Raw genomic sequence first — 57,671 nt, forward strand, 5'->3', positions numbered from 1 at the left:
ACCTTGGCAATAAAGTAATTACCCAGATACGAGCCAACACCCTGGTAAAACGCGATGGCAATAATAAAGGCCGGAAAGCCCCAGATCAGCGGCACACCAAGAAACATGGCATTAGCACCGCTCTGCAGCCCATCAACAAAATACTTCAGCATCCAGGCCATCGCCGGCTGGGCCGACGCGAAGATCGCGAAGCCGATGATGCTCAGGGCAAAGGCCTTCCAGTAGGGTTTTACGTAGCCGAGCAGGCGCAGATAGATGCGGGCGCTTGAACGGGCAAAGCTTTCTTTGGCAGCGTCAGTCATGTGGCCTTCAATAGGTAAAACGAATGCGCTGCAGTCTACCACAAGCCCCGAGAAGCAAAGCCTCTCTGGCAAAAGTACGATAAACTGCCAATTTTAGCTGGACAAGTGCGATGCAAATACTGACCACCGAGCAGTACACCTTTTGGCGCGAAAAAGCTCAAGTCTTGGAGCAGGATTACTACGGAGAAAAAGTACTCCTGCTAGCCGACGGCACCATGCTGAAGCTTTTTCGTCGCAAGACCTGGCTGTCAAAAACAGCATTTTTCACGCCAGCAAAACGCTTTGCTACCAACGCAAAAGAGCTACAGCGCAGGGACATACCTTGCCCTGTGGTGATCAAGCTGTACAGGATGAAGCGCCCATATCGTTCGGTGGTGCATTATTTTCCTTTAGCAGGAAATACACTTCGCCAGCTACTTCGCGGGGGCTACCAAACAGAGCAAGAAGCACTCTTTAAAAAGTTAGCACAATTCATTACAGCGCTTCACGACCTTGGGGTTTATTTCCGATCATTGCATATGGGCAATATAGTACTGACTCCAAACGGAGATCTGGGCCTCATCGACATTTCAGACATGCGATGTTTCCGAAATCCGCTTTCTAGGCGATTGCGCAATCGAAACTATCATCATCTGCTACGCTATAAAGAAGAGTGGGCCACAGTACCAGAGCACATACAGACGCTATTTCAGCCAACATAAATAATACACCAATATAACACCGCACAAAGATCCAAAACCACCCAAAAATTTAGAAACGCCCAAAAGGCACTAATCAGGCAAAAAAATGCGGATCATAGCAAAAATGAAAAGGGATGGATTCAGAAAAACGCTTGCGCGGAAACTGCTAAAAAAATATAGCAGACTGAGAGTCGCGATATTCAAAGGGATTTTCTCTGACAACAAGCCCACCCTAAATAACACCAAAATAGTCCAACCAACACAATTTGTTGGCGACGGTCGCATATCAGCAGACAGGGTGCGTCTTGGTTACTTTCCATCACCCGGTTTGCTAAACGGCAGCGGCTACATAGAAGCAAGAGACAAAAATTCCGTAGTAGAAATTAATGAATCAACAACGATCAATAATAGTTTCATAATAATTGCAGACAAAAGCTCAATTTACATCGGAAAGCGTTGTCTGATAGGCCCAGATTTTTTTGTCACAGACTCCGACTTCCACGGACTGTCCATTGAGGACCGTAGCAATGGAAACTATGACTGCGCGCCTGTAAAAATAGACGATGATGTATTCATTGGCCATGGAGTTAAGGTGATGAAAGGCGTACACATTGGACAAGGAGCGGTTATCGGAAGCGGTAGCGTTGTCGTAAATGACATAGAGGCCTTCACTATAAACGCGGGCGTTCCCGCAAAAAAACTCCGTGACCTGCCCACAGGACGATATATTAAGGGCAATGACGCGCCGACGAAAATGCATAATAACCCCTAATAACAAACTCAACACTCCACCAACAGGCGATCAGAAAAAGACCCATGAAAATACTTGTCACCGGCGGTGCTGGGTTCATCGGCTCAGCATTAATCCGCCACATAATACAAAATTCCAGCCAAGAAGTAGTAAACGTGGACAGCCTGACGTACGCAGGGAACCTGGACTCGCTTAAAAATATCGAGAAAGACCCACGTTACTCGTTCGAACACGCAGACATCTGCGACGAAGAAAAAATCAAACACATTTTCGAGCAGCATAGACCAGACGCAGTAATGCACCTTGCTGCTGAATCACACGTCGACAGATCAATCGATGGTCCAGGCCAATTCATTCAGACCAATATTATTGGCACCTACACGCTTCTAGATGTATCTAGACAATACTGGTGCACGTTAACACCCGAGGCTCGCCTGAAGTTTCGTTTTCATCATATATCTACCGACGAAGTATATGGCGATCTTGAGCGCCCAGAGGACCTATTCACCGAAACAACCCCATATGCGCCAAGCTCGCCTTACTCGGCATCGAAAGCCAGTTCAGACCATTTGGTACGCGCATGGAGCCGTACCTACGGCCTGCCTATTCTAATCACAAACTGCTCAAACAATTACGGTCCCTACCATTTTCCAGAGAAGCTGATCCCCCACATGATTCTGAGCGCATTAGCCGGCAAGGCTCTGCCCGTTTACGGTGACGGCTCCCAAATCAGAGACTGGCTTTTTGTAGAAGACCATGTAAGAGCTTTATTAACAGTATTAACAACAGGGAAACCTGGAGAAACTTACAACATCGGCGGGCATAATGAAAAACGCAATCTTGAAGTTGTAGAGACGATCTGCAACTTGCTTGACCAACTGGCAGCGACAGAACGCTCATCAGCGCTAGCATCGTACCGAGAACTGATCACCTTCGTTGAAGATCGTCCAGGACATGATAAACGCTACGCGATTGATGCAAGTAAAATAAAAAATGAACTCGGCTGGCAACCCGTAGAAACGTTCGATTCAGGAATACGGAAAACGGTAGAATGGTATCTTAATAATCGATCTTGGTGGCAGCGCGTTATAAGCGGCGACTACCGTCTCACCAGACTCGGAGACTCTAAATGAAAGGTATTATTCTTGCCGGCGGATCCGGCACACGCTTGTATCCCATCACCAAGGGCGTCTCCAAGCAATTGTTGCCCATATACGATAAACCGATGGTCTATTACCCCCTATCGGTGCTCATGCTGGCAGGCATCCGCGACATTCTAATCATCTCTACCCCGGAAGACCTCCCAAGCTTTGAGAAGCTGCTTGGTGATGGGGGCAACTTTGGCATAAACCTCACTTATGCTGCACAGCCGAGCCCCGACGGGTTAGCTCAGGCTTTCATCATTGGTGAACACTTTATCGGCAATGATAGCGTGTGCCTGGTACTTGGCGATAATATTTTCTATGGCCAAGGCTTTTCTCCCAAGCTTAAACAGGCTGCAGCTCGCACATCGGGCGCTACCGTCTTCGGATACCAGGTAAAGGACCCGGAGCGATTCGGCGTCGTTGCATTTGATGAAAACAATAAAGCCATTTCAATCGAAGAAAAGCCGGAAAATCCCAAATCCAACTTTGCTGTAACTGGCCTCTATTTTTACGATAACGACGTAATAGATATCGCAAAGCAGGTAAAGCCATCGCATCGGGGCGAGCTGGAAATAACTAGTGTTAATCAGGCATACCTGGAACGTGGTGATCTGAATGTAGAGCTTCTTGGACGCGGTTTTGCCTGGCTGGATACTGGTACTCACGAGAGTTTGCTGGAGGCAGGCAGCTTTGTACAAACAATAGAGCATCGCCAAGGCCTCAAGGTTGCTTGCCTAGAAGAAATTGCGTTTAACAATGGCTGGCTCACAAAAGAGCAGCTAAAAGAGCAGGGGCAGGCTCTAAGCAAAAATGAGTATGGGCAGTATTTACTAAGACTGGCTGGAGAACGCAAATGAGCATTGTTGAGCACCGTGTTCTAGGTGATCACCGCGGACAACTGATTGCGATTGAAGCGGTCCGCGACATCCCATTTGAGATAAAGCGCATATTTTACATTTATGGGGCTCAGCCTAATACGCCCCGTGGCCAGCACGCACATCACAAGACTCGCCAATATTTGATTGCAGTAAACGGCTCCTGCCATGTCACACTGGATGATGGTGAAAACAAAGCTACCTATATCCTAAATCAGCCAAATTTGGGACTTATGCAGGAGGCAATGATTTGGGGAACAATGCATGACTTCAGTCATGATTGCGTTTTGCTTGTACTTGCGAGCGAGCATTACGATGAAGCCGACTACATTCGTGACTATGATCAGTACGTTAAAGTGGTGGGCGCATGAGTTACATTCACCCATTGGCAGATGTTGCTAGTGCATCAATTGGAGGAGGCACAAGGGTATGGCAATTTGTAGTAGTCCTAAGCGGCGCTAAAATAGGAAAAGACTGCAATATATGCGCTCATACCTTGATCGAAGGGGACGTTATTGTCGGTGACCGTGTTACGTTGAAATCGGGTGTGCAGCTATGGGACGGCACTCGGATCGAGGACGATGTATTCATCGGCCCCAATGCCACGTTCACCAATGATGCTTTTCCTCGCTCCAAGGAATACCCGGAAAAGTTCTCGGGTATCACTATCAAGCGCAATGCAAGTATAGGTGCGAACGCGACGTTACTGCCCGGTATCACCATCGGCGAACATGCCATGGTAGGGGCAGGCGCGGTTGTAACCAAGGACGTTCCCGCAGGCGCTGTTGTTGTGGGTAACCCTGCAAAAGTTATCAGGTACTTGACCAAATGATTCCATTTCTCGACCTTAAGGCAGTAAATGCCCAATACCGCAAAGATCTGATCGACGCTGCCACCCGTGTAATCGACTCGGGCTGGTACATTCAAGGCGCAGAACTCAAAGCATTCGAGTCAGAGTTTTCCACCTATTGCGGAACAAAACACTGCATTGGTGTTGCAAATGGGCTAGATGCCCTAACACTAACCCTCCGGGCGTGGAAAGAGCTTGGCAAGTTAAAGGCAGGTGATGAGGTCATTGTACCTGCTAATACCTATATCGCTAGCATTCTTGCGATCACTGAAAATAGCCTCGTACCCGTTATGGTAGAGCCATGTGAACGCACGTACAACCTTTGTCAAAGCAATATCGCCGAAGCTATTACAGGAAAAACCCGAGCCATTCTGGCTGTTCATCTCTACGGGCAACTAGCGCCTATGCCGCAGATACTGGCCTTAGCCGAATATCATGGCTTACTGGTCTTGGAGGACTCAGCCCAAGCACATGGCGCGCAAATTCAGGGCAGGAAAGCAGGCAGCTGGGGAGATGCGTCCGGCTTCAGCTTTTACCCTGGAAAAAATCTGGGAGCGCTCGGAGACGCAGGCGCAATCACCACAAACGACGACTTGCTAGCCGAAACACTACGAGCGTTAGGAAATTACGGGTCCCATGAAAAGTACCATAACCTGTACCAAGGCATGAACAGCCGCCTTGACGAAATACAGGCGGCAATGCTCAGAGTGAAGCTAAGACATCTGGATACGGAAACCCAACACAGACGCGAGATTGCCAGTTTATATCGAGAGAAGATCACAAATAATCACGTCCGATTACCACAAACAGAAGACGAGCACAGCCATGTCTGGCATCTGTTCATATTACGGAGCGAACACAGGGCCAAACTGCAAGAGCATCTAACAAACTCAGGCGTCCAAACCCTCATACACTATCCTATTCCTCCTCACCGACAGCCCGCGTATAAGGAACTATCGGTGCTTCAGTTGCCTCTTACTCAACAGATTCACGATGAAGTAATCAGCATACCAATCAGCCCTACGATGACCATTGCTGAGGCCAATAGAGTCTGCGAAATAGTTAATGCCTTCGAGCCAAGCATCTGATAGTGGTAGGCTGCAGGGGTAGCATCCTTCAAGAAAGATAAATACGGGCAATACCCCTGAGAATCCGCGTATCCCAACTGCTCAGGGGGATTTTTTGGAGGATCTCACGGGCAAGCGGCTTGTCCATCTTTGCCGCCTTTAGAAACATGGACTTACGGTGCAGCAGGCATACTTTCTCGAAATCCTTATGCCCCGAAAAAAGCGAATATACCTTAATCACTTCGTCAAGCATGAAGCGGATATTAGCGTGCATATTCTGGGAGTGCGTACGATAATATGCCATTTCTTCCGCCAACACATCAACCACATACCCTGCCTGACAGACTTTAAGCATCATTGTGAGGTCTTCAATTCGCAGATTTTCATCATAGCCGCCAACCTCAATAGCGGCGTCACGTCTGATAAGAAATGTCGGCGCAGGCGCGCCCGGCATAACTCCATTAAAGAGTCGATTAAAATCTAGGCGTCGAGCAGGGCGAATACGCCGTTTTTTCTCTATTACTTTTCCAAGCTGGTCAATAGGTATAATATTTCCACCACATATAGCCACTTCAGGATGTGCCTGCATGTGCGCAACCTGAAGCGCTATTCGATTTGGCAACATAATGTCATCAGAAGCAAATGGCGCAAAGTATTCCCCATCGATTTCCCCCAACGCAAAATTTAGCGTTGGCAATAGCCCTCTATTAGATTGCAAGCGCAAATCAAAACCATACTCCTTAGCCATTCTTTCCAGAATCATAGGAGAGTCGTCGGTAGAACCATCATCAATAACCAGAATTTTAATATTAGGGTACGTTTGCTCAAGAATACTACGAACACAGCCCTCTACAAAACGAGCATGATTATAGCTAGGCACAACAACATTAACCAAAGGCAGCTCGCTCATTCCTATTTTTTCCCGGAGGCCTGGATCATTTCTAGAATCAGATTTCGATAATTAAAGCGAAAGTCCTCAATACCGTGCATTCGGCACAAATAATCGTGCCCAGCTTTCCCCATGGCTTCACGTTGCTCAGGCGCCTTTCGTATCAACTCCAAAAGTTTTCCAGCCAGGTCAACGGAGTCCCCAGCCTTAAACTGCAGACCACCGCAATCTTCAAGGATGGCGGTGAGACTGTCTATGTCAGAACCTATGACAGGCCTGCCCCCAGCTAATGCTTCAAGCAGAGCAAGAGGAAGCCCCTCACTGAAAGACGGCATAGCAAAAATATCAAAAGCCTTAACATACTTCAGTGCATCATCTCGAGCACCGAGCAAGATGACGCGTTGTTGCAAACCATGCTCACGCACCAGCGCCTCCAACTCAACCCGCGTCCGCCCTTCGCCAATAATTGCAACTAGCGTGTCCGGATAGTCTTCCGCAATACGGGAAAAAGCACTAATCAAAGTAGCATGCCCTTTCACTGGTACAAGCCGGCCAATACTCCCGATGATCAATCTTCCCTCAGGTAGAGCCAATGCAGCTCGCGCGTCCTGAGCAGACAACATTATGGACTTCGCCCTATTTATATCAATGGCGTTATTAATGGTAACCGTGTTCTGCTCGCTGAATGCGTGCACTGTTCTCTGTAAATAGCTGGTCACAGCCCTTGAAACGCCCACTATTTTCCAGCGCCGTGAGATTAAAACAGCCGCCTCAACCCTACGAAAAAGCCGATCATAATCGCCAATTCCATGCTGCACGCCAACAAAGACCATGGACCTGAACAGCTGTGAGAGCCACATCATCATACTGATCGGTTTAAATCGATGTGCAATAACAGCATCAAAGCCGTTTGCGCGTAAAAAGCGATAAAGCCGAAATACGATCAACCAGCGCCGAAAGCCTTTAAGATCACTTGGCCCACACTCGAAATAATGAGAGTGTTGCGCTTTACTAGCAGGCATACCAGAAGCAGGCTTTCCGCGAAGAAACAACGTCGTAACTTCTATGCCTTGCGCCATCAACCCAACAACAAGCTGCTCAGCCAAGTCTGACTCGTTCACGTTGTAACGCAACTGCACCTGTAAAACTTTTTTGCCTATAGACATGCAGCTACTACCTCTCAATCTCTAATACCGGCATTATGACCAACACACCTTCCCCGATCACTATTGCCCGACCAGCGTCTAGTTAAAAAGCTGCACAAAAAGGGGCACAAGTAAGCGATTGCCAAATTCACTTAGATGATCCTCATCTCTGTACACTGGGCGCCCTTCGTAACCACCATAACAGTTCTCTCCGTCACAAAGATAAGGCCTTGGGTCCAGAATCTTTATGCCACATCGCTTGGCGGCTTCATCCTGCAACTCCATCACGAATGCATGACGGCGCTGATAATCTTCTAAGGGTAGTGTGGGGTTTCGCATCTCACCAAAAAGCATTCCACGACCAACCAGAGTGGGTACATCAACTGGCATTTCAGGAATAGGCCTGACGACGTAAACCGGTCGGTACTCAGCCAGAGAACACAAGGTATTCACATACTGCGTTGAAAACTCTTGCAAAAGCTCCGCAGTAAACTCGGATTGGTCCTGCTCGAAAAAGAATTTTGGCCGCTCCTCGGCACTCACTTGACCTGCATTCACAAACTCCGAGGTACGTCCAAAGATAATGGCGGGAACCCCAAGAGTAAGCTCCGAATGCTCTTCATATAGTCGCTCGTTCAAGGCATTGCAGTGTGAAAGGTCATTGGTAAATTTCATCCCAAAGACGATCAAGCAGCCGCTCCCACCGCGAAACAACACACTACCGCCGTCGTCAGGCAAGGCCTCCACTACCGCTGTAACAGCCGCATCCGCATGACTATCCCCCATCACGATCGCACGTAGTGATTTACCTTCATCCCCGTAAATACAATACGCTTCTGCATTTAGACACTCATACATTCGCGGGTTATGGTTTTGTCGCTCCGCCTCTATTACTGCTACCTCTGGGGGAAGTCTATTAGGGAAGCCGGAATCTCTGACTATCTGTGCCAAAGCTGCCGTGGCTATTAGGCTCGCCAGCACAGCTGTCACTGATACTTTTTTCGAAAAAGATACAAGTCGCTTCTGCGCTGGGAGCTCCACGCAAACATAAGAAACGTGCCCCAGAATTAACGACAGGACAATTGCGCTAATAACCCAATACCACTCCGACAGCGCTCCAGCGTAGGTCAGCGCTACAACCAGCGGCCAATGCCATAGATAAATAGAGTACGAACGGGAGCCTAACCACTGAGCCACATCGCTGCCCGTAAGGTAAGAGCTAGGCCTGTTCGCAAGAAGTACAAGCATACTGCCTGCGACCGGCAGCGTAGCTCGCCAGCCAGGCCAAAGGGTCTGTTTCTGGAATATAACGAAGGCAGCAACTATTAAAGCAAAGCCGGCCCATTCAAGCACCCTCGAGTTTCGCACTGAAAAGCCTCTCTCCTGAGCCGAGAAAACCAGAGCACCGGCAAGCATTTCCCAAGCGCGGGACTGAAGTGTGTAGAAGCCTGCAGCAGGCTGCTGCTCGGTTATCCATACACACCAAAGGAACGATATAGCAAAAAAGGAGAGCAACACAGGCAGCAAAGAACGATGCGCACCGAACAACCTGGCAGCGCCAGCAATGAATAGAGGAAAAATCAGATAAAACTGCCACTCGACAGACAGCGACCAAGTATGCAGCAACCACTTTTCCTGAGCAGCAATATCAAAGTAACCACTCTCTTTCAAATACTTTAAATTTGAAGTAAATGTCAGGCTTTCACGAACATGCTTCCCTAGCAGCTGATACTCCTCCGGCATAAGCAAGAACCAGCCGAACACCAGACAAGTGATACATAAAAAAATCAAAGCCGGAAAAATGCGGCGCGCCCTAGCGAGATAGAACCCGCCAATAGAGAATTTTTCCTGCTTAACTCCTTTATAGATGATCCCGCACATCAAGTATCCGGAAATCACAAAAAAAACGTCGACCCCGGCATAGCCGCCAGAAATACCGGGTACCATGAAGTGATAAAGAACGACTGCAACGACAGCCCATGCTCTAAGGCCATTTATGTCGCGCCGAAACTCATGATCGCCAGTGCCGCTAGCTGTAACCATCCCAAACCTTATACAAGAAGATTGATAACAAAAAAATCAAAGAAGATCTCTGTCCCAGCATATTCCGCGACGGATTACACGTGCAGGCACCCCAGCAAGAATACTGTTTTTCTCGTCAAACGCCCCAGCCACTAGTGAGCAAGCTCCGACCACACACCCAGTAGGTATATTGGATCCTTTGAGCACCTGAACAGCCCTGCCGATCCATACATGATCACCAACGACCACGCTTGCTGCTCGATTAATTCTTTCCCCAGTGTCGAGATCGAGGATCGAATGCTTGTCACCTGTACGGATTATAATATCGGTAGAGAGCATACAATCGTTACCAATATTAATACTTGCAGCTTCATCCACCAGTAGGTACGCGCCTTCCACCGTAGTACCATAACCCAGACAAATATTCTGATTTTCTGTCTGCATCAAGTACAGCTTGCCCGATTTAAAGCGAACATCAGAACCGACATTTATAACATTGTTTTTACCATATAGTCGGATCTCACAATTAGTTATATTAGCGCCATCCCCAATAATCAGACGATTGCCTTTGCCACGCACTTTAATGGTAGTTTTTTTAAGTGCCGAGCGCGCTGAATCACTGACAACCACACTATTATCGGCCTCGATGTGCCATCGATTACGATAAAACAGGTCGCGCAACCTCCAATAAATCTGCTTGAAAAGACGCATACCTGTTACTGCCTCCGCAACCATAGCCGCAACGCTTTGCGGCTATATGACACGCGAAATATCACGCGCCAGTCAGCCTTCAATGCCTGCAAGAACCACTCCTTCGCAAGCTCGTATTCGCCCGCCAACCAGGCACTCCGAAACAGTGACAGGCAACGCTGAACAAAGAACGCCCGACGCAATGACTGAAATTGACCAGGTAAGCGGTGCGGAGCAAAAACCTCATCTACGAGTTTCAGGCCACCAGCTTTTGCATGGGAGAACTGATGACGCAAGCTATCTGCATGCTTATGAATCAACGCCAGCGGCTCATCCAACACCGAACAGGGATAGCTCGCCAGCACTTGAGTGAAGACGGGAATATCCTCTGCACTGCGAAAGGCTTCTGGGTAGTTTCCACGAATGAATACGTCACGATGCATCACGCAAGCACCATTTGACAGCGCAAGCGTTTTATCCAGAAGGTAAGCCCGTACCCTGGCCAAAGGGTCGTCAGGCATACTCCCCGGAGTATGAGCACTACGCCTGCCATTGGGGCTCACCGAAACATGCCCTCCGGCAACAAATCTAGTCTCGGAATTAGCATCCAGATGCTGACGGATATGCTCAATGGCACCATCTGCCATCTCATCATCAGCATCAAGAAAAATCAGCCAATCGCCGCGAGCTATTTCGATGCCTCGATTACGCACGGAGGCAAGACCGCCATTTATCTTACGCTCAGCTGCAATTTTTTCGGGATACTTTTGCTGCAGGTCCGAGATTACCTGCGGTGTATTGTCGGTGGAGCCGTCGTCAATGATGATCAGCTCACAATCATCAGACAATTGCGGCACTACGGACTCGACTGTACGCGGAAGTGTCTGCGCGTAGTTATAGGCAGGAATAACGATACTTATCAGCACACCCGTCGCTGTCTCGGTCACTGCCCCCTCCCCTTTACTACAAGCACATCTTCCATAATCAAAAACTGCAGATCCGACCCGAAGAACATGTTCAACGCATCGGTCGGTGAGCAAACCATTGGCTCACCACGGCGGTTAAGCGAGGTATTGAGCACCACACCGTTGCCGGTCATGGCTTCCAGTTCCTTCATCAGATCGTAGTAACGCGGGTTGTATTCGCGCTTGAGTACCTGGGCACGCGCTGTACCGTCCTCGTGCACAACCTCCGGTACACGCTCGGCCCAGCCTTCCTTGACGTCGAAGGTGAACGTCATGAAGGGCGACGGGTGATCAACGCTGAGCATCTGCGGGGCAACGGTATCCAGCATTGAGGGGCAGAACGGGCGCCAGCGCTCGCGGAACTTGATCTGCTCGTTGATGCGATCGGCTACGCCTGCAACACTCGGGCAACCGATAATCGAACGACCGCCCAGCGCCCGCGGCCCAAACTCCATGCGACCCTGGAACCAGGCGACCGGGTTACCTTCAACCAGCACCTTGGCGATTTCCTGCGGGACATCGTCGATCTTTTGCCATTGGGGCTTGTCAGGATGACGGGCGCAGGCAGCAATGATGTCTTCGTTACTGTATGAAGGGCCCAGGTAGACGTGCTCCATCTTCTCGACCGGCACGCCGTTTTTGACCGAGATAAAAGCAGCAGCCCCCACAGCGGTGCCGGCGTCACCGGAGGCGGGCTGAACGAACAGCTCCTTGACATCCGGCCGCGCGATGATGCGCTGGTTAAGCTTGACGTTCAGCGCACAACCACCGGCAAAGGCAAGTCGGCCGGTTTCCTTCAGAATATCGCCGAGATAGAAGTCGATCATCTCCAGCGCCAATTTTTCGAACAGCGCCTGCATCGCAGCCGCGTAATGAATGTAGGGATCGTCGGCGATATCGCCCTCACGCTTGGGCCCCAGCCATTCGATCAGTTTGGGCGAGAAGTAGTAGCCCTTGCCTTTTTCCTTGTAGCGGCGGAAGCCGATCACGTTGGCGTAATCGGTGTTGATGATCAGCTCGCCATTTTCAAACTTGGCCAGACGGGAAAAATCGTACTTGGCGGCGTCACCATAGGGCGCCATACCCATGACCTTGAACTCGCCGTCGAGCATTTCGAAGCCGAGGTATTCGGTAATTGCGCCGTACAGACCGCCCAGCGAATCCGGATCGTAGAACTCCTTGATCTTGTGGATCTTGCCGTTTTCGCCCCAGCCAAAGAAAGTGGTGGCGTACTCACCCTTGCCGTCAATGCCGAGAATCGCAGTCTTTTCGCTAAAGCCAGAACAGTGATAGGCACTGGATGCATGCGCGAGGTGATGCTCCACCGGCTCCAGACGCACCTTTTTGGCCTCAAAGCCCAGCTGTTCGAGGCACCAGAGAATCTTCTTGCGATAGCGCTTGAAGCGGCGATTGCCGGTCAGCAGCGCGTCCAGTGATCGATCAGGGGCATACCAGTAACGCTTGGCGTAGTGCCAGCGCGCCTTGCTGCTAAACAGACTGATGGGAGCAAACGGAATGCAGACAACGTCAACATCCGCAGGCGTGATGCCGGCCTGCTCAAGACAGAACTTCGCCGACTCGTAGGGCATCCGGTTCTTGGCGTGCTTGTCACGCACAAATCGCTCTTCTTCGACGGCGGCGATCAGTTTACCGTCAATATAAAGGGCCGCAGAAGGGTCATGGCTCAGGGCGCCAGACAGGCCAAGTACAGTAAATCCCACGGGAATCCTCTTTTTTCGAAGTCCAAAATTAGGTTAAAAACGCGGCATGCGCTCTTCCAGCCAGCATGCAAGCGGGCTTGCAGCAGGCCAGTTACGGATAAACCGTTGTCGATCCTTCTGCCATGCACGCTGCCAGCCAGCATTACGTGTGTGCGCCTGCATCGCGTCCAGATCGATCAAAATCACCCTTCCATCCAGCCACAGCAGATTCGTTGCCTTGAAATCTCCGTGACTGATTCTGGCCTCGACCAGTTGAGCAAAAAGCTTAAGCAGTGCTGTCGCGGTAGCATCGTCTGGCAACCTCTGACCATCTTCGCCGAGATGGCGCAGCAGGTCGACCCCGTAACAGTATTCAGTTATCAGCCACGACCGTCGTCGCAGCGGCCCGAAACGCTGCTCCATCATGGCCAGCGGTGCCGGCGTGGGGATGCCGAGAAACTGCAGCCGATGGGCGGCGAGCCAGGAGTGCCAGGCGCGGCTTGGTCGCCAGAAGCGGGTCAGCCAGTGACCGAACCCCTTGATGTTATAGCGCTTGATAACCACCGACTTTCCATCAGCGACAGCGCAGCCAACCGTACTGCTTCCACCGTCCTTGAGCAGCGTTTGGCCGGCCAACGCGTCATCTGGCGCAGCGAGCAGCGATGCCAGACGTTGATACTCGGTGCGCACAACTGCGGCAAACCGCGTCCAGCTACGTTTAACCGAGAACTGGGTGCAATCACGCAGAGTCTTGCCGAGAAAGTCATCAAGCCGGCGCTGGCGCACGCGCTTGATCTGTGCTGCCAGCCGGTCGGGGTTGAGCGCCAGCGGGCTGTGCTGCAGGTAGCCGATCAGCAGCAGCTCGCAGAGCTCATCCCACTCAGGATCAAGCTGGGCAAAGAAGATCGCCAGGTTGTCTTCTGCCTGTGCCGGAGCAAGCGGTGCGCCCGGATTCAGGGTTTCGACTGCATCGCCATCAATAACGTACAGCTGCGTCTCGTGAAGCAGGAAGTTGCCCAGATGCAGGTCGGTCTGTACCAGACCACGTTGGTGCATGGTGCCAATCAGGCTGAGAGCTTGACCAAGCAGAGTGAGCGCGTCAGCGTCGCCCGGCTGCCGGGCGGGCAGCGCTTCCCAGCGTTGCTGCAGGGTTTCAGCACCATCCAGGTAGGCGCTCAGCAAATAGCGACCGCCCCCGTCAATCTCGCCCTCGCCTACCAGCTCAGGCGTAGCAACGCCCTGCGCTTGCAGCGCCCGAATACCGGACGCCTCGCGCGCGCAATGACGCTCGGCACCGGCAGCAATAAACAGCTTGAGCAACCGCTCCGAGCCGGCAATTTCAACCTGAGCGACCAGTCGCTTACCGGGCAATACGCGCAACCAGCGGAGCACCCTCGCCTCGCCTTCAGACAGCGGCAAGACAAGCGACAGAGGCGGTTCGCGACCAGCGCCGCGCAGATCGGTTGTCAGGCTCATCGATTCATTCTCTTTCCTGCCGTACGACGAGCCAATGCACGGACAAAGGCCCGTGCTTCTGCGTCAAGGCGGGGCTTGCCCAGATAGGCAAGAACAAAACGCAGGCGCTGAGTTCGACTTGGCACCAGACTGCGCCGATGCAGGGTTTCCAGATCCCGAATCAGGTCACGTTGACCGAATATGGCCCGTCGGGTTTTTTCCAGATCGATAAAACGCGCGCCGGCACCGTCGCCATGCAACTTGAGAAATACGTGTTTCGGATACAGGCAGTTATGAATACGATCCGCATTATGCAGAGCGCGCACCAACGCAGCTGCGGACAGTATCAAGGTACGCAGCTCACTGACTGACAACTGACTCCAGCGCTCAAACCACTCGTCCAGCGGCGCATAGTCGTCCAGGGCCCGCGTCAGCAGCACGGCCTGGGCATGACCGCGCTCTCTGCGCTGACCGAAGAAAGCAGCGTCCAGCGCGGGGATACCCTGTCTGGCATAGGCCTGAATAGCCCGAAACTCACGGGCAAAGGTTGGCTCCCCCAGGGGGCTGTTAAGGGTACGGGTGCAATGGTTGTCCTGTCGCTTGAGATAAAAGCGCTGCACCTGACCGTTGGCATCGTCCAACTCCAGACGACAGACGCTGCTCCAGCCACCGCGCCCCGTATTCGGTGCGTCAACGGCGTCAACCTGGAGCGCCCAAAGCGCCTCGAAGCTGTCGAGACCATGCCGGGACAATACATCCCGTGCGTTAACTGCAATGAAGGGAGTACGCGTCATTCTCGGCCCTTGAAGAAGTTCAGGATCGCGCGCAGTTGTTTGCGATCCATACGGTCCAGACGTTGCTTGCCCAGATACAGTTTGAAAAACGCCAGCCGCTGGCTGCGGCTGAGGTGATGCTTGGCAATCTTGTCGAGGCACGCCAAGTCCTTGATAACCCGATAGCGCAGCATGGGGCCCCACCAGAAGCTGCCGCCGGGACAATCAATGAAGTAGACATTGCCAAGCGCCCGGTTGTCGACCAGCAGGTTACGCCACTTCAGATCGTTATGGGTAAAGCCCTGATCGTGCATCATTCGGGTCGCCCAGGCGATTTGGCGCGAGACGTGCGCAACCCATGCGCCATCGCGCAAACGCGCATCACGCTGCGATGCAATACGCGCCAGATCAGAGGTATCAGGCAACTCCTCGGTAATCAGTGCGCCGCGCACGAATGCGCCGCGGCGGCGTTCTTGCCCGAATCCGACGACTGTTGCAGACGGAATCCCCCAGGCGTGGAAATTCAGCAGGTTTTCCCACTCCGCCCGAATTCGCGGACGGCCAACGTAGCGGCGCAGGTTCTTGCCCGCGCCCGTGTAACGTTTGACGTAGTAATACCGGTCGGCAACCCAGACCCGGTGCACAGTACTGAGTGGGTCCTGGGTGATCTTTTCGCCTTCAAGCGCAAACACCGTATCCAGATCGGCGAACAGCCGACCGCTCTCCCCGGTGGCGTACTCGGGGTTCAGGGTCCAGCGCTTCATTCATCGGCCCCCGGCGCATACTTGCGCTCGAAACGGGCCTGCAGCTTCTGCGCCTTGCGCTCCAGCAGCGCCAGCAACGGGGCTTCCAAGCGCAGGGTTTCACGCAGCGGGGTGGCAAAATAGGCGCGCAAAAAACGCAGTTTGTCGCGTTGGGTCAGGCCGATCTCGAGCGCCGAGAAATACAGCCCCGCCAGATCCTTGTCGCGCCAGCGCCGGGGCACGGTCGGACGAATCTGTGCGCGGTGCAGATCGATGATCGACAGTTTGAAGTCGTGCGCGGTCATCGGCCTGTCGGTATGCAGCAGGAAGTGGCAAATGTAGCAATCGCGGTGATTGACGCCGGCGCGGTGCATTGCAGCGGTCATCTCGGCGACACGACGAATCAGCGCCCATTTGATGCCCGGAGCCGGCGGCTTATGCAGCCAGTCACGACTGTAATCCTCAAGACTGATGGTCGGCGCCAGCTCTTCGGTAATGATGAACGAGTGCTGTGCAGCAGGGTTGCTGCCCCGCTCACCAAAGGCTACCGCCGTCATGGTATTGATGCCGGCAGCGGTCAGTGCCTGAATCGCCTGCCACTCCTGCCCTGCGCCCAGCACCGGGCGCTTGAGGGTCGACCAGTTCTTGAAAATCTCGCCCCACCCGACGCCACGATGAATCTTGACGAAATAACCCTTGCCATTGACTTCCGTGCGCAGCGTGCGGCGTGCTTCAAGTTCGCGAAATACCTCGCCTTGCAGCGCTTCCACCGCATCGAAGGCGTCGCGATTGGCCCACAGACTGAGGAAAGGCTCGCGCAGAATCAGGGTATTGCTCACGCGCCAGCTCCCAGGATCACATCCGCAGCACGCTCAGGCAGGCTGTAGAGATCGGCCTGATCGGCAAACCGCAGGGCATTGGCTTTCCACTCCTTGCGCAAGACTGAGTTGCTCAGCATGTCGCTCAACATCTGGTCGAGCTGACTCTGCTTGAATGGCGACGGCACAACCAGGCCACAGTCTGCCTCGCTGATGTAATGGGCGTAACCGCACACATCCGTCACCAGCACCGGCAGACCCGCCACCAGCGATTCAAGCAGCACAGTGCCGGTGTTTTCGTTGTAGGCGGGATGAATCAGCAAATCGGCGCCCAGCAAAAAGCGCGGTACATCGCTGCGCCCCTTCATGAAGATCACCCGGTCATCCACCGCCAGCGAGCGCGCGATGCGCTGGAAGGTGCCGGGATCATCCTGACCGATCACCATCAGCCTAGTGCGCTTGCGCAGGTCAGCTGGCAGCGCCGCGAGTGCGCGAATGGAGCGGTCCACACCCTTGGTGATAAACCCGGAGCCGATCTGCACCAGCAGCAGTTCGTCGTCCGCCAGACCGAACTCAGCACGGAAGTCGGCGCGAATCTCGGCCGCGTTGGCCGGTGCCCGACGATCCGGTGCGATGCCCGGCGGCAGCAGATGGAAGCGATCCAGCGGGGTTTTATAGTGTTTGGTAAACAGCGGCTGCTGTACCTCGGAGATCATCAGAATCTGCGTCTTGCCAGCAGGCGAGAATACCGCCCGCTCGTACTCGGCAAAGTGGCGGTAACGGCTGGAGATGCGATACAGCGGGTTGCGCAGGGTCTGCGCCTTGTCTTCGAAGCAGGGATCGGCAGCATAGTAAACATCCAGCCCCGGCATCTTGTTGAAGCCAACCACCCGGTCGACCGGGCGTTTGACCAGGTCGGCCTCGACCCAGGCGGTGAATTTCTCGTTACGGCGATGATTGCTCAGGGCCTTGACGGGGGCAACCAGCACTTCAAACCCCTCGGGAATATCGCCTTCCCAGATCAGGGTATAGACACGAATGCTGTGTCCGCGCTCCTGACAAACCTTGGCGATGCGCATGAAGTCACGCTGCAAACCGCCAAAGGGAAAATACTTGTAAAGCACAAAAGCCAGCTGCATCAGACGATTCTCTTGTTGGACAGCAGCGGTTGCAGGTGCTGCATGACCCTCTCGGGGTCAAGTCGAGTAAAGCACAGAGGTTGCTCGCGGGTCAGATCGAACCGGCGGGCATCCTCAGGGGTCGGCTTATAGGTACATTGCTTGCGCAGACAGGGCGCGCAGGCAAAATCGCTGGCCAGATGCTGCTGTGCACGACCGTAGGCGCCGGTGAAGCCCGGATTGGTTGGCCCGAACAGCGACAGGGTCGGCACATCCAGCGCCGCTGCCAGATGGCCGAGCCCGGTATCGACTGCGACACAGGCGCTGGCACCGGCCAGCTGCCGGGCAACATCACGCAACGGCAAACGGGGCAATACCAGCGCGCCTTCCAGCCCTTCAGCGATGCGCAGCGCACGGGCCTGCTCATCGAGGCTCCCCCACGGCAGGCGCACATCAACACCGCTGGCAACCAACCGCTCGGCCAGTTGCCGCCAATAGAGCTCGGGCCAGTGCTTGGTCACCCAGGTGGTGCCATGCAACAGCACCACATAAGGCGTGCTGGCCGATTCGGCGCCCAATGCCGCGCGGTCCAGGCCGTAATCCCCCAGCCCTTCCTCCAGCGTGTAGCCAAGCGCCTGGGCAAACAGCTGGCGAGTACGCTCCACCGCGTGCTGGCCCCAGGGTACCGGCAGCCGACGTTGATAGAAGCGTGCGGCCAGCGGCTCACGGGCCGAGTCCCGATCCAGCCCCACCACCTCGGCGCGGGCATAGCGGGTCAGCCAGGCGCTCTTGAGCAGGCCCTGTGCATCGATCACCAAATCATAGTCAGTCTCGCGCAGACGGCGCTTGAAGGCACCCCACTCACCGCTGCGCACTGCCTGAAACGGCTTCTTGCGCCAACGACGAATGGCCACCGGAATCACGGCCTCCACGGCCGGATGCCAGGACGGAATTTCGGCAAAGCCCTCTTCCACCACCCAGTCAAAACGGATGCCTGGGATAGCGCGCGCAGCATCGGTCAATGCCGGGAGGGTATGAATGACATCCCCGAGCGAGGACGTCTTGATCAGCAGCACCCGCATCAGGATCAGCTGTCCTGCGGGTCGGGCAGCAGATCGCCTACCAGCCGATCCAGCGCTGCGTCCACCTGGGCAGGTGCCAGATCACGCAGACAGTTGTAATGACCAAACCGGCAGGTCCGATCAAAGCAGGGGCTGCAATCCAGACCCAGCCGCACCATTTCCACCTGGTCAGCCAGCGGCGGCGTAAAACCGGGCGAGGTCGAGCCGTAGACCGCCACCAGCGGGCGATTCAGCGCCGCAGCCACATGCATCAGCCCCGAGTCATTGCTGACCACCGCGTCAGCGCACGACAGCAGGTCAATCGCCTGGGCCAGACTGGTATCGCCACACAGGTTGGTCGACTCTTCACGCAACCCCGGAATCAGCCGGCCACGGATCTGTTCGGCCACCGCGTGGTCGTTCTTCGAGCCGAACAGCCACACCTGCCAGCCCTGACGAATGCGCGCCTCGGCGACAGCAGCATAATGCTCCGAAGGCCAGCGCTTGGCCTCGCCAAATTCGGCCCCCGGACACAGCGCCAGCACCGGACGATCACGCTCTAGGCCAAAATGCGCCAAGGCCGCATCGCGCGATGCCGGATCAATCTGCAGTGACGGGCGTGGGTAGGGTTTCGGCAGCTCGGTGCCCGGCTCATAGGCCAGCGCCATAAAGCGCTCGATCATCAGCGGGTAGGCGTCCTTGTCCAGCTTGCGTACGTCGTTGAGCAGACCGTAGCGCATCTCGCCGCGCCAACCGGTGCGCAGCGGAATGTCGGCAAAGAACGGAACCAGCGCTGACTTGAGGGAGTTGGGCAGCAGAATCGCCTGCTCGTACTGACCGGCCAGACTGCGACCAATGCGCCGCCGGGTAGCAAGCTCCAGCGCGCCATGACCGAGCGGAAAGCTCAGCGCGCTGCGCACTTCCGGCATGCGCTCGAGAATCGGCCGGCTCCAGTCAGGCGCCAGCACATCGATCATGCAGCCGTCACCATGGCGTTGCTTCAGACAGGTGAACAGCGTCTGCGCCATCACCATGTCGCCAACCCAGCTGGGACCGATAATCAGGATGTTCATAAGCTTCGAGCTTCAAGCCTCAAGCAACAAACCCCAAGCGGCGCGCAAATATTTGCCGCTTGAGGCTTGCCGCTTGCGGCTATCAACCGACCAGCGTCCGCCATTCGGCGTGCTCTGCGGTCTGGCCGGTGACCAGATCGAAGTATGCCTTCTGCAGTTTTTCAGTGATCGGACCGCGACGGCCTGCACCGATCTGGCGGCAATCCAGCTCGCGAATCGGCGTAACTTCGGCGGCGGTGCCGGTGAAGAAGGCCTCGTCGGCGATGTAGACTTCATCACGAGTGATGCGCTTCTCGACAACCGGGATATTGAACTGCGACGCCAGCGCCAGCACCGTTGCGCGGGTAATACCGTTCAGGCAGGCAGTCACTTCCGGGGTGTAGATAGTGCCGTTCTTGACGATGAATACGTTCTCGCCCGAGCCCTCGGCAACATAGCCTTCCGGATCCAGCAGCAGCGCCTCGTCGGCACCGGCGGAGACCGCTTCCTGCAGCGCCAGCATGGAGTTCATGTAGGCACCGCTGGCCTTGGCACGGGTCATGGTGATGTTGACGTGGTGACGGGTGAAGGAACTGGTGCGAATCTTGATGCCGCGCTCAAGTGCTTCTTCGCCCATGTAGGCACCCCAATGCCAGGCTGCGATGGCAACATGTACCTTCAGGTTGTCAGCGCGAATACCCATGCCTTCGGATCCGTAGAACACCAGCGGGCGAATATAGGCGGTTTCCAGGTTGTTCTCGCGAACCACGGCGCGCTGCGCCTCGTTCAGCTGTTCCTTGGTAAAGGGAATCTTCATGCCCATGATGTGGGCAGAATCGAACAGGCGATCGGTGTGTGCGTCCAGACGGAAGATGGCGGTGCCATCAGGGGTCTTGTAGGCACGGACGCCTTCGAATACGCCCATGCCATAGTGCAGCGAGTGCGTGAGCACGTGAATATTGGCTTCACGCCAGGGAATCATTTCACCATCAAACCAGATTAGACCATCACGATCGGCCATCGACATAGCAGCCAGCTCCATACGTATCTATTCAATCAGTCTTGCGTTCTTGGTTTCTGCCTGAGCGCGCCCTAGCCGATCACACCCGCGTATCGGGGATCGGCTCCTGGGGTGGCAGCACCTGCTGCCAGAGCTTGATGACCCCGTGTCGGAAATCATGAAACTGGTCGCCGCTTACTTTGCCCGGCTGATTCTGTAGAGCCAGGCGATGAGCTGCAGCCCGGTAGGCCTTGTAAGCCTCCTGCAGGCTGGTGACATCCTCACCGGCGATCAGACCGGCGTTTTGCAGCTCATCAAGAATCCTGATGTTGTCGGTGTAGCGCAGTAATTCGGGGTACCGGCACGACCAGGCAAGAACCGCATATTGCACCATAAATTCGATGTCAACGATACCACCTGCGTCCTGCTTGAGATCAAACAATTGCGCCGCGGTGAAGGCATCTGCCGTTGTACCGGCCCGCGTTGCCTTGGTACCGAGGTTGTCGCGCATCTTCTGGCGCATGTCGCTGACCTCGCGCAGCAGTGTTTGCTCATCGCGCTGGCGGCCCAACACCTGAGCCCGCAGCGCCTGAAAGCGTTCGGCAAGACGTTCACAGCCGACCAGCGCACGTGCCCGCACCAGCGCCTGATGCTCCCAGGTCCAGGCCTCATCCAGCTGATAGCGCGAGAACGACGCCAGCGAGCTGACCAGCAGCCCGGAATCGCCGGACGGCCGCAGGCGCATATCCACCTCGTACAATGCCCCGGAAACCGTCTGGGTATTGAGCATGTGGATCACCCGCTGCCCCAGCCGGGTGAAGAACTTGCTACCCTCGATCGGTCGCTCACCATCGGTATCGGCCTGCGGATCACCGTCGTGGATAAACACCAGATCCAGATCGGAGCCATGCCCCAGCTCAATACCGCCGACCTTGCCATAACCAATAATGATGAAATCCAGCTCGCAGCGCGACCCGTCGGCCCGCGCCGGGCGGCCGTGGCGTGCGACCATCTCGCGCCAGGCCAGCATCAGCACCTGCTGCAGGATCGCTTCCGCCATCCAGGTCAGGTAATCACTTACCTTCATCAGCGGCAGGGTGCCCGCAATTTCCGAAGCAGCAATGCGCAGCACGTGCGCCCGCTTGAAATAGCGCAGGGTTTCCATCTGCTGTTCAAGATCGTCCTCGGGGATGCGCAGCAACTGCTGGCGCAGCTCGTCGGCCAGCTCCTCTGCGACCGGTGGCCGGTAAAGTCGTCCGGCGTTCAGCAGCTCATCCAGCACCACCGGGTAGCGGGCAATCTGCTCGGCGATCCACGGGCTGGCCGCACACAACACCAGCAGCTCACGCAGTGCACCCGGATTCTCGGTCAGCAGCACCAGATAGGCAGAGCGCCGCGCCACTGCCTCGACCAGGGGCAGCACGCGCTCCAGAGCCAGATCGGGGTTATCCTGCTCGCAGGCCATGGCCAGCAGCCGCGGCATGAAGGTATCCAGCCGCTCGCGCCCCGCCCGCTGCATGGCACGCACTCTGGCCGAGCCGAGCAGATCCTGCAGACGCTTCCAGGCCGCTGGCGCTTCGGTGTAGCCAGCCTCTGTCAGTTGCTGCAGTGCCTGCTCCGGCTCCAGGGTGCCATCCCACAACGGCACCCAGTCGGTCTGGCTCGACTGCAGCTCGTCCTCGTCTTCGTCCGGGTCCGCAATCACGCCGGCAAAATGACGGGCTACACGCCAACGTTCGGCGTCAAGTCGCTCACGAAAGGCCTCCCAGCTGGAAAAACCGAGCATCCACGCAATCCGCGCCTGGCCTTGCGGATCAGTCGGCAGCATCTGCGTCTGGCGGTCATCAACCGCCTGCAGGGCGTGTTCGGTATCACGCAAAAAGCCATAGGCATCGGTCAGTTCCTGCACTGCTTCAGCAGGCAGGTAGTTATTCTCACCCAGGGTTTTCAGCACCCCCAGAATCGGCCGCTGCTGAAGGCTGCGGTCACGCCCTCCGTGAATCAACTGGAACGCCTGACCGATAAATTCGACCTCGCGGATGCCACCAGAGCCCAGTTTGACGTTGTCGTGCAGGCCCTTACGCTGCACCTCGCGCTGAATCATCTGTTTGAGCGTGCGCAGCGCGTCAATCGCGGCGAAGTCCAGGTAACGCCGGTAGACAAACGGCCGCAGCATCGCCAGCAGCTCGGCGCCGGCCTGCTGATCACCGGCCACCACCCGCGCCTTGATCATGGCGTAGCGCTCCCAGTCGCGCCCCTGACTCTGGTAGTACTGTTCCAGCGCGTCAAAGCTGAACACCAGCGCACCGCTGTCGCCATAGGGGCGCAGGCGCATGTCGACACGGAACACAAAGCCATCGACCGTGGGCGCATCCAGCGCCTTGATCAGCTTTTGCCCCAGGCGAATGAAAAACTCCTGATTCGACAGGCTGCGGCGACCGCCGCGGGTCTCACCTGCCTCGGGATAGGCAAAGATCAGGTCAATATCGGACGACAGATTCAACTCGACCGCGCCCAATTTGCCCATACCGAGTACCACCATGTGCTGCGGCACACCGTCACGACTGACCGGCTCGCCGAAGCTGGTACAGCAGAGCCGGTACAGCCACTGATAGGCCTCGTCGATGCAGGCGTCGGCCATATCCGAGAGATCCCGGGTGGTTTCCTTCAATGCCGCCCGGCGGGTCAGGTCGCGCCAGATGATGCGCACCTGCTGCCACTGACGAAAGCGGCGCAGACGCTGCGCCAGTTGCTCCTCACTGTCACAGCCTTCCAGCACCTGCTGCAGCAAGCCACGCAGCTCGCCCTCTTCGAGTGAGCGGGTCAAACGCCCCTGCTCCACCAGCCGCCAGGCCAGCAAAGGATCACGGCGTAACTGCTCTGCCACGAAGTCACTGGCGGCCAGCACCTGCGCCAGCTCTGTTTCAAAAACCTCACCGAGTTCCGACCGACGCTCGGTCAGCCCCGCCTGGGCGAGCGCGGCCGCCCACTGGGCAAGATGATGATCACGGGTTGCCTGCAGGGACTCCGGCAGCGGGGGCAGCGTAGATGGCATGGTCTATCCTGTTCATGAACCGAAACAGCAGCTTGCCACGATGGCTGCCGACGGGGAAGCGGCGCAACATGACCAGATAGTCTGAATGTAGTACAACTACAAATTAGACCTTTGCGGACTGGATAAAGCTGATTTTATGTAGTAAAACTACAGAACAAATTCCAATACACCCTGTCACAACACCCACAGGTGTTTGGCAAGCCCAGGTCGACACCCTCCGATCGGCAGGTTCGCGACCGCTTCCGGCACTTGCAAGGCCCACAAGGTCTGGAGACCACAATGAAGCACGATGATATTGATCCACTCGAAACCCAGGAATGGCTCGACGCGCTGGAGTCCGTCCTCGACAACGAGGGTGAAGACCGCGCGCACTACCTGATGACCCGGCTTGGTGAGCTGGCCAGCCGCAGCGGCACCCCGCTGCCGTACGCCATCACTACACCGTATCGCAACACCATTCCGGTCACCCACGAAGCCCGCATGCCCGGCGACCTGTTCATGGAACGCCGCATTCGCTCGCTGGTCCGCTGGAACGCCCTGGCGATGGTCATGCGCACCAACCAGCAGGACCCGGATCTGGGTGGCCACATTTCCACCTTCGCCTCCAGTGCGACGCTCTACGACATCGGCTTCAACTACTTCTTCAAGGCGCCGACCGAGGAACACGGCGGTGACCTGGTCTTCTTCCAGGGCCATGCCTCGCCCGGCATCTACGCCCGCGCGTTCATGGAAGGCCGCATCAGCGAAGAGCAAATGGAGAACTTCCGCCAGGAGGTCGACGGCAAAGGGCTGTCCTCCTACCCGCACCCGTGGCTGATGCCCGACTTCTGGCAGTTCCCGACGGTCTCCATGGGCCTGGGCCCGATTCAGGCGATCTACCAAGCGCGCTTTATGAAGTACCTCGAGCACCGCGGCTTTATCGAGCCGGGCAAGCAGAAGGTCTGGTGCTTTGTGGGCGACGGTGAAACCGACGAGCCGGAAACCCTCGGTGCCATCTCGCTGGCCGGTCGCGAGAAACTGGACAACCTGATCTTCGTGATCAACTGCAACCTGCAGCGTCTGGACGGCCCGGTGCGCGGCAACGGCAAGATTATCCAGGAACTGGAAGGCAGCTTCCGCGGTGCCGACTGGAACGTCATCAAAGTCATCTGGGGGCGCATGTGGGACCCGCTGTTCGCCAAGGACGACAACGGCCTGCTGCAACAGCGTATGGAAGAAGCCGTCGACGGCGACTACCAGAATTACAAGGCCAAGGACGGTGCGTTCGTGCGCGAGCACTTCTTCGGCACCCGCCCCGAGCTGAAGGAGATGGTCAAGGACCTCTCCGACGAGGAAATCTGGAAGCTCAACCGTGGCGGCCACGACCCGTACAAGGTGTATGCCGCGTACCATGAGGCGGTCAACCACGAAGGCCAGCCGTCGGTCATTCTGGCCAAGACCATCAAGGGCTACGGCACCGGTGCCGGCCAGGGTCAGAACACCGCGCACAACACCAAGAAAGTCGATATCGACAGCCTAAAGAAATTCCGCGACCGCTTCGACATTCCGGTCAACGACGACGAACTGGAAAAACTGCCATTCTTCAAACCGGAGGAAGGCAGTGCCGAATACAAGTACCTGCACGCCCGCCGCGAAGCGCTCGGTGGCTACATGCCGCAGCGCCGCGTCGAAAGCAAGCGTGTTCCGGTTCCGCCGCTGGACACCCTGAAAGCCATTCTGGACGGCACCGGCGACCGTGAGATTTCGACCACCATGGCCTTCGTGCGCATCCTGTCGCAACTGGTCAAGGACAAGGAACTCGGCCCGCGCATCGTACCCATCGTGCCGGACGAAGCCCGCACCTTCGGTATGGAAGGCATGTTCCGTCAACTCGGCATCTATTCCTCGGTCGGTCAGCTGTACGAGCCGGTCGACAAGGATCAGGTGATGTTCTATCGCGAGGACAAGAAAGGTCAGATCCTCGAGGAAGGCATCAACGAAGCCGGTGCGATGTCCAGCTGGATTGCGGCCGGCACGGCCTACAGCACGCACAACCAGCCGATGCTGCCGTTCTACATCTTCTATTCGATGTTCGGCTTCCAGCGTATCGGCGATCTGGCCTGGGCCGCCGGCGACAGCCGCGCCAAGGGTTTTTTGATCGGCGGCACCGCCGGCCGCACCACCCTGAACGGTGAGGGTCTCCAGCACGAGGACGGTCACAGCCACCTGCTGGCGTCGACCATTCCCAACTGCCGCAGCTACGACCCGACCTACGGCTATGAACTGGCAGTGATCATCCGCGAGGGCGCGCGGCGCATGATGGAGGAGCAGGAGAACGTCTACTACTACCTCACCGTCATGAACGAGGCCTACACCCAACCGGCCATGCCCAAGGGCAAAGGCGTGGAAGACGGCATCATGCGCGGCATGTATCTGCTCGACTCCACCGGCAAGCCGGGCGATCTGCACGTGCAGCTGATGGGCTCCGGCACCATCCTGCGCGAAGTGCGCGAAGCCGCCGCCATCCTCAAGAGCGACTTTGGCGTCAGCGCCGACATCTGGAGCGTCACCAGCTTCAACGAGCTGCGCCGTGACGGTCTGGCAGTCGAGCGCGACAACCGCCTGCACCCGACCCGCAAGCCCAAGACCAGCTTCGTCGAGCAGTGTCTGGACAAGCGTCAGGGCCCGGTCATCGCCGCCACCGACTACATGAAGCTGTATGCCGATCAGATTCGCCAGTGGGTGCCTGCGCCCTACAAGGTGCTCGGCACCGACGGCTTCGGCCGCAGCGACAGCCGTCGCAAGCTGCGTCACTTCTTCGAGGTGGATCGCCACTGGGTTGCCTATACCGCACTCAGCGCGCTGGTCGAGCAGGGCAAACTCAAGCCCAAGGTGCTGACCGATGCGCTCAAGGCCTTTGGCCTAGATGCTGACAAACCCAATCCGCTGGACTGCTAAGGAGCGACGCCATGAGTGAACTCATCAAGGTGCCCGACCTCGGCGGTGAAGGCGAGGTCATTGAAATTCTGATCAAGGAAGGCGATCAGGTCGAAGCTGAACAATCGCTGGCCGTTGTCGAGTCCGACAAGGCCAGCATGGAAATCCCCTCGCCCAAGGCAGGCAAGGTCACGTCGATCAAATTCAAGCTGGGCGACAGCCTGAAAGAGGGCGACCCGCTGATCGAACTGGAAGTCGAGGGCGACGCACAACCCAAGCAGGCAGACAGCGACGACAAGCCTGCCGAAACCGCGCCCAAGGCTGAGCAGAAGCCCGAGCCGAAAGCCGACGACAGCAAGCCTGCCGCCAGCGCCAGCAGCCGCAGCGAAGCCATCAAGGTCCCGGATCTGGGTACCGACAGTGCACGCGTGATCGAAATTCTGGTGAGCAAGGGCGATCAGGTCGAAGCCGACCAGTCGCTGCTGGTACTGGAGTCGGACAAGGCCAGCATGGAGCTGCCCGCGCCCTTCTCCGGTGTGATTGAGTCGATCGACATCAAACTGGAGCAGGACGTCAAGACCGGCGATGTGATCATGCACATGCAGGTCAAGGGCGACGACAACGCTGCCAAGCAGGAAGATCAGCCGCAGGCCGCCAAGAACGAAGCAGCCAAACGTGAGGCGCCCGCAGCCAGCAGCAAGGCCAGCGAGGAGCAGCCCAGCGCGCCGCCCGTCGGCGGCCCCAGCCGTGAAGGGGCCAAGGTCCATGCCGGCCCGGCCGTGCGTATGCTGGCCCGCGAGTTCGGCATCGATCTGACCGAGGTCAAACCGACTGGCCCGCGCGAGCGCATCCTCAAGGAAGACGTACAGAAACACGTACAGGCGGTCATGCAGCAGCGCAAGGCAGCACCTGCTGGCGCAACCGGTGGCAGCGGTATTCCGCCGGTGCCGGAAGTCGACTTCTCCCGGTTTGGCGAGATCGAGACCGTCGACATGACCCGCCTGCAGCAGGTCGGCGCCAGCAACCTGCACCGCAGCTGGCTCAACGTGCCGCACGTCACCCAGTTCGACCTGGCCGACATCAGCGCGCTGGAAGCCTTCCGCAAGGAGCAGAAAGCGGCTGCCGACAAGGCCGGCGTCAAACTGACCGTGCTGCCGTTCCTGCTCAAGGCCTGTGCCCATCTGCTGCGTGAGCAGCCGAACTTCAATGTCTCGCTGGCGGCCAATGGCAAGCAGCTGATTCAGAAGAAGTACGTGCACATCGGCTTCGCCGTCGACACACCGGACGGCCTATTGGTGCCGGTTATCCGTGATGTCGACAAGAAGAGTCTGCTGCAGCTGGCAGCCGAAGCGGCCGAACTGGCCGACAAGGCGCGCAACAAGAAGCTCGGAGCCGACGCCATGCAGGGCGCCTGCTTCACCATTTCCAGCCTGGGCCACATCGGCGGCACCTACTTCACGCCGATCGTCAACAGCCCGGAAGTGGCGATTCTTGGGGTCTCCAAGGCGACCATGCAGCCGGTCTGGGATGGCGCCAGCTTCCAGCCGCAGCTGATGCTTCCGCTGTCCCTGTCCTACGACCACCGCGCCATCAACGGCGCAGCGGCCGCGCAGTTCACCAGGCGTCTGGGTGAATTGCTGGGGGATATTCGGACGATGTTGCTGTAAGCGTTGGATCGAGCGGTAAGAAAAGGCCTCGGATATTCCCGGGGCTTTTTTCTGTTCAATAACAAGGAAGCTGCAGATTCTGCCACTGGACGGCGAATTCGGCGCGGACCCGGATCCCCGTTTACGCGGGCGAGTAGCGCAGGGCTGGCGGGAAAAAGAGCCGTAGGATGTCTGAGGGGCGTAGCCCCGAGTTTTACGGCTCCCCGTCAGGCCGAGCAACGCAGCGAACCCGAAGGGCCGCGTAGCCGGGGTGGCCTAGGGGGTGCAGGGGGAAATGGCCAAGCATTTCCCCCTGCTCGCCGTAGAGGCGAAAAGCAGACTTGAACAATGCAGGGCACCAAACAAATCAACACACAAACAAAAACCCCGCACGGTCTCCCGTGCGGGGTTTCTCATCAATACAACATCAATCAGGCCGTAAACACAAACTCGTCGCCTTCGACCTTGGCGTGAATAGTCACGCCCGGGGCAAAGTCGCCAGCCAGGATACGCTGAGCCAGCGGGTTTTCGATCCAGCGCTGGATCGCGCGCTTGAGCGGCCGCGCGCCATACACCGGGTCATAGCCAACCGAGATCAGTTTCTCCAGTGCCTCATCGCTGAGCTGCAGATCCAGTTCGCGTTCGGCCAGACGCTGACGCAAACGGCTGAGCTGGATATCAGCGATACCGGCGATCTGATCCTTGCCAAGCGGCTCAAACACAACCACTTCGTCAACCCGGTTGATAAACTCAGGCCGGAAGTGCTGGGTCAGGGCGTCCATCACCGCCGCATGCTGCGCTTCGCGATCACCCACCAGTTCCTGAATCTGCGCAGACCCCAGGTTGGAGGTCATCACCACCACGGTGTTGCGGAAATCGACGGTGCGGCCCTGGCTGTCGGTCAGACGGCCGTCTTCCAGCACCTGCAGCAGCACGTTGAACACATCCGGATGCGCCTTCTCGACCTCATCCATCAGGATCACCGAGTACGGCTTGCGACGTACCGCTTCGGTCAGATAACCGCCTTCTTCATAGCCGACATAGCCCGGAGGCGCGCCGATCAGACGAGCCACCGAATGCTTCTCCATGAACTCGGACATGTCGATCCGCACCATGGCGTCTTCGGTATCGAACAGAAACTCGGCCAGCGCCTTGCACAGCTCGGTTTTACCGACACCGGTCGGACCAAGGAACATGAACGAGCCACTCGGGCGGTTCGGGTCGGCCAGACCGGCCCGTGAACGGCGCACCGCATTGGAAACTGCCACCACCGCTTCGTTTTGGCCGATAACCCGCTTGTGCAGGGCATCTTCCATACGCAGCAGCTTGTCACGCTCGCCTTCGAGCATCTTGGCCACCGGGATCCCGGTCCACTTGGAGACGACCTCGGCGATTTCCTCGTCGGTTACCTTGTTGCGCAGCAGCTGGTTTTCCGGCTTGGTGTGCTGCTCGGCCATCTGCTGGCTGCGCTCTAGATCCGGGATCACGCCGTACTGCAGCTCGGCCATGCGGTTCAGGTCGCCCTTGCGACGAGCCTGATCCAGCTCGGCCTTGGCCTGCTCGATCTTTTCCTGAATCTGCGCCGAGCCCTGTACGTCAGCCTTTTCAGCCTTCCAGATTTCTTCCAGATCGGCGTATTCACGCTCGAGCTTGGCGATATCGTCCTTCAGTTTCTCCAGTCGCTTGAGGGCGGCGTCGTCGTCTTCCTTCTTCAGCGCCTCACGCTCCACCTTGAGCTGAATCAGGCGACGCTCCAGACGGTCCAGCGCCTCGGGCTTGGAATCAATTTCCATGCGAATGCGGCTGGCCGCTTCATCGATCAGGTCGATGGCCTTGTCCGGCAACTGACGGTCAGTGATGTAGCGGTGCGACAGCTTGGCTGCGGCAATGATCGCGCCATCGGTGATGGTGATCTTGTGGTGCACTTCGTAGCGCTCTTTCAGACCACGCAGAATCGCGATGGTGTCCTCTTCAGAGGGCTCATCGACCAGCACCTTCTGGAAGCGGCGCTCCAGCGCGGCATCCTTTTCAATGTACTGACGGTACTCGTCCAGCGTGGTTGCGCCAACGCAATGCAGCTCGCCGCGCGCCAGCGCCGGCTTGAGCATGTTGCCCGCATCCATGGAGCCTTCGGCCTTGCCGGCGCCAACCATGGTGTGCAGCTCGTCGATAAACAGAATGACGCGGCCTTCCTGCTTGGACAGTTCGTTCAGCACCGCCTTCAGGCGCTCTTCAAACTCGCCACGGAACTTGGCACCGGCGATCAGCGCCCCCATATCAAGTGACAGCAGGCGCTTGTCTTTCAGGCCATCCGGCACTTCACCGTTGACGATACGCTGGGCCAGGCCTTCAACAATGGCGGTCTTGCCCACGCCGGGCTCGCCGATCAGCACCGGGTTGTTCTTGGTACGACGCTGCAGCACCTGGACGGTACGGCGAATTTCGTCGTCACGGCCGATCACCGGGTCCAGCTTGCCCTCTTCGGCGCGCTTGGTCAGGTCGACGGTGTACTTGTCCAGCGCCTGGCGTGACTCTTCGGCATTCGGGTCGTTGACCGACTCGCCGCCGCGCAGGTTGTTGATGGCGTTTTCCAGCGCTTTCTTGGACACGCCCTGCCCCAGCAGAATCTTGCCTGCGGTCGTGTTGTCGTCCATCGCCGCCAGCAGCACCAGTTCGCTGGAGATGAATTGGTCGCCCTGCTTCTGCGCCAGCCGGTCAGCCTGGTTGAGCAGACGTGCCAGCTCGGTAGACAGGCTGACGTCACCGGTTGGATTGCTGACGGTCGCAAGTTTGTCGATGGCCTCGTTCAGGGCTGCGCGCAGGGCGGCGATATCAAAGCCGACCTGCATCAGCAGCGGCTTGATCGAGCCGTGCTGCTGCTCAATCAGCGCCAGCACCAGGTGCAGCGGGTCGATCTGGGAATGGTCGCGGCCGACGGCCATGGATTGTGCGTCGGACAGGGCGACCTGAAGCTTGCTGGTCATACGGTCAATGCGCATGAATAAAAGTCCTCTAGTCTGAGCCCGGCCGAACAGTTCGTAGCGGGCCTTTCATCTGTGATGACACAGTTATAGGGACGATTATTGCGCTTTCAAGTGACCCCATGATGATTAGGGTCAATTTTTTGTCGCCTTTTAGCCGGCGACTGGCGACTCCAGCCAGATGAGGGAGGCAAAGCGCCCGGTTTGCCCATCCCGGCGGTAGGAAAAGAAACGTGCAGCATCCGACCAGGTGCACTCATCACCGCCGTAGACCTGACGCACGCCGACATCAGCCAGGCGCTGACGGGCCAGCTGGTACAGATCGGCAAACCAATGCCCTTCACGCTCCGCCGGAGTAAAAGCGCTAGCGGCGCGGGCATCGGCCGTTATAAAGGCATCACGCACCTCCGCCCCCACCTCAAAGGCAGCAGGACCGATAGCGGGCCCAAGCCATACCAGCAGTTCGCTGGCCGAGCCACCGAGCCGGCGCACAGTCTGCTCCAGCACCCCGTCGAGCAAACCACGCCAGCCCGCATGGGCAGCCGCAACGCGACTGCCCTCACGATCACAGAACAGCACCGGCAGGCAGTCAGCGGTCATGATGGTACAGGCAATACCTGGCTGGTCGGTCCAGCTGGCATCCGCCTCCAGTACCTGAGCCGGGTCCGCCTTGCATACCTCGGTACCATGCACCTGGGTCAGCCAGGCCGGCTGACACCCCAGCACCCGCTCCAGCTCGGCGCGGTTGGCGGCAACGTGGGCCGGGTCATCACCGACATGGTCACCCAGGTTAAAACCTTTCCACACGCCCTGGCTGCAGCCGCCCCGGCGCGTGGTGATACAGGTGCGTACGTGCGCTGGCGCAGGCCACTCCGCGCTCATCCACAGCATGCTCATTCGCCGATCTCACCATCCTCGCGCAGCAGCGCCAGCAGATGCTGCATGTCTTCCGGCAGCGGCACTTGCCAGCTCATGTGGCGACCGTCGGTCGGGTGCTCCAGCTCAAGCCGGCGTGCGTGCAGCGCCTGACGCGGAAACTCGCGCAGTTCCTTGATCAGTTCAGGGCTCGCGCCCGGCGGAATACGCAGACGGCCGCCATAGACCGGATCGCCGACCAGCGGAAAATGGATATAGCTCATGTGCACGCGAATCTGGTGCGTGCGCCCGGTTTCCAGCTTGACCTTGACGTGGGTGTGCGCACGAAAACGATTGATCACCCGGTAATGGCTGATCGCCGTCTTGCCACCGGCAACGACGGCCATCTTCTGACGCTGGGTACCGTGACGGGCAATCGGCTGGTCGACCTTACCGCCTGCCGTCATCACGCCAATCACGACACATTCATATTCGCGGCTGACAGTGCGCGCCTGCAGCTGGGCGACCAGGTCGGTCTGCGCCTCGATGGTCTTGGCCACCACCATCAAACCGGTGGTGTCCTTGTCGAGCCGGTGGACGATGCCGGCACGCGGCACCTTGGCCAGTTCAGGCGCGTGGTGCAGCAGAGCATTGAGCAGGGTGCCGTCCTGATGGCCGGCAGCCGGATGCACGACAAGGCCGGCAGGCTTGTTGATCACCAGCAGCGCGTCGTCTTCATAAATGATGTCCAGATCGATGGCTTCGGCCTGCCACTCGCCCTGAATCTCGCGCTCGGCATCCAGCTCCAGCCGCTCACCACCCAGCACAATGTCACGGGTGCGCTTGACCTCACCATCGACCAGCAGACTGCCGTCCTTGATCCAGCCCTGCAGGCGGGAACGGGAATAGTCGGGGAACAATTGCGCGGCCACCTGGTCCAGGCGTTGACCACCCGATTCCGGGCTGACCTGTGCGGACAAACGAATACGATCTGACATGGGGAACTCACTGGAAGGCGTTGTGCGCCGGAACCGGCCGCAATCCCTTTTGGAATCGACCGGACGCTGTGGTTAAATACGGCTGGTCCGGGAAGTCCGGACAAGGCTGCAAAGGCCCAAACTATAACAGGACGGCCGCACTGGAAACAGCGCACGCCAACCATTCGGGTGTCATGATATGTCGATGAAACATCTGCTGCTGGTCGGAGTACTGGCACTGCTGGCAGCGTGCTCTTCCAACGCACCGGTGATTGACGAGTCGCTCAGCGAGTCGGAGCTGTATCGCAAGGCCCAGACCGATCTGGACGCAGAAAATTACGGTTCCGCTGTTGAAACCCTGCGCGCCCTTGAGGCCCGCTACCCCTTCGGCCGCTATGCCGAACAGGCTCAGCTTGAACTGATCTACGCCTACTACCAGAACTATGAGCCGGAAGCCGCGACCGCGTCAGCCGACCGTTTCATCCGCCTGCACCCCACCCACCAGAACGTCGACTACGCCTATTACATTCGCGGCCTGGCTTCCTTTACCCGCGACCAGGGTATTATCGAGCGCTTCCTGCCGCTGGACATGACCCGTCGTGACCCGGGTGCCGCCCGCGACTCGTTCAACGATTTCGCCCAGCTGATCAACCGCTTCCCGAACAGTCAGTACGCACCGGACGCCCGCGCGCGCATGGTTTACCTGCGTAACCTGCTGGCAGCCTACGACGTGCATGTCGGCCACTACTATCTCAAGCGCGGCGCCTATCTGGCCGCTGCCAACCGCGGTCGTTACGTGGTCGAGAACTTCCAGCAGACTCCTTCGGTGGGTGACGGCCTGGCCCTGATGGTTGCCGGCTATAACCGCCTGGCCATGCAGGATCTGGCAGACAGCGCACTGGAGACACTGAAGCTCAACTATCCGGAACACCCGGCATTGATCGATGGCGAGTTCAAGCATCACGTCGAGCCGGCTGTGGCCGAAATGGACTGGCTGGAATCGGCTTCCGTTGGCCTGATCGACGCTGTTACCGCCCCACCGCCGCGCATGGCAAAAACGCAGATGGAGCGCGAAATGGAACGCCAGTACCAGGACGCCGCAGCCTCACTGCCCCGCGAAATTCGCGTCCGCCAGAACGGCGAACCCCATCGCAGCTTCTGGAACCGCATCACCTTCGGCCTGCTCGACTGAGGGTGGCCCGACTAAAAAGCCCGCCACGGCATTCGCCATGGCGGGCTTTTTTGTCGGGCAGCGGCAAGCTACAAGCCTCAAGCTGCAAGTAAAAGCAGCGCGGATGTTTAGTTTGTGGCTTGTAGCTTAAAGCTTGCGGCTTGCCGCTGCCGGCCAAAGGCCGGCTGGCTAGTCCTCCATCGCCCATCCTGACGTAATCGGATAACGGCGATCACGGCCGAAGCCGCGCTGGGTGATACGCGCACCGACAGCCGCCTGGCGGCGTTTGTATTCGTTCAGATCGACCAGTCGCACCACGCGCTTGACCTGATCCTCGTCGAAGCCGGCGGCGATGATGGCACTGGCAGACAGGTCGTGTTCAATATACAGACGCAGAATCTCGTCCAGCACCGGATATGGCGGCAACGAGTCTTCATCTTTCTGATCAGGTGCCAGTTCGGCAGACGGCGGACGATCGATTACCCGTTGCGGGATAACCGCGCCCAGCGTATTGCGGTATTCGGCCAGGCGGAACACCAGCGTCTTGGGCACGTCCTTGAGCACATCAAAGCCACCTGCCATATCGCCATACAGCGTGGCATAGCCGACCGCCATCTCACTCTTGTTGCCGGTGGTCAGTACCAGCGAACCGGTCTTGTTCGACAGTGCCATCAGCAACGTGCCGCGACAGCGAGCCTGCAGGTTTTCTTCCGTGGTGTCGCGCGGCAGCCCTGCAAACACCGGCTCCAGCGTCTGCATAAACGCCTCGACCATCGGCGCAATCGGCAGCACGCGGTAGGTTACGTGCATGGCATGTGCCTGCGCCTCGGCATCCTCCAGACTCATGCCGGAGGTGTAGTGATACGGCATCATTACCGCCTCTACCCGCTCGGCGCCGAGCGCGTCGACGGCAACCGCCAGCGTCAGGGCCGAGTCGATACCACCGGACAGCCCAAGGACCACACCCTTGAAGCCGTTCTTGTTGACGTAATCACGCACCCCGGTAACCAGCGCCTGATATACACTGGCTTCCAGCTCCGGCATGGCCGCCAGCGCGCCCTGACGCAACCGCACCTGGCTGTCGTCGAACTGCACATCAACCGGATACAGCCCCTCGCAGAAGGGAGAAACCCGGCAGGCGATCTGACCATCGCTGTCCACCGCTACAGAGCCGCCATCAAACACCAGCTCGTCCTGGCCGCCGACCTGGTTCACATAGATGATCGGCATTGATCCTTCGGCGGCGCGCTCGGCCAGCATGGCTTCGCGTTCACGCTGCTTGTCCATGTGAAAGGGCGAGGCGTTGAGGTTGAGCATCAACCGGGCTCCGGCGTCACGGGCTTGAGCCATGGGCTGAGGATGCCAGATATCCTCGCAGACGCTAAGGGCGACCGGCAGACCGTCAATCTCGAGGCAGCACGGCTCGGAACCCTCGGCAAAATAGCGCTTCTCGTCGAATACCCGATAGTTCGGCAGGTGCTGCTTTGCGTATGACGCCAGGATGCGGCCATCGGCAATGACCGCAGCCATGTTGTAGCAGAGGTCATCCTGCTGCCAGGGATAACCGACTACGACATAAATGCCCTGAACCTGCTCGCACAACTGATCCAGCGCCCGGCTGATGCGCGCCTGCATGCTGGAGCGCAGCAGCAGATCCTCGGGCGGGTAGCCGCACAGCGACAATTCCGGGAATACGATGACCCGGGCACCCAGCTCGTCACGGGCATGTCTGGACGACTCGATAATTCGCTCCAGATTGCCCGGGATGTCGCCCACCCGCATGTTCAGCTGGGCCATCACGATGCGCAAGGTTGCCGTCATGTTGTTTCTCCTGAGTCAAGATGCGCCTATTGTCCGGCAAGCGCCTGTGCCCCGCAATCGCAAGATGGTTTTGGCAGGCTGTGGCCTTGGGATACACTGAAACACCCTGCACGGAACACAGCGACACCATGGGACTGATCAAACTGATAATTCTGGCCGCGCTGGTATGGGTAGCCCTGCGTTTCTGGCGCGCGATGCAGCAGCAGCAGCGCAACACGGAAAACCCCGCCTCACAGCGGCCGCAAACCGATGCACCGGTGATGGTCCGCTGTGCGCAGTGCCAGGTGCACCTGCCCGAGTCACGCGCGTTGCGCGCCGGCGACCAATGGTACTGCTGCGCGGAACACCGAGATGAACACGACAACCGCTGAGCGGATCGACTCCCAGCGCCCTCGCATCCTGCGACTGTACAATCTGTATCGGGTCATTCTCGGCTTCGGCCTGACCCTGCTGACCAGCTCGTCGCTGCGCGAGGGCGTGCTGTCCCTGAGCAACCCCGAGGTCTACGCTCAGGCCAGCTGGATCTACCTGTTCATCAACGTGCTGATCGCGCTGTCACTGCACAAGGGCCGACGGGATATTCACCTGTTCGTGCTGGCAGTGCTGGATATCACCCTGCTCGGCATCATCTTCTACGCCGCTGGAGGCATAGGCAGCGGCTTCGGCAACCTGCTGATCATTCCGGTCGCAATCGGCAACGTGCTGCTGCATGGCCGTATCGGACTGCTGCTGCCGGCAATGTCCAGCCTGGTGCTGATCTATCTGACGTTTTTCCTCAGCCTGACCCATCCCTACATCGGCCAGAACTACCTGCAGGCCGGCGTGCTGGGCGCGATCTATTTTGCCGTCGCCCTGTTCGTGCAGCGCGTCACCCGCCGGCTGTACCTGTCGGAAATTCTGGCCCGCGAGCAGGCCGCCAGTCTGGCCAGCCTGGAACAACTCAATCAGTTGATCATTCAGCGCATGCGCACCGGGATTATGGTGGTCAGCGCCGACAATCGAATTCTGACCAGCAACGAGGCCTGTTCGCAGATGCTCGACCGCGACGTACCCCAGGGGGAGCGGCTGGATAGGATCGCGCCAGAGCTGGAGCAGCGACTGCGTCAGTGGCAGCGCAACCCCTCGGTCAGGGCGCGCTCATTCCACAGTTTCAATGGCAGTACCGAGCTGATGGCCAACTTCAAACACCTCGGCAGCCAGACCGGCGACAACATTCTGGTGTTCCTGGACGACAACACCCAGGTCGCCCAACAGGCACAGCAACTGAAACTGGCCTCGCTGGGCCGCCTGACCGCCAGCATTGCCCATGAGATCCGCAATCCGCTGGGCGCAATCAGCCACGCGGCGCAACTGCTGGCCGAGTCCGAACAGTTGTCAGCTCAGGACCAGCGGTTGACAGAGATCATCCAGCAGCACTCCCAGCGCATGAACCGGGTGATTGAAACCGTGCTCGAACTCTCCCGCCGCCGCCCCAGCGAGCCGCAACTGGTCGATCTGGCGCTGTGGGTCTCCCACTTCGCCGCCGATTTTCGCAGTGCGCATCCGCCAACCGATGCGCTTGAGTGCGACATCGAGAAAGAGGGCATTCTGACCCGAATCGACCCCAACCAGATGACCCAGGTTCTCAACAACCTGTGCAATAACGCACTGCGTTACACTGGCGAGGCGGGGCAAGCCCGCACCATCCAGCTCAAGCTGTATGTACGGCCGGACACCGAACTGCCGGTGCTGGAGGTCATTGATCATGGCCCGGGGATCGCCGAAGAACACCTGGCTCACATTTTCGAGCCCTTCTATACCACCGAAGCCACCGGTACCGGCCTGGGCCTGTATATTTCCCGCGAACTGTGCGAAAGCAACCAGGCACGACTCGAGTGCGACCGGGTGCAGCTCCACGGCTGCTGCATGCGCATCACCTTCGCGCACCCGAAACGACTGGTATGATGCCCGGTAATCAAATGACAGGAGTCAAGCAGCAAGCCATGATGCAACCCACCGTGCTGATCATCGACGACGAGCCGGACATTCTCGAATTGCTGGAGCTGACCCTCGGGCGCATGTCGCTGCAAACCCGCAGCGCGAAAACCATGGGCGAAGCCTTGAACCTGCTGCAGTCTCACCACTTTGATCTGTGCCTGACGGACATGCGACTGCCTGACGGCGATGGCCTGAGCATCGTACGCCATATCCAGCAACACTTTACCAGCACCCCGGTCGCGATGATCACCGCCTATGGCAGTCTGGATACGGCGATCAGCGCACTCAAGGCCGGCGCATTTGACTTCCTGACCAAACCGGTCGATCTCGCCCGCCTGCGCGAGCTGGTCTCGACCGCACTGCGCCTGCGAGATTCGCAGACCGAACCCGGGCCCAAGGCACAGGACCCGATCCTCGGCATCTCGCCACCAATCGAGCGGCTGCGCAACCAGATCAGCAAACTGGCGCGCAGTCAGGCGCCACTGTATATCAGCGGCGAGTCCGGCAGCGGCAAGGAACTGGTCGCCCGTCGCATTCACGCGCTCAGCCCCAGAGCCGAACAGCCCTTTGTACCGGTCAACTGCGGCGCCATACCGTCCGAGTTGATGGAAAGCGAGTTTTTCGGCCACCGCAAAGGCAGCTTTTCCGGTGCAGTTGCCGACAAGCTGGGCCTGTTCCAGGCCGCCAATCACGGTACTCTGTTTCTCGACGAGGTCGCCGACCTGCCGATGGCCATGCAGGTCAAGCTGCTGCGGGCAATCCAGGAGAAGGCGGTTCGCGCAGTCGGCAGCCAGCACGAGGAAGCGGTTGACGTACGTCTGTTGTGCGCTACCCACAAGGATCTCGCCAACGAGGTAGCCCAGGGACGCTTCCGCCAGGACCTGTTCTACCGCATCAACGTGATCGAACTGCAGGTGCCACCGCTGCGGGCGCGCCGCGAGGACCTGCCGCTGCTGGTCCGCAGTATCCTCAGCCGCCTGGCCGAGCGCGCCAACCGTCCCGCGCCCGCGGTCACCGAGGCCGGTATGGAACGGCTGCTCAATTACCGCTTCCCGGGCAACGTACGCGAGCTGGAAAATGCGCTGGAGCGGGCCTTCACCCTGTGCGAAGGCCAGCAGATCGACGCCAATGACCTGTGGCTCAGCGCCTGCCCAAGTGCGGCCCAGGATGACACTCCCGATTTCAGTCAGATCGACCATCTGGAGGATTATCTGGACAACATCGAGCGCCAGGCGATCACCCAGGCACTGGAAGAGACCCGCTGGAACAAGACCGCCGCCGCCAAGCGGCTGGGTCTCACCTTTCGCTCCCTGCGCTACCGCCTGAAGAAGCTGGGCCTGGACGACTGAGCCATCAGCGGCCCGTCAGTTCAGGCGCGTATCCGGCAGATAGGGTGTCGGATCGATCTCCGGGCTGCGCTGCAACAGCAAATCGGCGAGCAGCCGACAGGATGCCGGGGCCAGTACCAGCCCATTGCGGAAATGCCCGGTGTTCAGCCACAAGCCAGGCAGCGAAGACACCGGTCCGATATAGGGCACACCATCCGGCGATCCCGGGCGCAAGCCCGCCCACTGGGCAACGGGCGACTGCTGCGCCAGATCAGGCAGCAATGCCTGCGCACTGGCCCGCAGCGATGCGAGCGCCTCGTCGGTGGTGCGCTTGTCGTAACCTTTGTACTCCAGCGTGCTGCCGATCAGAATATGACCGTCACGACGGGGAATCGCATAGCGCCCCCTGGCCATGACAATCGACGGCAGCCAGCCCGGCGTCATCCTGTACAGCAGCATCTGGCCCTTGACCGGTTCAACCGGCAGCGTGAGCCCTGCCTGCTGCAACCAGTCGCCGCTCCAGGCGCCGGCGCACAGCACAACAGCGGCCGCCTCAATCCGCCCAACCGGGCACTGCACCCCAACCACCGCGTCGCCATCACGCAGCAACGATTCCACCGCGCAGTGCTCGTGCAGGGTGAAGGCGTCAAACTGCAGCAAACGGGCACGAAGCGCCTGCATCAGGCGCGGATTGCGAACGTTCGCCAGATCAGCCTGCCAAAGCGCACCAGCAAACCCCGGGGCGAGCTGCGGCACCTGCCGGTAGACGAAGTCGGCATCCACTGCACGCAGCGGCTTGCCATGGGCCACCGCCCAGTCCAGCGCCTGATCCTGTTCATCGTGATCAAGCCACAACAGGCCGCAGGTGTGCACTTGCGGATCCCGCTCGGTCTGTTCCAGCAGCGAGGTTGCCAGCTGCGGGTAATATCCCTGTGACCACTCGGCCAACGCACTGACCTCATCGCAGTAGCGCCAGGGGTACAGTGGCGACACGATACCGCCGCCTGCCCAGGACGCTTCACGTCCCAACTCGCCGCGCTCCAGCAGCGTCACACGACATCCCGCCTGCAACAACTCGAGCGCACTCAGACACCCCATTACTCCGCCACCGACCAGCACTACCTCACGCATCCACTTCCCCCTGACCCGCCTTGCCGCACTCAGCTATCGCTATTGATCGTCTACCGCGAGTACCGCCATCGCGGCGCCGGGAAGACTAACGCACAATCGACCTGTTTTAGACCAAAGTCGGCCAAAAAAGCCGTTATAAAGGCGGCATAAGCCGAATCATGTGCCTGTCCCCGCCTGACAGAAACCGGTATGATACGCCTTCTCTGAACTACTCCAATGGCCGATCACCGTCAGACCATTGAGCCCCGGCAGGCAATTCCACACGAAGCGCCGCCGCTTTCCATCAGCCAACCACTGATACCCACGTACCGGGGCGTTCGGAGCAGACAGCACACACTGCTTGCCGCGCTCTCGACACAGCCAAAAGCGACCGTCGGGATCAAGCCCGTTTGCTAGCCGCCCCGACATTGGCCAGTATGATCACTGGAGAGCTCAAGAGGCTCCTTGATTTTTACCAAAGAGGCGACATGTAAATGACAGCAACGAACGTAGATGTATTGCTGGTCGGTGGTGGTGTCATGAGCGCTACGCTGGGAATGTTGCTCAAACAGTTGGATCCCGCCATGACCATTACCCTGGTCGAGCGTCTGGACCATGTGGCTCACGAAAGCACCGACGGCTGGAACAATGCCGGCACCGGCCACGCCGGCTACTGTGAGCTGAACTACACTCCCGAAGACCAGAATGGCAATGTCGCAATCGAACGCGCCCTGGCCATCAATGCATCCTTCGAAGTAACCCTGCAATTCTGGAGCTACCTGGTAGAACAGGGCATCATTCAGAACCCGTCAGACTTCATCAACGCCACCGCCCATCAGAGTTTTGTCTGGGGTGAAAAAGACGTTGCCTTCCTGCGCAAGCGCCATGAACTGCTGAGCCAGCATCACCTGTTCGCCGAGATGCAATACAGCGAATCAGCAGACCAGCTGCGCGAATGGATGCCGCTGGTCATGTCCAGCCGCGACACCAGCCAGCCGATTGCCGCCACCCGCGTTGATCATGGTTCCGATGTCGATTTCGGATCGCTGACTCGCCGGATGATTGCGCACCTTCAGCAACAGGACGGATTCGAACTGCGTCTGAGCCACTCGGTAAAGAGCCTGCGCAAGAGCAAGCGCGGTTACTGGCGCGTGGTTGTCGAAGACGAAAAGTCTGGCAAGGACATCGAATTCAACGCCAATTTCGTATTCCTCGGTGCCGGTGGCGGTTCACTGCCGCTGCTGCAAAAGTCGAATATCGACGAAAGCCAGGGTTACGGCGGCTTCCCGGTCAGCGGCCAATGGCTGGTCTGCCAGGATCAGGACGTGGTCAAGCGCCACAGCTCCAAGGTCTACGGCAAGGCTCCGGTCGGCGCCCCGCCGATGTCGGTCCCCCATCTGGACACCCGTATCATCAACGGCCAACCTGCCCTGCTGTTCGGCCCGTTCGCCGGCTTCACCACCAAGTTCCTGAAGAAAGGTTCGATTTTCGACCTGTTCTCCTCGGTCAAGCCGTACAACGTGGCGCCCATGATGGCGGTTGGCCGGGACAACATGGACCTGACCAAGTATCTGATCGCGGAGTCATTCCAGTCGCACAAGGATCGCGTTGCCTCACTGCGCAACTTCTTCCCTGACGCACAGGAGAAGAACTGGAAACTGCAAAACGCAGGCATGCGCGTGCAGATCATCAAGAAGGACGCCAAAGGCCACGGCAAGCTCGAGTTCGGTACCGAGATCGTCGCTGCCAAGGACGGCTCCCTGGCAGCGCTGCTGGGCGCCTCCCCTGGAGCATCGACTGCCGTCCAGGCGATGATCGATGTCATCGAGCGCTGCTTCAAGGACCGTATCGCCAGCCCAGAGTGGCAGGCGCGCATGAAAACCCTGGTGCCATCCTATGGCCAGTCCCTGGTCAAGGATGCAGACCTGCTCAAACAGGTCCGTCAGCGTACCCTGAGCACACTCAAGCTGGTCTAGTACCCGGTTTGAAAGCGCTCGATACGCTCTGGCGTAGCTGGATGGGTTGAGAGAAAGCCGCTCAGCTCATCCAGTTCGCCCTCCTCCCCGGAGGGCGGATCCAGACGCAACATGATATCGGCAAAGCGCTGTGGCGATATCTGCTGATCCTGCAGAAACGCCAAGGCAAACTCGTCGGCTTCCTCTTCCATGCCCCTCTGATAGCTGAGCGTCGCCAACAGCGCAGGCACCCCGGTGACCAGATCCGACGCGGCCGACACATCGCCAGTCAGCGACACCATGACAAAGACCAGCAACGAGCCCTGCACCAGGTTACGCATGCTGTGCCGGTGCACCGCGTGCCCAGCCTCATGCGCCAGTACCGCGATCAGTTCCTCGTCATGCTGCGCCAGCTCGATCATATCGTCGGTGAACACCAGATTGCCGCCCGGCAGCGCAAAGGCATTGGCGCCCAGCGCCTCGCTGGCGCGAAAGTGCACGTTCAGGCGATGATCCGGATGACGCTGCTGCAGGACCAGAAGCGCAGGTTGCATTACCTGCAACAGTGCCTGCTGCCGCTCCTCGCTCAGCGTGCTGGGCGATGTCCAGAGTCTATCCATGGTATCCAGCCCCTCCTGGCCGGCTCGCTGCTCCAGTGCCACCGGCAGCTGGTACGCCAGCTCCCTGGATAACCAGGGCACACCCCATACGACGCCGCCCACCAGCATGGCCAGCACAACCACCAGGGACACCAGAACCAGCGGAATATTCAGTTCCAGCTGTCGCAGCCAGACTGTACCGCCATCAGCCGCCTTCAATCCCGCAGCGATAGCCTGCAACCCGGCCACATCGGCCGATTCCAGCGCAGCGCGCTCGCCCAGGTGCAGATAGCTTTTGGCGCTGCCCACCTGCATGCCGAGTCTGACCTGCGCGGCGGCGAAGTGCTCCACCCGGCCATCGTCCAGTTCCAGCCGCAGCTGGTTCCCCTGCAGACGGGCAATCGCGGCGCAAGCGCCGCTCGACTCGCCATCGAAAAAGTGCCCGCTGACCCCGGCATTAACCGAAGGAGAAACCGACATCGAAGGCGTCCCCCAACTCCATACCAACGGCACCTGCGCGTTGGGCTTCACCTGCAACAAAGCCATTCAGATCGCCGGCAATGTCCATCTGCGTGCAGCTGGCCCGGTAGCGCGCCATACGCACCTTGGCCCAGGCGGTGTAGAACCCCATGGTCAGGGCAATCAGCAAAGAGTTGGTAACAAAGATCCAGACCATGCGGCGCTTGCCCAGCGTAGAAACGAATCCGTGCTCACCAAGTCGGGTCGCATTGGTCACCAGATTGGTCACGCCGGCCATCATGTAACCGAATAGCGCAAGGTACGCGAGCACAACCCCAATAATGCCCAGCGCGGAGTGAGCCATCGAAGCCAGCCCACCGAGCAAGGCAAAACCAATAAACACCAGAACCATGCGCAGGAAGAACAGATAGGTTTCACCCACCGTCAACGACAACTGGAACGGGCTGCTGCCAAACCGGGTATTGTCCACCAGGAAGCGATACCAGCGTTGGGCCGACAACGGCAACAGCAGGCCCAGGCTCAGAATGCCCACCAGCGGCCACAGGTAGATCACCTGCACGGCTTGCCAGTAGGAGCCGGTAAAGTCGAATCGGATATTGCGATAGGCGCTGTTAATCGCATGAAACTTGAGTGATCGGGTGATAATCCAGGGAATAAGCGGCAGAAACAGCAACAGCAAGCCAACGGCCACGATGGGGAAGAAATTCGAGGCAACCGTCCAAAGGATTACCGCAACCAGCGCGACCAGACGCCCGCGAAAAATCACCCAGGGGTCAGCCAGATACTGAAAGCTGCTCCCCTCCAATACGGTATGACCGTAAAAATACTGCAGGTTGCGAACCTTCGCCCAGGGCGCGTAGAAGCCGAGCGTCACTATCAGCAGGAGGATATTGACGATCCACACACCGAAGTACTCACCACCACTGCCGGTAAATTGCAGCTGCGACAGCCGTTTTGCCGGCGATGCCGCCGCCACTGGCGGCGGCAGTGTCGTGTCACCAATCACCGGCTCGCGGCGTGCATCCGCACCCGGGGACGCACTCGATGCGGCTCCATTGGGCGCAACTGGCGAACCGGCGCCCTCCTCGGCAACGATTTCGGTGATCAGCCCAGCGTCGTGCAAACGCTGGCGGTAGCGCTCGGCCAGAGATGCCGTCAGGCCGGACTTGATGGTTACCGTGCGCCCCGCCAGCAGCATGTCGACCTGCTGCCTGCCGAACCCCAGGCGCAGAAGGTTCTGCTCCAGTTCGGGCGTTTCGACCTCGCCGGTCTGCCGGCCCCTGAACACAACCTTGAACAATTCGTGCATATCGGCCCTTCCCTGTCTGAAAATTCCCTAACTTACTGCCGGCATCTGCCCGACGTTGCCAGGCGCCGCCGCCATTCAAACAACTACCGACAACCTGCGCAAGTGGCAAGCTGTCAACCTAGCGCCGGGTCACATCCATCACAACGCCTTCTGCAACCAGCGATTCAAACGCCCGGTCCAGTTCACGGACAACCGCTATGGCATCCGGCCTGCTGCGCGATACAAACAGCCGCATGGGGGGCTCATCCACAAGGATATGGGGAAGCGGCTGCATATCCAGTTCAGCCATGGCCGATACCGCCTGCCCCCGGTAATCGAGCAAATAATCTCCCCGACCACGCAATAACATCCGTATGGCACCCACATGGGAGCTGCTGGAACGCTGATCGATTTGCCAGCGCGGGTCCTGCAACACCCGCAAGATCGGCAAACTGTAGTTGTAGTTGGTAATCAGGATAAGCGCCTTGCCCTGCAGACTGTCAGGCCAGTGGGGCACCGGCTCGTCGGCGCGGTAGTAAAGATGAATCGGCAATGCTCCGAAGCTGGACTCGCTCTGCACGACGTAGGCCTCAAGACCGACCTGATTATTGACCCCAAGCCAGACATCAACCTCGCCCGACACCAGCCCCCGGCGGACCCTTGCAATGGGCAGCAGATTAATCTGGTAGGCGTATCCGGCCCGCTTGAACAGTTGCTCCAGCACATCAGCGGTAGGGCCTACCACCCGGCCGTGCTGGTCGTAGTCGGAATAGCCCGGATAGGGTAGCAGTACCACCTTCAGCGGCCGCTCCAACGGTGCCGCATACCCGCCTTGCGCAGACAGCGCCAGCAACCCGAAACAGCAATACGCCGCCAGCATTCTTATAATTTTTTTCACGCCATCCTCTGCTGCCCGAGTCATCGTGCCGGACACCAACTGCCAGTTGAGTCAGGCATCAGAATGCCATGATCTGCAGACAAAAAAAAACCCGCGCCGATTGGCGCGGGTTTTCATGTCACTGCTCGAACTCAGGCGCCATAAACCGGCAAGCGGGCACATACGGCCTTGACCTGCTCGCGCACCCGATCAATCACGGACTCATCACCCATGTTGTCGAGAATGTCGCAGATCCAGCCAGCCAGCGCTTCGCAATCAGCCTCAACGAAGCCGCGGGTAGTGACCGCCGGCGTACCGATGCGCAGGCCGGAGGTTACGAACGGCGAACGCGGATCGTTCGGCACGCTGTTCTTGTTGACGGTGATGTACGCGCGGCCCAATGCGGCATCTGCGTCCTTACCGGTAATGTCCTGCTTGATCAGCGACAGCAGGAACAGATGGTTCTGAGTGCCACCGGATACGACGTCGAAGCCGCGCTCAACGAACACCTTGGCCATCGCCTGGGCATTCTTTACGACCTGCTGCTGGTAAGCCTTGAATTCAGGCTGCAGCGCTTCCTTGAAGCAAATCGCCTTGGCCGCAATAACGTGCTCCAACGGACCACCCTGCGCACCCGGGAATACCGCGGAGTTCAGTTTCTTTTCGATTTCTTCGTTGGCACGGGCCAGGATCAGACCACCACGCGGACCACGCAGGGTCTTGTGGGTAGTGGTGGTGACCACGTCCGCGAACGGAACCGGGTTCGGGTAGACGCCTGCAGCAACCAGACCGGCAACGTGGGCCATATCAACAAACAGGTAAGCCCCGACCTTGTCAGCGATCGCACGGAAGCGGGCAAAATCCAGCACTTGGGAATAGGCGCTGAAACCGGCCACGATCATCTTCGGCTTGTGCTCAACGGCCAGACGCTCGACTTCGTCGTAGTCGATCAGACCCTGGTCATTGATGCCGTACTGAACGGCATTGTAGAGCTTGCCGGAGGAGGAGACCGAAGCACCGTGGGTCAGGTGACCGCCGTGCGCCAGGCTCATGCCGAGGATGGTGTCACCAGCCTGCAGCAGCGCCAGGTAAACCGCCGCGTTGGCCTGGGAACCGGCGTGCGGCTGAACGTTGGCGTAATCGGCACCGAACAGCTCCTTGGCACGGTCAATGGCCAGCTGCTCAACGACATCGACATACTCGCAACCACCGTAGTAGCGCTTGCCCGGGTAGCCTTCGGCGTACTTGTTGGTCAGGACGGACCCCTGCGCCTGCATGACCGCCGGACTGGTGTAGTTCTCCGAGGCAATCAGCTCGATGTGCTCTTCCTGACGTACCGCTTCCTGCTCCATGGCAGCCCAGAGATCGGCATCGAATGTGGCAATATCGTTGGAACGGCTAAACATGTAACGGCCCCCTGCTAGGTCGTTCTGATGAAAAAAGAAGCCGCATTTTAGCGCAAGCGGCACCGGCTGGCACTTGAAAAGCGTTCAGGCACCGACAAAAAGCATTCATGCACCCGACTGCAGCCAGCGCCGCTCGAACTCCTGCGCCGCCACAGGCCGCCCCAGATGGTAGCCCTGCACCTCGTCACAACCGAAGCTGCTGACCAGTTGGTACTGCTCCTCGGTCTCAATCCCTTCGGCGATGACCCGCAACTGCAGACTGCGGCCCATGGCAACAATCGCCTGGGCCAGCAGGGCGTCACGGCTGCCGGGGTGCATTGTCTGTATGAAGCCCCGGTCAATCTTCAGCGTATCAATCGGAAAGTCGCGCAGGTAATTGAGCGCCGAGTAGCCGGTACCGAAGTCATCAATGGCGATCTGCATACCACGCTGCTTGAACTCCTCAAGCGTACGCATGGTTTCATCGATGTTGCGCAGCAGGATACTCTCGGTCAGCTCCAGCTCCAGCGCTTCAGGCGCCAGATTGTAGTGCTCCAGCACGCTGGCGATCTGAACGGACAGCGCACCGTCATCAAACTGCATGGCCGACAGGTTGACGGCCAGACGCGGCAGATACAGGCCCCGGTCCCGCCAGTCGGCAACCTGACGACAGGCTTCATTGAGCACCCATTCACCAAGCGTGCGGATCAGACCCAGCTCCTCGGCAATAGGGATGAACTCTGCAGGCGACACCACACCACGCTCGGGATGGCGCCAGCGCAGCAAAGCCTCGGCACCGGTCAGCTGTCCGCTGTGACAACTGAACTGCGGCTGATAGTCCAACTCGAACGCCTGGTCCTGCACCGCACGGCGCAGGTCATTTTCCAGTGCCAACCGCTCCAGCGCCTTGGCATTCATGCCGCTCTGATAGAACTGGAACGTTGCCTTGCCCGCTCCCTTGGCGTGATACATGGCAGTGTCAGCGTTTTTCAGCAACACACTGCTTTCCGCTCCGTCCTGCGGGTACAGTGCGATACCGATACTGGCAGACACAAAGAAGTCACGCCCCTGCAGCACCACTGCACCCGCCAGCGCATGAAGCACCTTCTCCGCCACATGCATCGCCGTCGACAGCGCCACATCACGATCCGCCAGACCCGACAACAGCATGGTGAACTCATCGCCACCCATCCGGGCCACGGTGTCGCTCTCGCGAACGCAGGCACACAGCCGCTGCGCCACCTCCTTGAGGACATGGTCACCCGCGGCATGGCCGAGACTGTCGTTGATCGGCTTGAAGCGATCGAGATCCAGAAACAGCACCGCAACCCATTCGTCCCTGCGGGCAGCCAGTTGCAAGGCAGCCTTGAGACGATCCTGGAACAGCGTTCGATTGGCCAGCCCGGTCAGCACGTCGTAGTAGGCCAGGCTTTGGATCCGTTCCTCCGATGCCTTGCGCTCGCTGATATCAACAAAAAAGCAGACATAACTGACCAGATCACCGTCGTTATCATGCACCGCGGTTATTCCGGCCCAGCTTGGATAGACCTCGCCGGAACGACGACGCAGCCAGACTTCTCCCTCCCAGTGCCCCTGCTGGTGAACTGCGTCAACGATCGCCCGGTAAAACGCCGGTTCATGCGCCTGGGAGGTCAGAATCGCCGGCAACTGGTCGATCACCTCGTCGGCATCGAATCCGGTAATACGGGAGAAGTTTTCGTTGACCTGAACGATATAGCCGGCAGGGTCGGTGACCACGATACCGCCGGTGGTGTTCTCGAATACCGTGGCAGCCATCCGCAAGCGGTTTTCGGTACGACGCTGTTCGCTCACATCCCGCGCCAGTCCCAGCAGACCGAGGAACCGCCCCTGGGCTGACCACATCAGGGTAATACGTACTTCAAGCGGACACTTGCGGCCGTCCGCCTTGATACCGTCAAACGTGATCTGACGCTGATACCCCTGCTCGCGCAATGCGGCGGCGCGCTCGGGTACGTGCACCTGATCCCGCAGCTCGGCGCGAATCTGTTCCAGGAACTCGACAAAGCGCTGGTCCGCAAGGCTCTCGACGTAGGACTTGCTGAGCATGAATTTCGGGCTGTACCCTAGCAGCCGCTTGACCGACGGGCTGATGTAGTCGGTGCGAAAATCGCTGTTGGTCGACCAGACAATGTCGCTGATGCTCTCGGTCAGCTGCCGGTAGCGCGCCTCGGAGCGCTGGACCTCTTCACTGGCCAGCGTCTGTTCATGAATGTCGCGGACAAACCCGATGACCTGCACCACCCTCCCGTCAGGGCCGCGCTTGAACACCTTCGAACGGATACTGAACCAGCGCCAGCCAGCGTCACGGTGGCGCCAGCGCACCCGCCATTCAAGGATCTGCTCGTCACCCAATGCCAGTTGCAGGCGACGGTTGATCTGCATGTATTCAAGATCATCGGGGTGCAGCAGCCGATTACGGTAATCGGCTCCCATCGAGGCCTCTTCCTCAGCGCTGTAGCCCAGCATCTCGGCCAATGTCCGATTACTGAACAGAAAATCGCCGGCGCCCATCCACTTGGTATCACGAATATAAATCAGGTCAGGCACGGAACGCACAACCTCGGCCCAGAACTCGCGGCTTTGGCGCAGGGCCAGCTCCGTGGCTCGGCGCTGACTCAGATCGGTGACGCTCATGGGAACGGCATGCAGCGCTTCGGCACTCTCCGGCAGACGCATCACCACCCATACATACAGGGTGCTGCCGTCGGGCAGACGCAGCGGCGTCTCTACTTCGAAACGCTCGTCACCGTTGATCAATGCCAGTAACAGCCGGTAGCGCCCTCCGCCCGTGCGCAGGTGGCGTTCCCCCCGGAACAACCGCTCGATCGCAGCCACATTGGGTAGCCCCAGCAGCGCCAGCGCAACCTGGTTGGCTTCAAGAAAGTGAATACGTTCCAGCAGCTCCCCGTGCCGCTCGGGGTTTTCCAGCAACCAGCGATCGAGCTGCTCGGGGTTGAAGATACCTTCACGCAACAGCGCCTGTTTGATATCCACCAGGTCGACCAGGCACAGGGCCATGTCAACGCCCTGAAAAATATCGCGATAGCGTCGTTCGGTGTCCAGCAGACTGCGGATGGAGCGATCCTGGTCAGCCTGCATGCGTCGATTGGCATGCGCCTGGCGCCCCATGAACCAGAGCGCTGCCACCAGAACCAGCAGGCAACCGCTGAACAGCAGCGCCTTGCCCAGCAACAGCGGCGCCAGCTGCTGAGCGTAATAATGCGGCTCGACCAGTCCGCGGACCTGCCAGAGTGTGCCTGGCACCGGGGCACTGACCACAACACGCGCGCGCTCTTCAGCCGTCATGGACGTGCCACCGAGAAACGCCAGCCTGTCCTGCTGCTGCCTGGCCAGTACCTGCCCCTGCCCGGTATCTTCCAGCAGCCAGCGATAGCCCTGCCCGCTGCGCGCCGACACCAGCGCCGAGAGCACGCGCTCGTCCAGCCGCAATACCCAGTAACGATTATCCTGCCTGCTGTTCAGCGTCCAGAACAGCAGGTTGTGCGCCGCATCCGATACCAAAGCGAAGGGTTCGCCGCCTATCTGCAGCTGACGTACACTCTGCGCCCAGGGTTCACGGCTGTCTTCCGGGCCGGCATCGGTGTCAATGCGCTGCACACCGTAGACCCCGGGCAGCAACACCTGCGCCGCCACAGCAACATCCCCGAGCGGCTTGCCGTCGAGGCTATCGAGCAGCGCGATCAGAGCGTGCGAGGTTTTAGCGAGGTTGAGCTCCATCTGGTCGGCGGTCAGCCAGACCGCTTCTTCCACAAGCGTCTGATGCTGACGCTTGAGCACTTTAAAGTCGACGTAGGATTGCCAGCCGAGCAGCGCCATAAGGAGGCCGCTGGCGACCGCAAACATCGCGATACCCAGACGGTTGACTGCGGGCTGGGTGCCAACCCGACTTTGAGCCTGAGCGCGCGGCTCGGCTGACCACGTTTTCTTATTGTTATTCAAGGCATATCACTTGTCGGTTCGCGGCCTGAAAAAGGGGCTGACGCCACCGGCTACGGGCACCGGGTGCGGTGCAAACGGTTTGCCCTGGCAAGCCAGTTGGGCTAGCCTTGCCCCCACAATTCGCCTCCCTGGCGAAGACCTTTCCGTACACTCCCATTCAACAGGTTCTGCCAATATGGCTCAATATGTTTATAGCATGCATCGGGTCGGTAAAGTCGTCCCCCCGAAGCGTCAGATTCTGAAGGATATCTCATTGTCCTTTTTCCCCGGCGCCAAGATTGGCGTTCTGGGTCTCAACGGTGCAGGTAAATCCACGCTGCTGCGGATCATGGCCGGTGTCGATACCGAGATCGAGGGCGAAGCACGCCCCATGCCGGGCATCAAGGTTGGCTACCTGCCGCAGGAACCCGAGCTGGACAACGACAAGACCGTACGCGAGATCGTCGAGGAAGCCGTCAGCGAAATCAAGAATGCCCAGGCCCGGCTGGACGAAGTATATGCCGCCTACGCCGAGCCCGATGCCGACTTTGACGCATTGGCTGCCGAACAGGGCAAACTGGAGGCCATTCTGCAGGCCGCCGACGGCCACAACCTTGAGCGCCAGCTGGAAGTCGCCGCCGATGCGCTGCGCCTGCCGGCCTGGGACGCAAAGATCGAGCACCTGTCCGGTGGCGAGAAGCGCCGCGTAGCACTCTGCCGCCTGCTATTGTCGGCGCCCGACATGCTGCTGCTGGACGAGCCGACCAACCACCTGGATGCCGACTCCGTCGCCTGGCTGGAGCAGTTCCTGCACAACTTCCCGGGCACCGTGGTTGCGATTACCCACGACCGTTACTTCCTCGACAACGTTGCAGGGTGGATTCTCGAACTGGACCGTGGCCAGGGCATCCCCTTCGAAGGCAACTACTCGCAGTGGCTGGAATCCAAGGCTGCCCGCCTGGCAACCGAAGCCAAGCAGGAGGCCTCCCACGCCAAGGCCATGAAAGCCGAGCTGGAGTGGGTCCGTCAGGGCGCCAAGGGCCGTCAGGCCAAATCCAAGGCTCGCCTGCAGCGCTTCGAGGAACTGCAATCGCAGGAATTCCAGAAACGCAGCGAAACCAACGAGATCTACATCCCGGCTGGCCCGCGCCTGGGTGACAAGGTCATCGAGTTCAACGGCGTCACCAAGGGCTTTGGTGATCGCGTGCTGATCGACAACCTGAGCTTCAGTGTCCCCAAGGGAGCCATTGTGGGTGTCATCGGCGGTAACGGTGCCGGTAAGTCGACCCTGTTCCGCATGATCACCGGCAAGGAACAGCCGGACAGTGGCACTATCGAGATCGGTGAAACCGTCCAGATTGCCAGCGTCGACCAGAGCCGTGACAACCTCGACGGTAACAAGACCGTATGGGAGCAGGTGTCCGATGGGTTCGACCTGATCAAGGTCGGCAACTACGAGATGCCGTCGCGTGGTTACGTCGGCCGCTTCAACTTCAAGGGCTCCGACCAGCAGAAGTTCGTCAAGGACCTCTCCGGTGGTGAGCGTGGCCGCCTGCATCTGGCGCTGACCCTCAAGCAGGGCGCCAACGTACTGCTGCTCGACGAACCGTCCAACGACCTCGACGTGGAAACCCTGCGCGCGCTGGAAGAAGCGCTGCTGGACTTCCCCGGCTCGGCCATCGTGATCTCGCACGATCGCTGGTTCCTGGACCGTATCGCCACCCATATCCTGGCGTACGAGGACGACTCGCAAGTAACCTTCTTCGAGGGCAACTACACCGAGTACGAAGCCGATCGCAAGAAGCGTCTGGGCGAAGCCGCTACGCAGCCGCACCGCGTTCGCTACAAAAAGCTCGCCTGAGCTTCCCCTGCGGCGCGGCCACACCATCCGGTGTGGCCGCGCTGTTGCGGATCCTGCCTCGCCACCCGCTCGGGATATGGCGCACCAAAATAAAACACTGTCGTGCACGCTATTTTACAATCGCACCATTCCTGTGCAGTTCGCAGTCTGGTAGGTTTACGTCCTTTCGTCCTAAACGTATAGAAAAGTGACTCCAGACATGACCTACACCCTGGCTGCCTGCCTAACCGAACTGACCCTGCGCGACCCCCATCAGCCAGAATTCCACCAAGCTGCCGAAGAGGTGCTCAGCAGCCTCTGGCCCTTCCTGGAAGCCAACCCGAAATACCTGCGTGCAGGCATCATCGAACGTCTGATCGAGCCCGAGCGCGTCATCCAGTTTCGCGTCTGCTGGGTCGACGACCGGGGTAACGTGCAGGTCAACCGCGGTTTCCGTGTGCAGATGAACAGCGCCATTGGTCCGTACAAGGGTGGCCTGCGCTTTCACCCGTCGGTGAATCTTGGCGTGCTGAAATTCCTCGCCTTCGAGCAGGTTTTCAAGAATGCGCTGACCAGCCTGCCGATGGGCGGCGGCAAAGGCGGCTCCGACTTCGATCCCAAGGGCAAGAGTGACGGCGAGATCATGCGCTTCTGCCAGGCCTTCATGACCGAGCTGTCGCGCCATATTGGTGCAGACCTGGATATCCCCGCCGGCGACATCGGCGTCGGTGCGCGTGAAATTGGCTACATGTACGGCCAATACAAACGCCTGCGCAACGAATTCACCTCCGTTTTGACCGGCAAGGGCATCAGCTATGGCGGCAGTCTGATCCGTCCCGAAGCGACCGGTTACGGCTGCGTCTACTTTGCCGAGCAGATGCTCAAGCAGCGCAATGACAGCTTCGAGGGCAAACGGGTTGCCATCTCCGGCTCCGGAAACGTCGCCCAGTACGCAGCGCAGAAGGTGCTGGAGCTGGGCGCAAAGGTGATCTCGGTCTCCGACTCCGGCGGCACCCTGTACTACCCGGACGGCATGACCCAGGCACAGTGGGACACGCTGATGACGCTGAAGAACGAGCAGCGCGGGCGACTGGAGTCGCTGCACGGCGACGGCTGTGAATTTATCGCTGGCCAGCGCCCGTGGCATCTGCCCTGCGACATTGCCCTGCCCTGCGCAACCCAGAACGAACTGGATGCAGACGACGCCCGTCATCTGATCGAGAACGGCTGCATCGCTGTCGCCGAGGGCGCCAACATGCCGAGCACTCTGGAGGCCGTCGACCTGCTCCAGGAGCATCGCATCCTGTTTGCCCCGGGCAAGGCTGCCAACGCCGGCGGTGTGGCGGTAAGCGGCCTGGAAATGAGCCAGAACGCCATGCGCCTGCACTGGACTGCCGGCGAGGTCGACGAGAAGCTGCATTGCATCATGCAATCCATTCACGCCGCCTGTGAACGTTATGGCAGAGATGAAGACGGCCACATCAATTACGTCAAGGGCGCCAACATCGCCGGCTTCGTCAAGGTCGCCGACGCAATGCTCGCTCAAGGCGTGGTGTAAGCAGTAAAAAGCGCTATAGTGTGGGCATCGATGACCAATACACCCGGGAGCCATCGGATGCACGATGACAGACGGCGTTTCAGCCGCATTCCGTTCGATGCCCACACCCTGCTGCAGCAGGACGACTGGTGCGTGGCAGTTCAGTTGATCGACATATCCCTGCGTGGCCTGCTGGTCATGCAGCCTGATCAGTGGGACACGACACGCGCCAAAGCCCCTTTCGTTGCCATTATCGATCTGTCCGAAGGCAGCCAGATCCGCATGGAAGTCTCACTGGCTCACGCCGAAGAAGGACTGCTCGGCTTTCAGTGTGAGCACATCGACCTCGACTCCATCAGCCACCTGCGCCGCCTGGTCGCCCTCAACCTGGGCGATGCAGCGTTGCTGGAACGAGAGCTGGCGGCTTTGCTTTAGGCGGCGCCAAGCGCCGCAGCGGCAAGCCTCAAGCCTCAAGCTGAGAGTGCCTCCCAACTCCCTCCCCAGCGACTAGCCCCGGGAGTTTCGCTTTTCGCTTTTCGCTTGTAGCTTGTAGCTTGCAGCTTGCAGCTGTAGCAGCGGCTACGCCGCTGCTACTCAAATATCGCCGCCAGCGCCTGATCCAACCGGGTCACAGCAATCACCTGCATTCCTTTGGGCGCTTCCTTGGGCGCGTTGGCCTTGGGTACGATGGCGCGGGTAAAGCCATGCTTGGCGGCTTCCTTCAGGCGCTCCTGCCCGCTCGGCACCGGGCGAATCTCACCTGACAGCCCCAGCTCACCAAATACCATCAGATCCATCGGCAGCGGCCGGTTGCGCAGACTGGACATGACCGCCGCCAGCAGCGCCAGATCGGCTGCCGTTTCCAGTACCTTGACCCCGCCGACGACGTTGACGAAGACATCCTGGTCATAGGTCGCAACGCCGCCATGGCGGTGCAACACGGCCAGCAGCATCGCCAACCGGTTCTGATCCAGCCCCAGCGTGACCCGGCGCGGATTGCCCAGATGGCTGGTATCCACCAGCGCCTGCACCTCCACCAGCATCGGGCGCGAGCCTTCCCAGGTGGCCATCACCACGCTGCCCGGAATCGGCGCGTCGTAACGTGAGAGGAAAATCGCAGAGGGGTTGGCCACTTCCTTAAGACCCTTGTCGGTCATGGCAAACACACCCAGTTCATTGACCGCGCCAAAACGGTTCTTCACCGCCCGCAGCATGCGGTAACGACCATCAGCCTCACCCTCGAAATACAGCACCGTGTCCACCATGTGCTCAAGCACCCGCGGCCCGGCCAGCGAGCCTTCCTTGGTAACGTGGCCGACCAGAAAAATTGCCGTGCCACTCTGCTTGGCGTATCGCACCAGCAAGGCCGCGCTCTCGCGCACCTGGGCAACACCGCCCGGGGCCGACTGCAACTGCTCGGTGAAGATGGTCTGGATCGAGTCAACCACCATCACCCGGGGCTGTTCCTGCCGCGCCGTCGCAACAATGCTTTCGATACAGGTTTCGGTCATCACCTTGAGCTGATCTTCCGGCAGACCAAGCCGGCGGGCGCGCATCGCCACCTGCTGCTGGGACTCCTCACCCGTTACATACAGCGCGGGCATGCCTTGCGCCAGGCGACAGAGGGTCTGCAGCAGAATGGTCGATTTGCCGATCCCGGGATCGCCGCCGATCAGCACCACCGACCCGGCGACCAGGCCGCCACCCAGCACCCGATCAAGCTCGGACGAGCCGCTGGGCTGCCGCGGCATTTCTTCTGTAGTGACCTCTGCCAGCGTCTTGACTGACGCCTGCTGCCCTGTCCAGTTGCTGCTGCGTGAGGGGCTGCCACCGGTAGGCGTGGTGTCCACCACGGTCTCCACCATGCTGTTCCACGCCTGGCATTCCGGGCATTGGCCCGCCCACTTGGAAAAGGTGGCACCGCATTCGGTGCAGCCGTAAATACGTTTCTGTTTGGCCATCTTGCTTTATCCGGGTCGAGGCACCATGAAGCGCCGCTTGATATCAGAGGAACATTATCCTCTATACTGACCGCCTAAAGGCGTAAGGATCCAACAGAATGACTACCGAGCCACAATCACCGCCGCCCTGTCGAGCCTGCATCGACCGTCCTGCGCTGGACTTTGACTTCAGCATGGCGTTTCAGCCGATCGTCGATGTGCGTACCCGCCAGCTCTTTGCCTGCGAGGCGCTGGTACGAGGCACCGACGGAACCGGCGCGGCCGGCATTCTGTCCAAGGTCACCACCGACAATCGTTATCAGTTTGACCAGTCCTGCCGCGTCAAGGCAGTGGAGCTGGCTGCCCGGCTGAACATCCCCTGCTTTGTCAGCATCAATTTCCTGCCCAACGCGGTGTATCAGGCGGCGACCTGCATTCGCGCTACCCTGGAAGCGGCAAAGCGCTTCAACTTCCCGGTGGAGCGGCTGATTTTTGAAATTACCGAGAACGAGCAGATGGTCGACAAGGATCATCTCAAAAGCATCATTACCGAGTACAAGCGCCAGGGCTTCAAAACCGCCATCGACGATTTCGGTGCAGGCTATTCGGGACTGAATCTGCTGGCCGAGTTCCAGCCGGACATCATCAAGCTGGACATGGCGCTGATCCGTGATATCGACAAGGACGTGGTAAAGCAGGCGATCGTACGCGGCATCCTTGGGGTCTGCGCCGCCCTGAGCATCGAAGTCATCGCCGAAGGGGTCGAAACCGAAGCCGAGCTGGCATTCCTGCGCGAACAGAATGTCCATCTCTTTCAGGGCTATCTGCTGGCACGTCCGGCCTTCGAACAG

General features: G+C 58.7%; 45 protein-coding genes (2 of these 45 only partly in view). 18 read left to right on the forward strand and 27 right to left on the reverse strand.

Annotated elements, in window-relative coordinates:
* On the reverse strand, positions 1–302 hold the 5' portion of the coding sequence (msbA, locus tag AC13EY_RS13335) for a lipid A export permease/ATP-binding protein MsbA (protein ID WP_482877351.1). 1,486 nt of this gene lie to the left of the window's left edge; the window shows 302 of its 1,788 coding nt (coding positions 1–302); its start codon is at positions 300–302; its stop codon lies beyond the left edge, outside the window.
* A gap of 110 nt (positions 303–412) precedes the next feature.
* Here msbA and AC13EY_RS13340 point away from each other — a divergent pair, with 110 nt between their 5' ends.
* The 7 genes from AC13EY_RS13340 (at position 413) to AC13EY_RS13370 (ending at position 5,691) form a co-directional block, all read left to right on the forward strand.
* Positions 413–1,003 carry a lipopolysaccharide kinase InaA family protein gene (locus AC13EY_RS13340; protein ID WP_233049149.1) on the forward strand — a complete coding sequence of 197 codons (591 nt, stop codon included), beginning with the start codon at positions 413–415 and terminating at the stop codon, positions 1,001–1,003.
* Between the two features lie 85 nt (positions 1,004–1,088).
* A complete protein-coding gene (locus AC13EY_RS13345) occupies positions 1,089–1,754 on the forward strand; it encodes an acyltransferase (protein ID WP_482877353.1) in 666 nt (221 codons plus the stop codon).
* Positions 1,755–1,798: 44 nt separating this feature from the next.
* On the forward strand, positions 1,799–2,866 hold the full coding sequence (gene rfbB / locus AC13EY_RS13350; protein WP_482877355.1) for a dTDP-glucose 4,6-dehydratase: 1,068 nt from the start codon (positions 1,799–1,801) through the stop codon (positions 2,864–2,866).
* Positions 2,863–3,735, forward strand: a complete 873-nt coding sequence (gene rfbA, locus AC13EY_RS13355; RefSeq protein ID WP_482877356.1) for a glucose-1-phosphate thymidylyltransferase RfbA — start codon at positions 2,863–2,865, stop codon at positions 3,733–3,735. The genes rfbB and rfbA overlap by 4 nt, the downstream gene beginning before the upstream one ends.
* On the forward strand, positions 3,732–4,124 hold the full coding sequence (locus AC13EY_RS13360; RefSeq protein WP_482877358.1) for a sugar 3,4-ketoisomerase: 393 nt from the start codon (positions 3,732–3,734) through the stop codon (positions 4,122–4,124). The genes rfbA and AC13EY_RS13360 overlap by 4 nt, the downstream gene beginning before the upstream one ends.
* Entirely contained in the window at positions 4,121–4,585 is a 465-nt protein-coding gene (locus AC13EY_RS13365; protein WP_482877360.1) for an acyltransferase, read from the forward strand. The genes AC13EY_RS13360 and AC13EY_RS13365 overlap by 4 nt, the downstream gene beginning before the upstream one ends.
* Positions 4,582–5,691 (forward strand): DegT/DnrJ/EryC1/StrS family aminotransferase, encoded by a 1,110-nt coding sequence (locus tag AC13EY_RS13370; protein ID WP_482877362.1) that lies wholly within the window; start codon positions 4,582–4,584, stop codon positions 5,689–5,691. The genes AC13EY_RS13365 and AC13EY_RS13370 overlap by 4 nt, the downstream gene beginning before the upstream one ends.
* A 28-nt stretch (positions 5,692–5,719) precedes the next feature.
* Here the strand turns inward: AC13EY_RS13370 and AC13EY_RS13375 are convergent, their stop codons facing one another.
* The 15 genes from AC13EY_RS13375 to glnE all read right to left on the reverse strand — a co-directional run bounded on the left by AC13EY_RS13375 (position 5,720) and on the right by glnE (position 24,156).
* Entirely contained in the window at positions 5,720–6,580 is an 861-nt protein-coding gene (locus AC13EY_RS13375; RefSeq protein ID WP_482877364.1) for a glycosyltransferase family 2 protein, read from the reverse strand.
* A 2-nt stretch (positions 6,581–6,582) separates the two neighbouring features.
* Entirely contained in the window at positions 6,583–7,725 is a 1,143-nt protein-coding gene (locus AC13EY_RS13380; protein WP_482877365.1) for a glycosyltransferase, read from the reverse strand.
* Between the two features lie 78 nt (positions 7,726–7,803).
* On the reverse strand, positions 7,804–9,747 hold the full coding sequence (locus AC13EY_RS13385; protein ID WP_482877367.1) for an acyltransferase family protein: 1,944 nt from the start codon (positions 9,745–9,747) through the stop codon (positions 7,804–7,806).
* A gap of 36 nt (positions 9,748–9,783) precedes the next feature.
* Entirely contained in the window at positions 9,784–10,437 is a 654-nt protein-coding gene (locus AC13EY_RS13390; RefSeq protein ID WP_482877369.1) for an acyltransferase, read from the reverse strand.
* A gap of 5 nt (positions 10,438–10,442) precedes the next feature.
* The gene (locus AC13EY_RS13395) at positions 10,443–11,363 is read right to left on the reverse strand and encodes a glycosyltransferase family 2 protein (protein WP_482877371.1); all 921 of its coding nucleotides are present in this window, start codon (positions 11,361–11,363) and stop codon (positions 10,443–10,445) included.
* Positions 11,360–13,102: a carbamoyltransferase family protein gene (locus tag AC13EY_RS13400; RefSeq protein ID WP_482877373.1), complete on the reverse strand. Its 1,743-nt coding sequence runs from the start codon at positions 13,100–13,102 to the stop codon at positions 11,360–11,362. Before AC13EY_RS13400 ends, AC13EY_RS13395 begins: the two co-directional genes overlap by 4 nt.
* Positions 13,103–13,135: 33 nt before the next feature.
* The gene (locus AC13EY_RS13405) at positions 13,136–14,557 is read right to left on the reverse strand and encodes a lipopolysaccharide kinase InaA family protein (protein ID WP_233049136.1); all 1,422 of its coding nucleotides are present in this window, start codon (positions 14,555–14,557) and stop codon (positions 13,136–13,138) included.
* A complete protein-coding gene (locus tag AC13EY_RS13410; protein ID WP_233049135.1) occupies positions 14,554–15,330 on the reverse strand; it encodes a lipopolysaccharide kinase InaA family protein in 777 nt (258 codons plus the stop codon). Before AC13EY_RS13410 ends, AC13EY_RS13405 begins: the two co-directional genes overlap by 4 nt.
* Positions 15,327–16,073: a lipopolysaccharide kinase InaA family protein gene (locus AC13EY_RS13415; protein ID WP_482877375.1), complete on the reverse strand. Its 747-nt coding sequence runs from the start codon at positions 16,071–16,073 to the stop codon at positions 15,327–15,329. Before AC13EY_RS13415 ends, AC13EY_RS13410 begins: the two co-directional genes overlap by 4 nt.
* Positions 16,070–16,891, reverse strand: coding sequence for a lipopolysaccharide core heptose(I) kinase RfaP (gene rfaP / locus AC13EY_RS13420; RefSeq protein WP_269687883.1), 822 nt, complete (start codon positions 16,889–16,891; stop codon positions 16,070–16,072). The genes AC13EY_RS13415 and rfaP overlap by 4 nt, the downstream gene beginning before the upstream one ends.
* A complete protein-coding gene (locus tag AC13EY_RS13425; RefSeq protein ID WP_482877377.1) occupies positions 16,888–18,009 on the reverse strand; it encodes a glycosyltransferase family 4 protein in 1,122 nt (373 codons plus the stop codon). The genes rfaP and AC13EY_RS13425 overlap by 4 nt, the downstream gene beginning before the upstream one ends.
* A complete protein-coding gene (gene waaC / locus AC13EY_RS13430; RefSeq protein ID WP_269687885.1) occupies positions 18,009–19,070 on the reverse strand; it encodes a lipopolysaccharide heptosyltransferase I in 1,062 nt (353 codons plus the stop codon). Before waaC ends, AC13EY_RS13425 begins: the two co-directional genes overlap by 1 nt.
* Positions 19,071–19,075: 5 nt before the next feature.
* Positions 19,076–20,122 carry a lipopolysaccharide heptosyltransferase II gene (gene waaF / locus AC13EY_RS13435; RefSeq protein WP_335600130.1) on the reverse strand — a complete coding sequence of 349 codons (1,047 nt, stop codon included), beginning with the start codon at positions 20,120–20,122 and terminating at the stop codon, positions 19,076–19,078.
* Positions 20,123–20,204: 82 nt separating this feature from the next.
* On the reverse strand, positions 20,205–21,128 hold the full coding sequence (locus AC13EY_RS13440; RefSeq protein WP_088275742.1) for a branched-chain amino acid transaminase: 924 nt from the start codon (positions 21,126–21,128) through the stop codon (positions 20,205–20,207).
* Positions 21,129–21,201: 73 nt separating this feature from the next.
* Positions 21,202–24,156, reverse strand: coding sequence for a bifunctional [glutamate--ammonia ligase]-adenylyl-L-tyrosine phosphorylase/[glutamate--ammonia-ligase] adenylyltransferase (glnE, locus tag AC13EY_RS13445; RefSeq protein WP_228245856.1), 2,955 nt, complete (start codon positions 24,154–24,156; stop codon positions 21,202–21,204).
* A 279-nt stretch (positions 24,157–24,435) separates the two neighbouring features.
* On the opposite strand from glnE, the gene aceE reads away from it, so the two are divergent.
* Positions 24,436–27,093 carry a pyruvate dehydrogenase (acetyl-transferring), homodimeric type gene (gene aceE, locus AC13EY_RS13450; protein ID WP_088275708.1) on the forward strand — a complete coding sequence of 886 codons (2,658 nt, stop codon included), beginning with the start codon at positions 24,436–24,438 and terminating at the stop codon, positions 27,091–27,093.
* Positions 27,094–27,104: 11 nt separating this feature from the next.
* Positions 27,105–28,739, forward strand: a complete 1,635-nt coding sequence (aceF, locus tag AC13EY_RS13455; protein ID WP_482877380.1) for a dihydrolipoyllysine-residue acetyltransferase — start codon at positions 27,105–27,107, stop codon at positions 28,737–28,739.
* Between the two features lie 410 nt (positions 28,740–29,149).
* Here the strand turns inward: aceF and clpB are convergent, their stop codons facing one another.
* The 3 genes from clpB to rluD all read right to left on the reverse strand — a co-directional run bounded on the left by clpB (position 29,150) and on the right by rluD (position 33,552).
* Positions 29,150–31,717 carry an ATP-dependent chaperone ClpB gene (gene clpB, locus AC13EY_RS13460; protein ID WP_228245854.1) on the reverse strand — a complete coding sequence of 856 codons (2,568 nt, stop codon included), beginning with the start codon at positions 31,715–31,717 and terminating at the stop codon, positions 29,150–29,152.
* 135 nt (positions 31,718–31,852) lie between these two features.
* Positions 31,853–32,596, reverse strand: a complete 744-nt coding sequence (gene pgeF / locus AC13EY_RS13465) for a peptidoglycan editing factor PgeF (protein ID WP_338213303.1) — start codon at positions 32,594–32,596, stop codon at positions 31,853–31,855.
* The gene (rluD, locus tag AC13EY_RS13470; protein ID WP_088275712.1) at positions 32,593–33,552 is read right to left on the reverse strand and encodes a 23S rRNA pseudouridine(1911/1915/1917) synthase RluD; all 960 of its coding nucleotides are present in this window, start codon (positions 33,550–33,552) and stop codon (positions 32,593–32,595) included. Before rluD ends, pgeF begins: the two co-directional genes overlap by 4 nt.
* Before the next feature lie 178 nt (positions 33,553–33,730).
* On the opposite strand from rluD, the gene AC13EY_RS13475 reads away from it, so the two are divergent.
* Entirely contained in the window at positions 33,731–34,723 is a 993-nt protein-coding gene (locus tag AC13EY_RS13475) for an outer membrane protein assembly factor BamD (protein ID WP_482877383.1), read from the forward strand.
* 168 nt (positions 34,724–34,891) lie between these two features.
* Here the strand turns inward: AC13EY_RS13475 and AC13EY_RS13480 are convergent, their stop codons facing one another.
* Positions 34,892–36,523: an NAD+ synthase gene (locus AC13EY_RS13480; RefSeq protein WP_285676758.1), complete on the reverse strand. Its 1,632-nt coding sequence runs from the start codon at positions 36,521–36,523 to the stop codon at positions 34,892–34,894.
* Positions 36,524–36,651: 128 nt separating this feature from the next.
* On the opposite strand from AC13EY_RS13480, the gene AC13EY_RS13485 reads away from it, so the two are divergent.
* Genes AC13EY_RS13485 through AC13EY_RS13495 form a run of 3 tightly spaced genes read left to right on the forward strand, consistent with a single transcriptional unit; the run spans position 36,652 to position 39,849 of the window.
* Complete coding sequence (locus AC13EY_RS13485; protein ID WP_482877385.1) at positions 36,652–36,894, forward strand: PP0621 family protein; 243 nt, start codon at positions 36,652–36,654, stop codon at positions 36,892–36,894.
* A complete protein-coding gene (locus AC13EY_RS13490; protein WP_482877387.1) occupies positions 36,875–38,467 on the forward strand; it encodes an ATP-binding protein in 1,593 nt (530 codons plus the stop codon). Before AC13EY_RS13485 ends, AC13EY_RS13490 begins: the two co-directional genes overlap by 20 nt.
* 38 nt (positions 38,468–38,505) lie before the next feature.
* Entirely contained in the window at positions 38,506–39,849 is a 1,344-nt protein-coding gene (locus AC13EY_RS13495; protein ID WP_482877493.1) for a sigma-54-dependent transcriptional regulator, read from the forward strand.
* 15 nt (positions 39,850–39,864) lie between these two features.
* On the opposite strand, the gene thiO is transcribed toward AC13EY_RS13495, so the two are convergent.
* Complete coding sequence (gene thiO / locus AC13EY_RS13500; RefSeq protein WP_482877389.1) at positions 39,865–40,959, reverse strand: glycine oxidase ThiO; 1,095 nt, start codon at positions 40,957–40,959, stop codon at positions 39,865–39,867.
* Positions 40,960–41,432: 473 nt separating this feature from the next.
* Here thiO and mqo point away from each other — a divergent pair, with 473 nt between their 5' ends.
* Positions 41,433–42,914: a malate dehydrogenase (quinone) gene (mqo, locus tag AC13EY_RS13505; RefSeq protein WP_482877391.1), complete on the forward strand. Its 1,482-nt coding sequence runs from the start codon at positions 41,433–41,435 to the stop codon at positions 42,912–42,914.
* Here the strand turns inward: mqo and AC13EY_RS13510 are convergent.
* From AC13EY_RS13510 to AC13EY_RS13530, 5 genes are all read right to left on the reverse strand, one after another.
* Complete coding sequence (locus AC13EY_RS13510; RefSeq protein ID WP_482877393.1) at positions 42,911–43,972, reverse strand: M48 family metallopeptidase; 1,062 nt, start codon at positions 43,970–43,972, stop codon at positions 42,911–42,913. The two genes, mqo and AC13EY_RS13510, sit on opposite strands and share 4 nt — an antisense overlap.
* On the reverse strand, positions 43,950–45,281 hold the full coding sequence (locus AC13EY_RS13515; protein ID WP_338213307.1) for a YjgN family protein: 1,332 nt from the start codon (positions 45,279–45,281) through the stop codon (positions 43,950–43,952). Before AC13EY_RS13515 ends, AC13EY_RS13510 begins: the two co-directional genes overlap by 23 nt.
* Positions 45,282–45,399: 118 nt before the next feature.
* On the reverse strand, positions 45,400–46,158 hold the full coding sequence (locus AC13EY_RS13520) for a substrate-binding periplasmic protein (protein ID WP_474121261.1): 759 nt from the start codon (positions 46,156–46,158) through the stop codon (positions 45,400–45,402).
* Between the two features lie 131 nt (positions 46,159–46,289).
* Entirely contained in the window at positions 46,290–47,543 is a 1,254-nt protein-coding gene (gene glyA, locus AC13EY_RS13525; protein ID WP_335598745.1) for a serine hydroxymethyltransferase, read from the reverse strand.
* Between the two features lie 105 nt (positions 47,544–47,648).
* Positions 47,649–51,524 (reverse strand): sensor domain-containing protein, encoded by a 3,876-nt coding sequence (locus AC13EY_RS13530; protein ID WP_482877396.1) that lies wholly within the window; start codon positions 51,522–51,524, stop codon positions 47,649–47,651.
* 175 nt (positions 51,525–51,699) lie between these two features.
* Here AC13EY_RS13530 and ettA point away from each other — a divergent pair, with 175 nt between their 5' ends.
* From ettA to AC13EY_RS13545, 3 genes are all read left to right on the forward strand, one after another.
* On the forward strand, positions 51,700–53,364 hold the full coding sequence (gene ettA, locus AC13EY_RS13535) for an energy-dependent translational throttle protein EttA (protein WP_233049115.1): 1,665 nt from the start codon (positions 51,700–51,702) through the stop codon (positions 53,362–53,364).
* A gap of 199 nt (positions 53,365–53,563) precedes the next feature.
* Complete coding sequence (gdhA, locus tag AC13EY_RS13540) at positions 53,564–54,901, forward strand: NADP-specific glutamate dehydrogenase (protein WP_482877398.1); 1,338 nt, start codon at positions 53,564–53,566, stop codon at positions 54,899–54,901.
* Positions 54,902–54,958: 57 nt separating this feature from the next.
* Positions 54,959–55,315, forward strand: a complete 357-nt coding sequence (locus tag AC13EY_RS13545; protein ID WP_228245838.1) for a PilZ domain-containing protein — start codon at positions 54,959–54,961, stop codon at positions 55,313–55,315.
* A 155-nt stretch (positions 55,316–55,470) separates the two neighbouring features.
* On the opposite strand, the gene radA is transcribed toward AC13EY_RS13545, so the two are convergent.
* Positions 55,471–56,841, reverse strand: coding sequence for a DNA repair protein RadA (gene radA, locus AC13EY_RS13550; protein WP_088277791.1), 1,371 nt, complete (start codon positions 56,839–56,841; stop codon positions 55,471–55,473).
* Between the two features lie 98 nt (positions 56,842–56,939).
* Here radA and AC13EY_RS13555 point away from each other — a divergent pair, with 98 nt between their 5' ends.
* Positions 56,940–57,671, forward strand: partial view of an EAL domain-containing protein gene (locus tag AC13EY_RS13555; RefSeq protein WP_474121259.1) — the 5' portion only. The gene runs 39 nt beyond the window's last position; only the first 732 of its 771 coding nucleotides appear in the window; its start codon is at positions 56,940–56,942; its stop codon lies off the right edge, out of view.

The sequence above is a fragment of the Halopseudomonas sp. L-58 genome, from assembly GCF_056859475.1.

Excerpts from the sequence above, each read along its gene's own strand:
- AC13EY_RS13340 (WP_233049149.1), top strand. The coding sequence starts at position 413 with ATGCAAATACTGACCACCGAGCAGTACACCTTTTGGCGCGAAAAAGCT.
- AC13EY_RS13345 (WP_482877353.1), top strand. The coding sequence starts at position 1,089 with ATGCGGATCATAGCAAAAATGAAAAGGGATGGATTCAGAAAAACGCTT.
- rfbB (WP_482877355.1), top strand. The coding sequence starts at position 1,799 with ATGAAAATACTTGTCACCGGCGGTGCTGGGTTCATCGGCTCAGCATTA.
- rfbA (WP_482877356.1), top strand. The coding sequence starts at position 2,863 with ATGAAAGGTATTATTCTTGCCGGCGGATCCGGCACACGCTTGTATCCC.
- AC13EY_RS13360 (WP_482877358.1), top strand. The coding sequence starts at position 3,732 with ATGAGCATTGTTGAGCACCGTGTTCTAGGTGATCACCGCGGACAACTG.
- AC13EY_RS13365 (WP_482877360.1), top strand. The coding sequence starts at position 4,121 with ATGAGTTACATTCACCCATTGGCAGATGTTGCTAGTGCATCAATTGGA.
- AC13EY_RS13370 (WP_482877362.1), top strand. The coding sequence starts at position 4,582 with ATGATTCCATTTCTCGACCTTAAGGCAGTAAATGCCCAATACCGCAAA.
- AC13EY_RS13375 (WP_482877364.1), bottom strand. The coding sequence starts at position 6,580 with ATGAGCGAGCTGCCTTTGGTTAATGTTGTTGTGCCTAGCTATAATCAT.
- AC13EY_RS13380 (WP_482877365.1), bottom strand. The coding sequence starts at position 7,725 with ATGTCTATAGGCAAAAAAGTTTTACAGGTGCAGTTGCGTTACAACGTG.
- AC13EY_RS13385 (WP_482877367.1), bottom strand. The coding sequence starts at position 9,747 with ATGGTTACAGCTAGCGGCACTGGCGATCATGAGTTTCGGCGCGACATA.
- AC13EY_RS13390 (WP_482877369.1), bottom strand. The coding sequence starts at position 10,437 with ATGCGTCTTTTCAAGCAGATTTATTGGAGGTTGCGCGACCTGTTTTAT.
- AC13EY_RS13405 (WP_233049136.1), bottom strand. The coding sequence starts at position 14,557 with ATGAGCCTGACAACCGATCTGCGCGGCGCTGGTCGCGAACCGCCTCTG.
- AC13EY_RS13410 (WP_233049135.1), bottom strand. The coding sequence starts at position 15,330 with ATGACGCGTACTCCCTTCATTGCAGTTAACGCACGGGATGTATTGTCC.
- AC13EY_RS13415 (WP_482877375.1), bottom strand. The coding sequence starts at position 16,073 with ATGAAGCGCTGGACCCTGAACCCCGAGTACGCCACCGGGGAGAGCGGT.
- AC13EY_RS13425 (WP_482877377.1), bottom strand. The coding sequence starts at position 18,009 with ATGCAGCTGGCTTTTGTGCTTTACAAGTATTTTCCCTTTGGCGGTTTG.
- waaC (WP_269687885.1), bottom strand. The coding sequence starts at position 19,070 with ATGCGGGTGCTGCTGATCAAGACGTCCTCGCTCGGGGATGTCATTCAT.
- waaF (WP_335600130.1), bottom strand. The coding sequence starts at position 20,122 with ATGAACATCCTGATTATCGGTCCCAGCTGGGTTGGCGACATGGTGATG.
- AC13EY_RS13440 (WP_088275742.1), bottom strand. The coding sequence starts at position 21,128 with ATGTCGATGGCCGATCGTGATGGTCTAATCTGGTTTGATGGTGAAATG.
- glnE (WP_228245856.1), bottom strand. The coding sequence starts at position 24,156 with ATGCCATCTACGCTGCCCCCGCTGCCGGAGTCCCTGCAGGCAACCCGT.
- aceE (WP_088275708.1), top strand. The coding sequence starts at position 24,436 with ATGAAGCACGATGATATTGATCCACTCGAAACCCAGGAATGGCTCGAC.
- aceF (WP_482877380.1), top strand. The coding sequence starts at position 27,105 with ATGAGTGAACTCATCAAGGTGCCCGACCTCGGCGGTGAAGGCGAGGTC.
- clpB (WP_228245854.1), bottom strand. The coding sequence starts at position 31,717 with ATGCGCATTGACCGTATGACCAGCAAGCTTCAGGTCGCCCTGTCCGAC.
- pgeF (WP_338213303.1), bottom strand. The coding sequence starts at position 32,596 with ATGAGCATGCTGTGGATGAGCGCGGAGTGGCCTGCGCCAGCGCACGTA.
- rluD (WP_088275712.1), bottom strand. The coding sequence starts at position 33,552 with ATGTCAGATCGTATTCGTTTGTCCGCACAGGTCAGCCCGGAATCGGGT.
- AC13EY_RS13475 (WP_482877383.1), top strand. The coding sequence starts at position 33,731 with ATGTCGATGAAACATCTGCTGCTGGTCGGAGTACTGGCACTGCTGGCA.
- AC13EY_RS13480 (WP_285676758.1), bottom strand. The coding sequence starts at position 36,523 with ATGACGGCAACCTTGCGCATCGTGATGGCCCAGCTGAACATGCGGGTG.
- AC13EY_RS13485 (WP_482877385.1), top strand. The coding sequence starts at position 36,652 with ATGGGACTGATCAAACTGATAATTCTGGCCGCGCTGGTATGGGTAGCC.
- AC13EY_RS13490 (WP_482877387.1), top strand. The coding sequence starts at position 36,875 with ATGAACACGACAACCGCTGAGCGGATCGACTCCCAGCGCCCTCGCATC.
- AC13EY_RS13495 (WP_482877493.1), top strand. The coding sequence starts at position 38,506 with ATGATGCAACCCACCGTGCTGATCATCGACGACGAGCCGGACATTCTC.
- thiO (WP_482877389.1), bottom strand. The coding sequence starts at position 40,959 with ATGCGTGAGGTAGTGCTGGTCGGTGGCGGAGTAATGGGGTGTCTGAGT.
- mqo (WP_482877391.1), top strand. The coding sequence starts at position 41,433 with ATGACAGCAACGAACGTAGATGTATTGCTGGTCGGTGGTGGTGTCATG.
- AC13EY_RS13510 (WP_482877393.1), bottom strand. The coding sequence starts at position 43,972 with ATGTCGGTTTCTCCTTCGGTTAATGCCGGGGTCAGCGGGCACTTTTTC.
- AC13EY_RS13515 (WP_338213307.1), bottom strand. The coding sequence starts at position 45,281 with ATGCACGAATTGTTCAAGGTTGTGTTCAGGGGCCGGCAGACCGGCGAG.
- glyA (WP_335598745.1), bottom strand. The coding sequence starts at position 47,543 with ATGTTTAGCCGTTCCAACGATATTGCCACATTCGATGCCGATCTCTGG.
- ettA (WP_233049115.1), top strand. The coding sequence starts at position 51,700 with ATGGCTCAATATGTTTATAGCATGCATCGGGTCGGTAAAGTCGTCCCC.
- gdhA (WP_482877398.1), top strand. The coding sequence starts at position 53,564 with ATGACCTACACCCTGGCTGCCTGCCTAACCGAACTGACCCTGCGCGAC.
- AC13EY_RS13545 (WP_228245838.1), top strand. The coding sequence starts at position 54,959 with ATGCACGATGACAGACGGCGTTTCAGCCGCATTCCGTTCGATGCCCAC.
- radA (WP_088277791.1), bottom strand. The coding sequence starts at position 56,841 with ATGGCCAAACAGAAACGTATTTACGGCTGCACCGAATGCGGTGCCACC.